The following is a 54,580-nucleotide window of genomic DNA, read 5'->3' as shown; positions in this document are numbered from 1 at the left end:
TCGCGCTTCTGCGCGGCGCCCCGCACCGCTTCGTGCTCTACTGCGACGACCTGAGCTTCAGCCACGACGATGCGGCCTACAAGTCGCTCAAGGCGGTGCTGGACGGCGGCGCGACGGGGCGCCCTGCGAACGTGGTCTTCTACGCCACCTCGAACCGGCGCCACCTGATGCCGCGCGACATGATCGAGAACGAGCGCGGCTCGGCGATCAACCCGGCCGAGGCGGTCGAGGAGAAGGTCTCGCTGTCGGACCGCTTCGGCCTCTGGCTGGGCTTCCACGCCTGCGACCAGGACGGCTACCTCGCCATGATCCGCGGCTACTGCGCGGCCCACGGGCTGGACGTCGACGACGCCGCCCTGCGCGCCGAGGCGATCGAGTGGCAGGCCACGCGCGGCGCCCGGTCGGGCCGCGTGGCCTGGCAATTCTTCACCGACCTCGCGGGCCGGCACGGGGTGCGGATCTGAGCCCGCACCCCGCCGGGGTCACATCGGCTGGTTGTTGAGCACCGCGCAGGCCACGCGGTCGCCCGACTCGCCGCCGGGCTGCGACTCGTAGTCGTCGGCGCCAGCGTGGATGATGAGCGCCGCGCCGTCGGCGTCCTCGAGGTGCTCCTCCACGGAGATGCGGCTGTTGAAGGCCTCCATCTGCAGGACGCCCTCCTCGGTCACGAAGGCGTTGGGCAGGTCGCCCGGGTGGGGGCCGCCCTCGACCAGGCCGTGGTTGGCGTCGCCGGCGATGTGGCCGCCCGCGGAGCTGAAGTCGCCGGTGCACTCGCCGACCTCGTGCAGGTGCACGCCGTGGGCGCCGGGCTCGACCTCGGTGGCCTGCACGTTCACGCGCACGATGCCCGAGGCGGTCTCGAACACCGAGACCGAGCCGATGATCTCGCCGGCGGCGTTCTGGATGTCGCCCGTGACGCGCGGGCCGACATGGGCGTCCGCGAAGGCGGGCGAGGCGAGAACGAGGAGGGCGAGGGTGGTACGGATCATGGGGGTCACTCCGGAAGCTGTTTGCTCGCCGTAACTTAGCGCGCGCCGTCGGAGGAAAAGGGCAGGGGAGGAACGGCGCCGGACCTCGGCGCGACCTCTACTCCTCACTTTGCCGAAAATACCTTGGGGGGTCCGCAGGCGGATCGGTCCAGTGGACCGATCCGCCTGCGGACGGGCAAAGCCCCCGGTCCTATCGCCTCACCCCTGCGCCGCCATCCGGTTGTGCTTGCGCGCCATCCACTCCTTGGCGGTCTCCACCGCCACGGCGGCGTCCCGGCAGTAGGCGTCGGCGCCGATCGCCTTGCCGAACTCCTCGTTCAGCGGCGCGCCGCCCACGAGCACGATGTAGTCGTCGCGGATGCCCCGCTCGACCAGCGTGTCGATCACGACCTTCATGTAGGGCATGGTCGTCGTCAGCAGCGCCGACATGCCCAGGATGTCGGCCCCCTCGCTCTCCAGCGCATCGAGGTACTTCTCGACCGCGTTGTTGATGCCGAGGTCCACCACCTCGAAGCCGGCGCCCTCCATCATCATGCCCACGAGGTTCTTGCCGATGTCGTGGATGTCGCCCTTCACGGTGCCGATCACCATCTTGCCCATGCGCGGCGCGCCGGTCTCGGCGAGCAGGGGCTTCAGGATCGCCATGCCGCCCTTCATGGCGTTGGCCGCCAGCAGCACCTCGGGCACGAACAGGATCCCGTCGCGGAAGTCGTCGCCCACGATCTTCATGCCGCCCACCAGCGCCTCGGTCAGCACGCGGTAAGGCTCCCAACCGCGGCCGAGGAGGATGTTGGTGCCCTCCTCGATCTCCTCTTTCAGGCCGTCGTAGAGGTCGTCGAACATCTGCGCGACGAGCTCCTCGTCGTCGAGTTCGCTCAGGACGATGTCCTCGTCGTCGGCCATGGGAGTCCCTCCGTCGTTTCCGCGCTTGTGACGTGCCCTCCGGGGAACGTCAGGACGGAAAACGACTCCGGCCCCCTTTCGCGCGACGAATTGCCGGGGCGCTTGCGCACGAATCGCTAATGTTCTATTTATGTTCTCCACGGGGCGAGACCCGCAAGGGGAGCAGATCATGGGACAGGCCGTCCGCAGCTTCGAGACGTCGGCGCCGGTGCAGGCGCGCGGCGCGGCGTCGAATCGCGCCGGCCGCTTCGAGCCCTACGAGATCGAGTCCGACGCGCCCCCGCCCGCCCGCGTGCCCACCGAGGTGCGCGACGAGGCGGTGCGCCGGATCGTCAGCACGAACCGCTCGCCCGACCTCGGCTTCGAGCAGTCGATCAACCCCTACCGGGGCTGCGAGCACGGCTGCGTCTACTGCTACGCCCGGCCCTCCCACGCCTTCCTCGGCCTCTCGCCGGGCCTCGACTTCGAGACCCGCATCACCGCCAAGCCGAACGCCGCCGCGGCCCTGCGCGCCGAGCTGTCGCGCAAGGGCTACGTGCCGAAGCTGATCGCCCTGGGCGCCAACACCGACCCCTACCAGCCGGTGGAGCGGGACCGCCGCATCACCCGCGGGCTGCTCGAGGTGCTGCGCGACTTCCGCCACCCCGTCGCCATCACCACAAAGGGCGTGATGGTCGAGCGCGACGCCGACGTGCTGGGCGAGATGGGCCCCGAGCTGGCGCGCGTCGGGCTATCGGTCACCACGCTCGACGACGCGCTCGCCCGCCGGCTGGAGCCGCGCGTGCCCGCGCCGTCCCGCCGCCTCGCCGCGATCGAACGGCTGGCCGAGCGGGGCGTCGACGTGCGCGTGATGATCTCGCCCGTCATCCCCGGCCTCACCGACCACGAGGTCGAGCGCATCGTGCGCGCGGCCTCGGACGCGGGTGCCAAGGCGGCCAGCATGATCCCGCTGCGCCTGCCGCGCGAGGTGGCGCCGCTGTTCGAGGAGTGGCTGCGCGCCCACGTGCCGGGCGAGGCGCGCAAGGTGCTGAACCGCATCCGCCAGTTCCACGACGGCAAGCTCTACGACGCGGGCTTCGGGCGGCGCATGCGCGGGACGGGGGCCCACGCCGACCTCCTCCAGCAGCGCTTCCGCCGCGCCTGCGAGGCCGAGGGCCTGGCCCAGCGCCTGCCTTCCTTGCGCTGCGACCTCTTCGAGGTGCCGCCCGCCCCGGGCGCGCAGCTCGCCCTGTTCTAGGAACACCCGCCGCGCGACGCGCGGAGGGTGCGGAGGGCCGCCCCGTGTCCTGCCCGGCACGGGGCGGCCGGACGGGGAGGCGCCGACCCGCCCCGGACCTGCTCCGGGGCCTCTGATTGCGATTTGCGCTACCATTGCGGAGCGAAGCGCTGACGGAGCGCGGAGCCCCCGGCGCAAGGCCGGCGCGCGCAGCCCCCTACGCCCCGCGCCGCCGTCCCCGCCGCACCCGCTCCGGCCCGGGCGCGCCCGTCCCGTCGCTCTCCGACGAGAACCCGCCCAGCGTTTCCTTCACCGTCTCCAGCGTCGGCGCCGCGCCGCGGGGCCGCGTCTCCAGCGCCTCGCGCATGGCGGCGAGGTGCGGCGGCGTGGTGCCGCAGCAGCCGCCGATGATCGTGGCGCCCGCGTCGCGCGCGAGCACCGCGTACTCGGCCATCAGCGCGGGCGTCCCGTCGTAGCGAATGTGCCCCTCGTGGTACTTCGGGATGCCCGCGTTGCCCTTCGCGATCAGCGGTCGGGTACCTTGCGGCATCGCCAGCACCGTGCGCACGAGGTCCGACGCCCCCACGCCGCAGTTCGCCCCGAACGCCACCGGCGCGTGCGCGAGCTTGCCCACGATCCGCGCCATCTCCGGCGCCGTGGTCCCCATCATGGTCCGCCCCGCGGTGTCGAAGCTCATGGTCACGCACCAGGGCATGTCCGCCAGTGCGGCCGCCTCGGCCGCGGCCCGCAGCTCCTCGGGCGCGGAGATGGTCTCGACCCACAGCACGTCGGCGCCGCCCGCCTTCAGCCCCTCGGCCTGCTCGTGGAAGATCTCCACGGCGGTCTCGTGGGTGAGGGGGCCCATGGGCGCCATGATCTCGCCCGTCGGCCCCATCGATCCGGCCACCACGACGGTGCGCCCGGCCGCATCGGCCACCTCGCGTCCGATCTCCGCGCCCAGCCGCGCCAGCTCGCCCGCGCGGTGGCCCGCGTCGTGCAGCTTCAGCCGCGCGCGGTTGGCGCCGAAGGTGTTGGTGAGGAAGATGTCCGAGCCGGCCTCGACGGGGCCGCGGTAGAGCGTGCGGATCGCCGCGACGTTGGTCTCGTTCCACAGCTCGGGCGCGTCGCCCGATTCGAGGCCGGCGTTGAACAGGTTGGTGCCCGTGGCACCGTCCGCGAGCAGCCAGTCGCGGGCCTCGAGGAGGCGGGAAAGGGCGTCGGTCATGGGCACTCCGGGGGGCGGGGGTAGGGCGCCGTCCCTACACCCGCCGGCCGCGGGGGCCAATCGCGCCGCGCGCATCATCGTCATGAGGCGCGCTCATGGCCGGCACGCCCCCGCGCAGATCAGAACTCGTTCTGGATCTGCTCCTTGGCGACCTCGCGCAGGCTCGCCATCTTGTCGCGCAGCTCGCGCTCCGAGACCCGGTCGCCCAGGTCGTCCTTGACCTTGCGGTACACGTCCTCGTCGCCGGCCTCGGCGAAGTCGGCCTTCACCACGTCGCGCGCGTAGGCGGCGCGCTCGTCGCCCGACTTGCCCATCAGGTCGGCGGCCCACTCGCCCAGCATGCGGTTGCGCCGCGCCTCGACCTTGAACTGCAGCTCGGCGTCGTGGGCGTACTTGTTCTCGAAGCCCCGTTCGCGGTCCTTCATGTCGGTCATCTCGCCCTCCTGTTGGCTGTCGCACCTTACGTATGGGACCGGCTCGCTTGCGGGCAAGGCCCCTCCCGCATATGTGGGCCCGATTGGACCCCACCGGGATAGGCATCATGGCACGTCGCAAGAAGATCTACGAAGGCAAGGCCAAGATCCTCTACGACGGCCCCGAGCCGGGGACGCTGGTGCAGTACTTCAAGGACGACGCCACCGCCAACAACGCCGAGAAGCGCGACGTGATCGAGGGCAAGGGCGTTCTGAACAACCGCCTGAGCGAGTTCTTCATGGCCGGGCTGAACGCCGTTGGCGTGCCCACGCACTTCATGAAGCGCCTCAACATGCGCGAGCAGCTCATTCGCTCCGCCGAGATGATCCCGCTCGAGGTGGTGGTGCGCAACGTCGCCGCCGGCTCCCTGTCGAAGCGCCTCGGTATCAAGGAGGGCGAGCCCCTCCCGCGCCCGATCATCGAGTTCTACTTCAAGGACGACAAGCTGGGCGACCCGCTGGTGGGCGAGGAGCACATCATCGCCTTCGGCTGGGCCTCGCAGCAGGACCTCGACGACATGGTCGCGCTTGCCCTGCGCGTGAATGACTTCGTGTCGGGCTGCATGCTCGCCGTCGGCATCAAGCTCGTGGACTTCAAGATCGAGATCGGCCGCGTCTGGGAGGGCGACTTCCAGCGCCTGATCGTGGCCGACGAGATCTCCCCCGACTCGTGCCGCCTGTGGGACATCGAGACCGGCAAGAAGCTCGACAAGGACGTGTTCCGCCAGGACCTCGGCTCGCTGTCCGACGCCTACACCGAGGTGGCCCGCCGCCTCGGCGTGATCCCCCACAACTCCGGGCCGGTGACGCGGCCCACGCTGATCAACTGAAGGCCCGCACCATGAAGGCGCATGTGACGGTGATGCTGAAGAACGGCGTGCTCGACCCCCAGGGCGAGGCCGTGCGCCACGCGCTGGGCGCGCTCGGCTTCGAGGGCGTGCGCGGCGTGCGCCAGGGCAAGGTGATCGAGCTCGACCTCGCCGACGGCGCCACCGAGGCGGACGTGAAGGCCATGTGCGAGCGCCTGCTCGCCAACACCGTGATCGAGAGCTACCGGATCGAGATGTGAGGGCAGGGGCTGCGCTGCGTCCCTTCGGGCCGGGCCTCTGGTTGGGCGGGGGCGGCGCGGTCGACGTGCTCGGCTTCCGCTACCCCACCCGCATGGCCGTGATCGAGGGCGAGGACGGCGTGGCCCTCTGGTCGCCCGTCGCCGCCACGCCCGCGCTCGTGGAGGCGGTGGCGGCCCTCGGCCCCGTCCGCGCGATCGTAGCGCCCAACCATCTCCACCACCTCTTCGTCGCCGACTGGACCACGCTGGCCCCGGGCGCCCGGCTCCTCCTCGCGCCCGGCCTTGCCCGCAAGCGCCCCGACCTCGCCCCCGCCGAGGAGATCGACGACGGGACGACCATGCCCGCCGGCCTCGCCCACGCCGTCCTGCGGGGCAACGCCATCACCACGGAAGTGGTCGGCTTCCACCCGCCCTCCGGCACCGCGCTCTTCACCGACCTCCTCCAGCAGTTCCCGCGCGGCTGGCACAGCGGGTGGCGCGGCCTCGTCGCCCGCCTCGACCTCATGTGCGCGCCCGAGCCCACCGTGCCGCGCAAGTTCCGCGTCGCCACCCGCGACCGCGCCGCCATGCGCGCCGGGCTGGACACGGTGCGCGCATGGCCGGTGGAGCGGGTGGCGATGGCCCACGGCACGCCCGTGCCCATGGACGGCGCGGCGCTGATCGACCGCGCCTTCCGCTGGCTCGGCCCCTGAGCGCGCCGGCGGGCACTTCCCTTTCCCGCGCGCCCGCGCTTGTGTGCCCTCCGGGAGGATCACCATGCGCGCAGCCGTCCTGAGAGAGTTCCGCCAGCCCCTGAGCATGGAGGACGTGCCCGATCCGGCGTGTCCGCCCGACGGCGTGGTGCTGCGAACCATCGCCTGCGGCGTCTGCCGCTCCGACTGGCACGGCTGGGTGGGCGAGAACCCCCGCGTGCGGCTCGGCCAGATCGGCGGCCACGAATACTGCGGCGAGGTGGTCGAGGCCGGCCCCGACGCCCGCCACCGCGTCGGCGAGGTGCTGGTCGCCCCCTTCATCCTCGCCTGCGGCGAATGCCCGCAATGCCGGGCCGGGGCCTCGAACACCTGCCTCGATCAGCGCCTGCCGGGCTTCACCGAGCCGGGCGCCTTCGCGGACCACATCGCCGTGCCGCGTGACGCCAACCTCTCGCGGCTCCCCGAGGGCCTGTCGACCACGCTCGCCGCCGCCATGGGCTGCCGCGTCACCACCGCCTGGCATGCGCTGACGGGCCGGGCCGCGCTGGCGGGGGGCGAGTGGCTGGCCGTGCACGGCACGGGCGGCATCGGCCTCTCGGCCGCGCTCCTCGGCAAGGCGCTCGGCGCGCGCGTCGTGGTCGTGGACGTGGTGCGGGAGAAGCTCGACCACGCCCTCGCCCTGGGCATCGACGCCGCCGTGATGGCCGATGAGCGCACCGCCGAGGCGATCCGCGACCTCACGGGCGGCGGCGCCCATGTCAGCGTCGAGGCGCTGGGCATCCCCGTCACCGTGAACGCCTCGCTCCACTGCCTGCGCCCCCTCGGGCGCCACGTGCAGGTGGGCATGCCCGTAGGCCACCACGCCCGCATGGAGGTGGACATGAGCGCAGTCTACGCCGGCAACCTCGCGCTCTACGGCACCCGAGGCATGCCCGCCTGGCGCTACCCCTCCCTCTTCGCGATGGTCGAGAGCGGCGCGGTCGACCTCGCCCCGCTGGTCGCGCGCGAGGTGGCGCTCTCGGACGTCTCGGCGGAGCTGGCCGCCTTCGACGGGCCGACGCCGCCGGGCGTGGCGGTGGTGACGGACTTCGCGGGGTAGGGCGCCTCTGCGTGTGCACGGGGGGTGTACGGGGGGTGCACGGGGGGCGCCCCCCTCGATTTGCAACCTGCGGATGAGTGCGTCTCCCCGCGTTGACACCGCCCCGCGCCCCCCGTATGTGGCGCCCACCTCGGCCCGGGCTCCGCGTCCGGTCGGGGGCAGCCATAGCCTGCCGGGCACGTGCCGGGATACTGCTTCCCGCCACCTCTGCACGCACCGCACGCGCCCAGGTCGGAATCCGGGCGCATGCGGCCAAAGGCGTTTGGGTGCTCCCGATGCGTGCCGATGCAAGGACACGAAGCACGAGAGAGACAGCCATGCCGACGATCCAGCAGCTGATCCGCAAGCCGCGGCAGCCCAAGCGCAAGACCTCGAAGTCGCTGCACCTGCAGGGCTGCCCGCAGAAGCGCGGCGTCTGCACGCGCGTCTACACCACCACGCCCAAGAAGCCGAACTCGGCCATGCGGAAGGTCGCCAAGGTGCGCCTGACCAACGGCTTCGAGGTCATCAGCTACATCCCCGGCGAGTCGCACAACCTCCAGGAGCACTCCGTGGTCCTGATCCGCGGCGGCCGCGTGAAGGACCTTCCCGGCGTCCGCTACCACATCCTGCGCGGCGTGCTCGACACGCAGGGCGTCAAGGACCGCCGCCAGCGCCGCTCCAAGTACGGCGCCAAGAAGCCGAAGTGACCTGAACCGTCGGTTCAGGTCATCCCCGCGAAGGCGGGGATCTCCTGCCGACAGCTCCCCGGGTCGAACCCGGGGATGACGCATTGACAGAGATTTCTAAGAGGATACGCCGATGTCCCGCCGCCACGCCGCAGAGAAGCGCGAAGTGCTGCCCGACGCCAAGTATGGCGACAAGGTTCTGACGAAGTTCATGAACAACCTGATGATCGACGGCAAGAAAGCGGTCGCCGAGCGCATCGTCTACAACGCTATGGAGCGCGTCGAGACGAAGCTGAAGCGCTCGCCGATCGAGGTCTTCACCGAGGCGCTCGACAACGTGAAGCCCTCCGTCGAGGTGCGCTCGCGCCGCGTCGGCGGCGCCACCTACCAGGTGCCCGTCGAGGTCCGCCCCGAGCGCCGCGAGGCCCTCGCCATCCGCTGGCTGATCAACGCCAGCCGCGCGCGCAACGAGAACACCATGGAGGAGCGCCTCGCGGCCGAGCTGATCGACGCCGTGCAGGCCCGCGGCTCCGCGGTGAAGAAGCGCGAGGACACCCACAAGATGGCCGACGCCAACAAGGCGTTCAGCCACTACCGCTGGTAGGCCCGCGCTCCCACATCTGAGATGACGCAGGGGGCCCGTCCGGGGCCCCCGCACCCGTTTTCCCCTCCGCCCGAGGAACCTCCCATGGCACGCGACTATCCCCTCGCCCGCTACCGCAACTTCGGAATCATGGCGCACATCGACGCCGGCAAGACGACCTGCTCGGAGCGGATCCTGTTCTACACCGGCAAGTCCCACAACATCGGCGAGGTGCACGACGGCGCCGCGACCATGGACTGGATGGAGCAGGAGCAGGAGCGCGGCATCACCATCACGTCCGCCGCGACCACCACGTTCTGGCAGCGCCAGGAGGAGCCCACCAAGGAGGCGACCTCCGACACGAAGTACCGGATGAACATCATCGACACGCCGGGCCACGTTGACTTCACCATCGAGGTGGAGCGCTCCCTCGCCGTGCTCGACGGCGCCGTGGCCGTGCTGGATGCCAACGCCGGCGTGGAGCCCCAGACCGAGACCGTCTGGCGCCAGGCCGACCGCTACAAGGTCCCGCGCATCGTGTTCGTCAACAAGATGGACAAGATCGGTGCCGACTACTTCAACTGTGTGCGCATGATCGAGGACCGCACCGGCGCCCGCGCCGTGCCCGTGGCCCTGCCGATCGGCGCCGAGAACGAGCTGGAAGGCCAGATCGACCTCATCACCATGCAGGAGTGGGTCTGGAAGGGCGAGGACCTGGGCGCGTCCTGGGAGAAGGGCCCGATCCGCGACGAGCTCAAGGACCTCGCCGACGAGTGGCGCGGCAAGATGATCGAGGCCGCCGTCGAGATGGACGACGACGCCATGATGGAGTACCTCGAGGGCAACGAGCCCGACGAGGAGACGCTGCGCAAGCTGATCCGCAAGGGCACGCTCTCGCTGTCCTTCGTGCCCGTGCTCGGCGGCTCGGCGTTCAAGAACAAGGGCGTGCAGCCCCTCCTGAACGCCGTGATCGACTTCCTGCCCAGCCCGCTGGACGTGGTCGACTACATGGGCTTCCGCCCCGACGACGAGAACGAGGAGCGCAACGTCCCGCGCCGCGCGGACGACGACATGCCGTTCGCGGGGCTCGCGTTCAAGATCATGAACGACCCGTTCGTCGGCTCGCTGACCTTCACCCGGATCTACTCGGGCAAGCTCGCCAAGGGCGACAGCGTGCTCAACTCCACGAAGGGCAAGCAGGAGCGGATCGGGCGCATGATGATGATGCACTCGAACAACCGTGAGGAGATCACCGAGGCCTTCGCGGGCGACATCATCGCGCTGGCCGGCCTCAAGGACACCACCACCGGCGACACCCTGTGCGCCAAGAACGATCCGGTCGTCCTCGAGACCATGACCTTCCCCGATCCGGTCATCGAGATCGCGGTCGAGCCCAAGACCAAGGCCGACCAGGAGAAGATGAGCCAGGGCCTCCAGCGCCTCGCGGCCGAGGATCCCTCGTTCCGCGTGGAGACCGATCTCGAGTCGGGCCAGACCATCATGAAGGGGATGGGCGAGCTCCACCTCGACATCCTGGTCGATCGCCTCAAGCGCGAGTTCAAGGTCGAGGCCAACATCGGCGCGCCGCAGGTGGCCTACCGCGAGACCATCGGCCACGAGGTCGAGCACACCTACACGCACAAGAAGCAGTCGGGTGGCTCGGGCCAGTTCGCCGAGGTCAAGCTGCTGATCTCGCCGACCGAGCCGGGCGAGGGCTACTCGTTCGAGTCCAAGATCGTCGGCGGCTCGGTGCCCAAGGAGTACGTGCCCGGCGTCGAGAAGGGCATCCGCTCGGTCATGGACTCCGGTCCGCTGGCCGGCTTCCCGGTGATCGACTTCAAGGTCCAGCTGCTCGACGGCAAGTTCCACGACGTGGACTCGTCGGTGCTGGCCTTTGAGATCGCTAGCCGGATGTGCATGCGCGAAGGCATGCGCAAGGCGGGCGCCAAGCTGCTCGAGCCGATCATGAAGGTCGAGGTGGTGACCCCCGAGGACTACACGGGCGGCATCATCGGCGACCTCACCTCGCGGCGCGGGCAGGTGACCGGCCAGTCGGGCCGCGGCAACGCCATCGCCATCGACGCGATGGTGCCGCTGGCCAACATGTTCGGCTACATCAACACGCTGCGCTCGATGTCCTCGGGCCGCGCGCAGTTCACGATGCAGTTCGACCACTACGACCCGGTGCCGCAGAACATCTCCGAGGAGATCCAGGCGAAGTACGCCTGATCCCCCGGCGGCGGGGCCCTCGCGGCCCCGCCACGACCCACCCCGATTCCGGGCGCGTCCGCGCCCAAGCACACTGAAGGAGGCTTCCCATGGCGAAGGCGAAGTTCGAACGGACCAAACCGCACGTGAACATTGGCACGATCGGCCACGTGGACCACGGCAAGACGACGCTGACGGCGGCGATCACGAAGTACTTCGGCGACTTCCGGGCCTACGATCAGATCGACGGCGCGCCCGAGGAGAAGGCGCGCGGCATCACGATCTCGACCGCGCACGTGGAGTACGAGACCGACAAGCGCCACTACGCGCACGTCGACTGCCCCGGCCACGCCGACTACGTGAAGAACATGATCACGGGCGCCGCGCAGATGGACGGCGCGATCCTGGTGGTGAACGCGGCCGACGGCCCGATGCCGCAGACGCGCGAGCACATCCTGCTGGGGCGCCAGGTCGGCATCCCGACCATGGTCGTCTACATGAACAAGGTGGACCAGGTCGACGACGAGGAGCTGCTCGAGCTCGTCGAGATGGAGATCCGCGAGCTGCTGTCGTCCTACGACTACCCCGGCGACGACATTCCGATCGTGAAGGGCTCGGCCCTGGCCGCGATGGAGGGCCGCGACGAGGCGATCGGCGAGAACTCGATCCGCGCGCTGATGGAGGCCGTGGACGAGTGGATCCCGACGCCCGAGCGCGCCGTGGACCAGCCGTTCCTGATGCCGATCGAGGACGTGTTCTCGATCTCGGGCCGCGGCACGGTGGTGACGGGGCGCGTCGAGCGCGGCGTGATCAACGTGGGCGATAGCATCGAGATCGTGGGCATCCGCGACACCAAGACCACGACCTGCACGGGCGTGGAGATGTTCCGCAAGCTGCTCGACCGCGGCGAGGCGGGCGACAACATCGGGGCGCTGCTGCGCGGCATCGACCGCGAGGGCGTGGAGCGCGGGCAGGTCCTGTGCAAGCCCGGCTCGGTGAAGCCGCACACGAAGTTCGAGGCCGAGGCCTACATCCTGACGAAGGAGGAGGGCGGCCGCCACACGCCGTTCTTCGCGAACTACCGTCCGCAGTTCTACTTCCGCACCACGGACGTGACGGGCACGGTGGAGCTTCCCTCGGGCACCGAGATGGTGATGCCGGGCGACAACCTGAAGTTCAACGTCGAGCTGATCGCGCCGATCGCCATGGAGCAGGGCCTGCGCTTCGCCATCCGCGAGGGCGGCCGCACCGTCGGCGCCGGCGTGGTGTCGAAGATCGTGGAATAGGGCGACTTCGCGAAGCGAAGTCTGCCCGGGGCGGCAGGGGGGTGCGCCAGCACCCTCCCGAGAGCCACCCGGTCGCCGCTAGGCACAACGAAGGGCCGTCCCGAAAGGGGCGGCCCTTTCCCCGTTCCGCCCTAGCTCCTCCCGGACCAGCAACGGAGCGACGGGCGATGATCCACACCCTCAAGGTCTACGGCGAGCGCAACACCGGCACGAACTACCTCGCCGAGCTTCTGGTCGCGAACTTCGACCGGCTCCTGCTGCGTGGCACCCAGCCGCTTTGGCCCGCGCGGCGCGCGCTCGTCCACCGCCTCGGGCGCATGGGACTGGCGCCGCTGGGGCGGGCCGTGGACGAGGCGACGTCCGACCTCTACTTCGCGCGCGCCTTTCCCCGAACGCTTGGGTGGAAGCACGCCGAAGTGCCGGTGGAGCGGCTCGCGCGCGCAACTCCGGGCGGCGTCGGCTTCGTAGTGCTGACGAAGAACCCCTACAGCTTCCTCCTGTCGCTCCACCGACGGCCCTACCACCTCGGCGCCCCGGTGCCGGACCTCGCCACGTTCCTCGCCCGCCCCGTCCGGCCCGCTCGGCGCGAGATGTCGGGCCGCGCGCCGTGCCGCCCCGCGGAGATCTGGAACCGCAAGATGCGCAGCTACGAGCGCCTCGCCGCCTCCGGCCTGCCCGCCGTCGTGCTCCGCTACGAGGACCTGCTTGCCGACGAGGCGGGCGCGCTGGGACGCATCGCGGAGGCCTTCGGCCTTCCCATGTCCCGTCGGTGGGCGGGCGTAACCTACTCAACCAAGGACCCTGGCAAGGGCCGCGCCGACTACCGCGACCGCTACCTGCGCGAGCAGTGGCGCGAGGACCTCGATGCGGACACGGTGGCGGCGATCAACACCGACCTGGACGCCGACCTCGCCGCGCGGTTCGGCTACGACGTCATCGACCCCGCGGCCGTCGGGAGACGGAGGGCAGCCTGACGCGCTTCCGTCGCTCGCGGAAGTGGGGCAAACCGCGCCCCATGGACCCGTTCATCCGCCACGCATACGCCCTCCACGCCCGCCGGCCCCTGCGCGACGCCGAGGAGGCCGCGCGCCTCCTGCGCGACCCGGAGCCGGCCTGGGTCCACCTGCAGGCCGACGACCCCCGGTCGGGGGAGTGGATCGCCCGGCACCTCGACTACCTGCCGCCCACGGTGCGCGCGGCATTGACGGCGGCCGCCACGCGGCCCCGGCTCGCGCGGGTCGAGGGGGGCGTGCTGCTGATCCTGCGCGGGCTCAACACAAATCCCGGCGCCGAGCCCGAGGACATGGTGAGCCTGCGCATGTGGATCGAGCCCGCGCGCGTCGTCACCCTCTCGGTGCGCGAGCTAGCCACGGTGCGCGAGCTGGCCGACGAGACCGAGGCGGGGCAGGGGCCGGAGGACGCCGGCGCGCTGCTGGCCTTCGTGGCGGGGCGCCTGACCGCGAAGCTGTCGGCCTACGCCGACGGGCTCGACGAGGAGGGCGACGCGCTGGAGCGCACCGTGCTGGCCGGAGCGGACGCCGCGCTCGGGCCCCGCATCTCGGACATCCGCGGCGAGGTGGTGGACCTGCGCCAGTTCCTGGCCCCCCAGCGCGACGCGCTCTCGCGCCTCCACGCCGCGCCGCCGGCCTTCCTGCGCGAGGCCGACGCGATGGGCCTGCGCGAGGCGCTCGAGGAGGCGGAGCGGGCGCTCGAGGTGGTGGGCAGCCTCCACGACCGGCTGGTGGTGCTGAAGGACGAGCTGGCAGCCGCGCGTGACGAGCGGCTGAACCGCAACCTCTACCGCCTGTCGGTGATCTCGGCCGTCTTCCTGCCGCTGGGCGTGCTGACGGGCCTCATGGGCATCAACCTCGCGGGGATGCCCGGCGCGAACTGGGAGCCGGCGTTCTGGGTGTTCACCGCGCTCATGGTGGCGATCGCGCTGGGGCAGCTCGTGCTCTTGCGCTGGCTCCGCTGGCTCTAGGCACGAAAAAGGCCGCCCCCGGAGGAGCGGCCCTGCATCGTCCGATCCGGGGATCAGTTGTTGGCGATGATCGCCTCGATGCGGTTCTTCTGGTTCGACTCGTCCTCGGACTCGACGATCTGCTTGATCGCCGCGATCTGGCCGAGGGTCAGGTCGTCGAGGGTGTCGGTGGGAATGCCCATGCGCTCGAAGTCGGCCATGAGGGCCGTCTGCAGCATGTTGAAGCCTTCCGACATGTTCATCATGTGGGCGTCCGCGAAGGCGGCACCGGTCGACATGGCGGCGAAGGTGGTGGCGAGAAGGATGCGTTTCATGTGTCGCTCCGTAAGGTTTGTGCGATGGGCTGCGGTGCGATGTGGTCGCCGCGATTGTTGTACCCGGTGCACCCCGGAGCAGCAGCCCCAGAGCACGACTGACCAACCCCGGCAGGCATGATCGGTTCCCCGTCCGGACGCAGGAATCCGCACCGATCCGAGCGTGGCTGCACCGCGCCCTCCGCCGCGCCTCCCGAACCTCCTGTAAACGTTGATCTATGCGCGCGCGCACGTGGGGCACACGGGATTGGCATCGCCTTGAAACCTTCGTAGGCCGGGGAATGGCCCCCGCATTCCAGCCCTTCGCCGTCGAGCGGTTCCTGTCCCGTCACGAGCACGGCGTGCGCTTCAACTTCTCGGAGTCGGGTGTCCATCCCATGCGCTACGAGGCGCTGCTCCGGCTCGCGGACGCGGACGCCGGGGCGCTGCTCGCGGCGCGGGCCGATTACCCGCAGGTGAACGGCACCGATGCGCTGCGCGAACGCATCGCCGCGCTCTATCCCGGCGCGGGGCCCGCGAACGTGCTCGTGACCGTGGGCGCGACCGAGGCCAACACCCTCGCCGCGCAGGTGCTGCTGGCGGAGGGCGGCGCGACGGTCGCCTTCCGCCCGACCTACGCGCAGTTCCCGGGCAATGCCGCGAACCTCGGGCACGAGGTTCGCCACGTCGACCTGCGGCCCGAGGCGGGCTGGGCGCTCGACGGCGATGCGCTGGACCGGGCGGCGCGCGGCGCGCGGGTGATCCACGTGGTGAACCCGTCCAACCCCACGGGGCGGGCGATGGACCCGTCCGAGCGGCGGGCCGTCGTGGATGCGGCGGCGCGCGAGGGCGCGTGGATCGTGGCCGACGAGGTCTATGCGGGCACCGAGCGGGCGGGGGAGCGCGAGACGCCGAGCTTCTGGGGCGAAGGGGAGCGGGTGGTCGCGATCGGTTCGCTGTCCAAGGCCTACGGGCTGCCGGGGCTGCGCCTCGGGTGGATGGTGGCCCCGGAGGGCGTGATCGAGGCCGCGTGGCGCCGCCACGAGTATGCGGCCATCGCCGCGCCCGACCTGTCGATGCGGCTCGCGGAGCTGGCGCTGCGCGCGGACGTGCGCCCGCAGGTGATCGCGCGATCGCGGCGGCTGATCCGGCAGGGCTTCGATGCGCTGGCGGAGGCGGTGGATGCCATGGGCATGCGGGTGCGCCCGCCCGACGCCTCGGCCATGAGCTTCATCGGCTTCGACCTCCCCATCGGCTCCGAGGCGCTGGCCGCGCGGCTGCTCGAGCGGCAGGATCTCCTGATGATCCCGGGCGCGCTGTTCGGCGCCGAGGGGCATTTCCGCTTCTCCTCAGCGCTGCCCGAGGCGCACCTCGCGGAAGGGCTGCGGCGCCTCGCCTTGGAGGTGGATGCGGTGCGCGCGGAAGGCCTTGCGCGCTCCACGGCGACCGCTTAAGCGGGGCCTCGCCTGCAGGGGTATAGCTCAGTTGGTAGAGCAGCGGATTCCAAATCCGCAGGTCGCGGGTTCGAACCCTGCTGCCCCTGCCAGGCCCTCGTCCCCGCATCGCCAGCCATCGCTTGCACTCGTCGCCCGCGGCGCATAGGTCCGCTCCCGACCCAAGCCCGGCGGATAGCGCGATGACCAACCCGTTCCAGTTCCTGCAGCAGACCCGTGCCGAAGTCGCCCGGATCTCCTGGCCGGGCCGCCGCGAGGTGGCGCTGACCTCGGTGATGGTGCTGCTGCTCGCGCTCGTCACCGCGACGTTCTTCTTCCTCGTGGACCTCGTGATCCGCACCGGTCTCACGGCGCTGCTCCAGAGCTTCTGAGGCCGCCCGGCGGCGGGGTTGAAACCCCGCGCCGCGGGGCGTATGGGGGCCGCACCCTCCGGGGAAGGGCGCGCAGCCGGATAGGCCGCGCGCCTTGCCAGTTCCGGGGGGCGGGATACGGCGGCCCCGGGCGGGCCGCGAGCGAGGCCGCGGACGCGGCGGAGGATGGTCGATGGCGAAGCGGTGGTACTCGGTGAGCGTGCTGAGCAACTTCGAGAAGCGCGTGGCGGAGCAGATCCGCACCGCGATCGAGGAGCAGTCGCTCCAGGACCAAATCGAGGAGGTGCTGGTGCCCACCGAGGAGGTCCTCGAGGTGCGCCGCGGCAAGAAGGTCACCTCGGAGCGGCGCTTCATGCCGGGCTACGTGCTCGTGCGCATGGAGATGTCCGACGAGGGCTACCACCTCATCACCAACATCAACCGCGTCACCGGCTTCCTCGGGCCGCAGGGGCGCCCGATGCCCATGCGCGACGCCGAGGTGAACCAGATCCTCAACCGCGTGCAGGAAGGCGAGGACGCGCCGCGCTCGCTGATCACCTTCGACGTGGGCGAGAACGTGAACGTCGTGGACGGACCCTTCGAGGGCTTCTCGGGGCAGGTCGAGGAAGTCGACGACGAGGCGCAGTCGCTCAAGGTGAGCGTTTCCATCTTCGGCCGGGCCACCCCGGTCGAGCTGAAGTTCACGCAGGTCTCCAAGGCCTCGTGATCCTCCGGGCCGCCGCCGCGGCGGCCCCGGACCCGGACGTGGGAGGCGCGAGCCGAACCACGGCCGTCACCGTCCCCCTCGGGGGGCAGACAGGCAGGGCGGGACGATCCCGCCGCCGAGACAGGAGAGTCGCATGGCGAAGAAGCTCGTCGGCACGATGAAGCTGCAGATCCCCGCGGGCAAGGCGAACCCCTCGCCCCCCGTGGGCCCGGCGCTGGGTCAGCGCGGGATCAACATCATGGAGTTCTGCAAGGCGTTCAACGCCAAGACGCAAGAGATGGAGCAGGGCGCGCCCTGTCCCACCGTGATCTCGTACTACCAGGACAAGTCCTTCACGATGGACATCAAGACGCCGCCGGCGTCGTACTACCTGAAGAAGGCCGCCGGCCTGAAGCCCGTGGGCAAGCGCAACCGCCCCCGCGGCGCCGAGAAGCCGGGCCGCGAGACGGTGGCCTCGGTCACGGTCGCGCAGGTGCGCGAGATCGCGGAAGCGAAGATGAAGGACCTGTCGGCGAACGACGTCGACCAGGCCATGAAGATCATCCTGGGCTCGGCCCAGTCCATGGGCATCGAGGTGAAGTGATGGCGAAGCACGGAAAGCGCACCCGCGCCGCGCGCGCGGCCGTCGAGGGCAAGGAGAACCTCGGCCTGGACGAGGCGATCTCGCTGATCAAGGCGAACGCCACGGCGAAGTTCGACGAGACCGTCGAGGTCGCCATGAACCTCGGCGTCGACCCGCGCCACGCCGACCAGATGGTCCGCGGCGTGGTCAGCCTGCCCAACGGCACCGGCAAGACCGTCCGCGTGGCCGTGTTCGCGCGCGGCCCCAAGGCCGAGGAGGCCGAGGCCGCCGGCGCCGACATCGTGGGCGCCGAGGACCTGATGGAGCGGATCCAGGGCGGGCAGATCGACTTCGACCGCTGCATCGCCACGCCCGACATGATGCCGATCGTTGGCCGTCTGGGCAAGGTCTTAGGCCCGCGCAACCTGATGCCGAACCCCAAGGTCGGCACCGTCACCATGGACGTGGCGCAGGCCGTGAAGGACGCCAAGGGCGGCCAGGTCCAGTTCCGCGTCGAGAAGGCGGGCGTGATCCATGCCGGCGTGGGCAAGGCCTCGTTCGACGACGCCAAGCTCAAGGAGAACGTGCTGGCCTTCGTGGACGCCGTCTCCAAGGCCAAGCCGGCGGGGGCCAAGGGCTCCTACCTGCAGAAGGTCTCGCTCAGCTCCACCATGGGGCCGGGCGTGTCGGTCTCGATCGACTCCGCCACCGGCAACGAGGCGGCGGACGCCTGACGCGTCCCGACGGCATGAAGGCGGGGGCGGTGCGCATGGGCGCGCCGCCCCCGTCGCGTTCCGGGGGCCTGGCCGCGATCGCGCGCATGCCCGTCGCACGCGCCGCGCTCGCGTCCGACGGGACGCTGATCGCGCTGTCGGCCGCGCTCGGCCTCTCTGCCCTCGTCGCGGGCGGGGGCGTGCCGGACCTCTGGGACGTGGGCTCGCCGCACGCGCTGGCGAGTTGGCTCCTCCTCCTCAAGTGGGGCGGTGCAGCATGGTTCTGCGTCCGCGCCGCCGCGCGCGGCGCGGGCATCGCGGCTTGGGCCGGCGCCGGCGCTGCGCTGCTGCTCCTGCTGGGCGACGCGACGGGCCTCGCGGACACGGGGCCGGGCGTCGCCGTCATCGGCGCGGGCGCGCTCCTGCTCCTCGGCCTCGGCTTCCTCGGCCGCGTGCGCGGCATGGCGGAGTGGATGCGGGGCCTCGCGCTCCTCCTCGGCGCGCTCGCGGCGGTGGGGGTGGGGCTGGACGCGGTGGCCGCGGCCGCCCCGGGGCACGTGCTGCGCGGCGCGGCGGTGCTGATCGAGGAAGGGGGCGAGATGCTTCTCGGCAGCCTCATGCTCGGCCACGCGGAGCGGCTCGCGCGATCGTGGGGGCGTGGGCTCGCCGGGGGTCTTTCCTTTCCGCGGTCGCCGGACTAGGGAACCCCTGTCGATTCGGGCCTCTCGAGGCCGGGGTCGGCGTGCTGTCCAAGACGGTGGGGTGGGCTTCGGCCCGGAACGCCTGCCCGAGACGGGAACAGAGATCAGCCTGCGCCGCTCCGGGGGCGAGGGTTGCCGATGCCCCGTTAGGACCGATGGCCGGACACGTCCGGTCGACGAGAGCCGGAGGGGTCGTCCCTCCAAACTTGGAGTGAACCGTGGATAGAGCTCAGAAAGAGAGAGTGGTCGAGGAACTCGGCCAGATCTTCGAAGGCTCTGGCGTCGTGGTGGTGAGCCGCTACGAGGGCATGACGGTTGCCGAGATGCAGGACCTCCGCTCGCGCATGCGCGAAGCCGGGGGCTCCGTTCGCGTCGCCAAGAACAAGCTCGCCAAGATCGCCCTGGAGGGGAAGGCTGTCAGCAGCATTTCCGACTACCTCACGGGCATGACCGTGCTCGCCTACTCCGAGGACCCCGTGGCTGCGGCCAAGGTCATCGACGCGTATGCCAAGGACAACCAGAAGCTGGTGATCCTGGGCGGCGCGATGGGCGACACGGCACTGGACCCTGCCGGTGTGCAGTCGGTCGCCAAGATGCCCAGCCGCGAGGAGCTCATCGCTTCCATCGTGGGCTGCATCGGCGCCCCGGCCAGCAACATCGCGGGTGCCATTGGCGCGCCTGCTTCGAACATCGCGAGCATCCTCTCCACCATCGAGGAGCGGGCCGAGGCGGCCTGAGGCAATCCCATCCCTCGCGGCGGGTTGAATCCCCTGCGCCGGACACACAATTAACGGAACGGAAAAGACAATGGCTGATCTCAAAGCGCTCGCCGAGCAAATCGTGAACCTCACCCTGCTCGAAGCGCAGGAACTCAAGACCATCCTCAAGGACGAGTACGGCATCGAGCCCGCCGCCGGCGGCGCTGTGATGATGGCCGGCCCGGGCGGCGACGCCGGCGGCGCCGCCGAGGAGGAGCAGACCGAATTCGACGTGATCCTGAAGGGCCCCGGCCCCAACAAGATCAACGTGATCAAGGAAGTCCGTGCCATCACCGGCCTCGGGCTGAAGGAAGCCAAGGACCTGGTCGAGGCCGGCGGCAAGCCCGTCAAGGAAGGCGTCGACAAGGCGGAAGCCGAAGAGCTCAAGTCGAAGCTCGAGGCGGCCGGCGCCGAGGTCGAGCTCAAGTGATCGCGGCCCCGGGCGTGCCCCGGGGATCGTGAACGACGCAGGGTGGTCCCGGGTCTCCGGGGCCACCCGCTCCTGTCTCGGAAGGCTGCGCGGACGCGCTGCCTTCCCGGTCAGGGGCGGGGACGGGTGGCGCGCCCGTGGGACGGCGCGCCGGGATAGTCCCCCCCGGACCCATCACGCGCGAGCGGCCCCGGTGCCCGACGGGGCGCTCCGCGCGGGAACTGAAAGGCACGACCGCACATGGCTCAGACGCAAGCGTCCTCGAAGCGCATCCGCCGCTATTTCGGCAAGATCCGCGAAGTCCTCGACATGCCGAACCTCATCGAGGTTCAGAAGTCCTCCTACGACCTGTTCCTGCGCTCCGGCGAGGGTGCCGAGCCCGCCGAGGGCGAAGGCCTCATGGGCACCTTCCAGTCGGTGTTCCCGATCAAGGACTTCAACGAGACCGCCGTGCTGGAGTTCGTGCGCTACGAGCTCGAGCGCCCGAAGTACGACGTCGAGGAGTGCCAGACCCGCGACATGACCTACAGCGCGCCGCTGAAGGTCACGCTGCGCCTGATCGTGTTCGACGTGGACGAGGACACCGGCCAGAAGTCCGTGAAGGACATCAAGGAGCAGGACGTGTTCATGGGCGACATGCCTCTGATGACGCCCAACGGCACCTTCATCGTGAACGGCACCGAGCGGGTCATCGTCTCCCAGATGCACCGCTCCCCGGGCGTGTTCTTCGACCACGACAAGGGCAAGACGCACAGCTCGGGCAAGCTGCTCTACGCCTGCCGCATCATCCCCTACCGCGGCTCTTGGCTCGACTTCGAGTTCGACGCCAAGGACCTGGTGTTCTGCCGCATCGACCGCCGCCGCAAGCTGCCCGTGACGACGCTGCTCTACGCGCTCGGCATGGACCAGGAGGCGATCGTCAACACCTACTACGACACCGTGACCTACGCCCACCGCCGCGGCGAGGGCTGGGCCACGAAGTTCTTCCCCGAGCGCCTGTCGGGCACGCGCCCGGCCATGGACGTCGTGGACGCCGCCACCGGCGAGGTCGTGATCGAGGCCGGCAAGAAGGTCACCCCCCGCCAGGTCAAGAAGCTGCGCGAGGAGGGCAACGTCTCCGAGATCCTCGTGCCGTTCGACGCCATCGTCGGCAAGTTCGCCGCGCGCGACATCATCGACGAGGAGACCGGCGCCATCTTCGTGGAGGCCGGCGACGAGCTGACCTGGGAGGTTGACAAGACCGGCGAGGTGTCGGGCGGCACCCTCAAGGCGCTGGTGGACGCGGGCATCGACGACATCCCCGTGCTCGACATCGACAACGTCACCGTGGGCCCGTACATCCGCAACACGCTGGCCGCGGACAAGAACCTGAACCGCGAGACGGCGCTCATGGACATCTACCGGGTCATGCGCCCGGGCGAGCCGCCCACCGTGGAGGCCGCGCAGACCCTGTTCGACCAGCTGTTCCGCGACTCCGAGCGCTACGACCTCTCGGCCGTGGGCCGGGTGAAGATGAACATGCGCCTCGACCTCGACGCGCCCGACACCATGCGCACCTTGCGCGACGAGGACATCCTCGCCTGCATCAAGGGCATCGTGGAGCTGCGCGACGGCCGCGGCGAGATCGACGACATCGACCACCTCGGCAACCGCCGGGTGCGCTCGGTCGGCGAGCTGATGGAGAACCAGTACCGCGTGGGCCTCCTGCGCATGGAGCGCGCCATCAAGGAGCGCATGTCCAGCGTCGAGATCGACACGGTCATGCCCCAGGACCTGATCAACGCGAAGCCGGCCGCCGCCGCCGTGCGAGAGTTCTTCGGCTCCTCCCAGCTCTCGCAGTTCATGGACCAGACCAACCCGCTGTCCGAGGTGACGCACAAGCGCCGCCTGTCGGCCCTCGGGCCGGGCGGCCTGACGCGCGAGCGCGCCGGCTTCGAGGTGCGCGACGTGCACCCGACGCACTACGGCCGCATGTGCCCGATCGAGACGCCGGAAGGCCCGAACATCGGCCTGATCAACTCGCTCGCCACCTTCGCGCGGGTGAACAAGTACGGCTTCATCGAGACGCCCTACCGGCGCGTCGAGGACGGCAAGGTCTCGGACGACGTGGTCTACATGTCGGCCACCGAGGAGATGCGCCACACGGTCGCCCAGGCGAACGCGCATCTCGACGAAGAGAACCGCTTCGTGAACGAGCTGGTCTCGACCCGCCAGTCGGGCGACTACACGCTCGGGCCGCGCGAGAGCGTGGACCTGATCGACGTGTCGCCCAAGCAGCTGGTCTCGGTCGCCGCCGCGCTCATCCCATTCCTCGAGAACGACGACGCCAACCGCGCGCTGATGGGCTCGAACATGCAGCGTCAGGCGGTGCCCCTCCTGCAGGCCGACGCCCCCTTCGTGGGCACCGGCATGGAGGCCGTGGTGGCCCGCGATAGCGGCGCCTCGATCATGGCGCGGCGCGGCGGGATCATCGACCAGGTCGACGCCCAGCGCGTCGTGGTGCGCGCCACCGAGGACCTGGAGCTTGGGGATGCGGGCGTGGACATCTACCGCCTGCGCAAGTTCCAGCGCTCGAACCAGAACACCTGCATCAACCAGCGTCCGCTGGTGAAGGTGGGCGACCGCGTGGGCAAGGGTCAGGTGCTGGCCGACGGCCCCTCGACCGACATGGGCGAACTGGCCCTGGGCAAGAACGTGGTCGTCGCGTTCATGCCGTGGAACGGCTACAACTACGAGGACTCCATCCTCATCTCCGAGCGCGTCGCCCGCGACGATGTGTTCACCTCGATCCACATCGAGGAGTTCGAGGTCGCCGCGCGCGACACCAAGCTCGGGCCCGAGGAGATCACCCGCGACATCCCGAACGTGGGCGAGGAGGCGCTGCGCAACCTCGACGAGGCGGGCATCGTCTACATCGGCGCCGACGTGGAGCCGGGCGACATCCTGGTGGGCAAGATCACCCCCAAGGGCGAGTCCCCGATGACGCCCGAGGAGAAGCTGCTTCGCGCCATCTTCGGCGAGAAGGCTTCGGACGTGCGCGACACGTCGCTCCGCGTGAAGCCGGGCGACTACGGCACCGTGGTCGAGGTGCGCGTCTTCAACCGCCACGGCGTGGAGAAGGACGAGCGCGCGCTGCAGATCGAGCGCGAGGAGATCGAGCGCCTGAGCCGCGACCGCGACGACGAGCGCGAGATCCTCGACCGCAACATCTACGCGCGCCTGCGCGGCATGATCGAGGGCCGCAAGGCGGTGAAGGGGCCGAAGGGCGTCAAGGCGGGCACCGCCATCGACGAGGCCCTGCTCGACGGCCAGCTCTCCCGCGGCCAGTGGTGGCAGCTCGCCCTCGAGGACGAGCAGGAGGCCCGCGAGGTCGAGGCGCTCAACGAGCAGTACGAGGTGCAGAAGCGCGCCATCGAGGCCCGCTTCGAGGACAAGGTCGAGAAGGTCCGCCGCGGCGACGACCTGCCGCCGGGCGTGATGAAGATGGTCAAGGTCTTCATCGCCGTGAAGCGCAAGCTGCAGCCGGGCGACAAGATGGCCGGCCGCCACGGCAACAAGGGCGTCATCTCCAAGGTCGTGCCGATCGAGGACATGCCGTTCCTGGGCGACGGCACCCCGGTGGACTTCGTGCTCAACCCGCTCGGCGTGCCGAGCCGGATGAACGTCGGCCAGATCCTCGAGACCCACATGGGCTGGGCCGCGCGCGGCCTGGGCATCAAGGTGGACGACGCGCTCGACGAGTACCGGCGGAAGGGCGACCTCGCCCCGGTGCGTGACGCCATGCGCATCGCCTACGGCGAGGAGGCCTACGAGGAGGCGATCGCGGGCCTGGAGGACCAGGACCTGATCGACTCCGCGGAGACCATCACCCGCGGCGTGCCGATCGCGACCCCGGTCTTCGACGGCGCCAAGGAGGCGGACGTGAACGACGCGCTCACGCGCGCCGGCTTCGACACCTCGGGCCAGTCCGACCTGTTCGACGGCCGCTCGGGCGAGAAGTTCTCGCGCCAGGTGACCGTGGGCGTGAAGTACCTGCTCAAGCTGCACCACCTCGTGGACGACAAGATCCACGCGCGCTCCACGGGGCCGTACAGCCTCGTCACGCAGCAGCCCCTGGGCGGCAAGGCGCAGTTCGGCGGCCAGCGCTTCGGCGAGATGGAGGTCTGGGCGCTGGAGGCCTACGGCGCGGCCTACACCCTGCAGGAGATGCTGACGGTGAAGTCCGACGACGTGGCCGGCCGGACCAAGGTCTACGAGTCGATCGTCAAGGGCGAGGACAACTTCGAGGCGGGCGTGCCCGAGAGCTTCAACGTGCTCGTGAAGGAAGTCCGCGGCCTCGGCCTGAACATGGAACTCCTGGATTCGGAGGGCGGCGAGGAGTGAGCCCAGCTCCGGGGCGGACACCGGTCCGCCCCACGCCGACCACCCGGACGTACTCTTTTTCGAGGACCTGACATGAACCAGGAACTGACGAACAACCCGTTCAACCCCGTCGCGCCCCAGAAGGTGTTCGACGAGATCAAGGTCTCGCTGGCCTCGCCCGAGCGGATCCTCTCGTGGTCCTACGGCGAGATCAAGAAGCCCGAGACCATCAACTACCGCACGTTCAAGCCCGAGCGCGACGGCCTGTTCTGCGCGCGCATCTTCGGTCCGATCAAGGACTACGAGTGCCTGTGCGGCAAGTACAAGCGCATGAAGTACCGCGGTGTCGTCTGCGAGAAGTGCGGCGTGGAGGTCACCCTCCAGAAGGTCCGCCGCGAGCGCATGGGCCACATCGAGCTGGCCTCGCCCGTCGCCCACATCTGGTTCCTCAAGTCGCTGCCCTCGCGCATCGGCCTCATGCTCGACATGACGCTGCGCGACCTCGAGCGGATCCTCTACTTCGAGAACTACGTCGTCATCGAGCCGGGCCTCACCGACCTCGCCTACGGACAGCTGATGTCCGAGGAGGAGTTCATGGACGCCCAGGACGCCTTCGGCGCCGACGCGTTCTCGGCCAACATCGGCGCGGAGGCGATCCGCGAGATGCTGGCCAACATCGACCTCGAGGCCGAGGCCGCCCAGCTGCGCGAGGACCTCAAGGAGGCCACCGGCGAGCTGAAGCCCAAGAAGATCATCAAGCGCCTCAAGATCGTCGAGAACTTCCTCGAGTCGGGCAACCGCCCCGAGTGGATGATCCTGACCGTGATCCCGGTGATCCCGCCCGAGCTGCGCCCGCTGGTGCCGCTCGACGGCGGCCGCTTCGCGACCTCGGACCTCAACGACCTTTACCGCCGGGTCATCAACCGCAACAACCGCCTCAAGCGGCTGATCGAGCTGCGCGCGCCCGACATCATCGTGCGCAACGAGAAGCGGATGCTGCAGGAGTCCGTGGACGCCCTGTTCGACAACGGCCGCCGCGGCCGCGTCATCACCGGCGCCAACAAGCGGCCCCTGAAGTCGCTCTCGGACATGCTCAAGGGCAAGCAGGGCCGGTTCCGCCAGAACCTGCTCGGCAAGCGCGTGGACTTCTCGGGCCGCTCGGTCATCGTGACCGGCCCCGAGCTGAAGCTGCACCAGTGCGGCCTGCCGAAGAAGATGGCGCTCGAGCTGTTCAAGCCGTTCATCTACTCGCGGCTGGAGGCCAAGGGCCTGTCGTCGACCGTGAAGCAGGCCAAGAAGCTGGTCGAGAAGGAGCGTCCCGAGGTCTGGGACATCCTCGACGAGGTGATCCGCGAGCACCCCGTGCTCCTGAACCGCGCGCCCACGCTGCACCGCCTCGGCATCCAGGCCTTCGAGCCGGTGCTGATCGAGGGCAAGGCGATCCAGCTCCACCCGCTGGTCTGCTCGGCGTTCAACGCCGACTTCGACGGCGACCAGATGGCCGTGCACGTGCCCCTGTCGCTGGAGGCGCAGCTCGAGGCGCGCGTCCTGATGATGTCGACCAACAACGTGCTGTCGCCCGCCAACGGCGCGCCGATCATCGTGCCGTCGCAGGACATGGTGCTGGGCCTCTACTACGTCACCATGGCCCGCGAGGGCATGCAGGGCGAGGGCGCCGTGTTCTCGTCCGTGGACGAGGTCGAGCATGCGCTCACGGCCGGGCAGGTGCACATGCACGCCAAGGTCAAGGTCCGCATGGCGCAGATCGATGACGAGGGGCAGGAGGTGCAGCGCACCTTCGAGACCACGCCGGGCCGCGCGCGCCTCGGCGCGCTGCTGCCCCTGAACGCCAAGGCTCCCTTCGAGCTGGTGAACCGCCTGCTGCGCAAGAAGGAGGTGCAGCAGGTCATCGACACCGTCTACCGCTACTGCGGCCAGAAGGAGTCGGTCATCTTCTGCGACCACATCATGACCATGGGCTTCCGCGAGGCGTTCAAGGCCGGCATCTCGTTCGGCAAGGACGACATGGTGATCCCCGAATCCAAGTGGCCGATCGTCGACGAGACGCGGGCGCAGGTGAAGGAGTTCGAGCGGCAGTACATGGACGGCCTGATCACCCAGGGCGAGAAGTACAACAAGGTCGTGGACGCCTGGTCGAAGTGCAACGACAAGGTCACCGACGCCATGATGCTGACCATCTCGACCTCGGGCCGCGACGAGAACGGCGCCGAGAACGAGCCGAACTCGGTCTACATGATGGCCCACTCTGGTGCCCGGGGCTCGGTCACGCAGATGAAGCAGCTCGGCGGCATGCGCGGCCTGATGGCCAAGCCGAACGGCGACATCATCGAGACGCCGATCATCTCGAACTTCAAGGAAGGCCTGACCGTGCTGGAGTACTTCAACTCCACCCACGGCGCGCGGAAGGGCCTGTCGGACACCGCGCTCAAGACGGCGAACTCGGGCTACCTGACCCGCCGCCTGGTGGACGTGGCGCAGGACTGCATCGTCCGCGAGGAGGAGTGCGGCACCGACAACGCCATCACCGCCACCGCCGCGGTGAACGACGGCGAGGTGGTCGCCACCCTGGGCGAGCGCGTGCTCGGCCGGGTCGCCGCCGAGGACGTGCTGGTGCCGGGCACCGAGGACGTACTGGTGGCCGCGGGCGAGCTGATCGACGAGCGCCGCGCCGACGCCATCGAGCAGGCCGGCGTGCAGACCATGCGCATCCGCTCGCCGCTGACATGCGAGAGCGAGGAGGGCGTGTGCGCCAACTGCTACGGGCGCGACCTCGCCCGCGGCACCCGCGTGAACATCGGCGAAGCGGTGGGCATCATCGCCGCCCAGTCGATCGGCGAGCCGGGCACCCAGCTGACGATGCGGACCTTCCACATCGGCGGCGTGGCGCAGGGCGGCCAGCAGTCCTTCATGGAGGCCAGCGCGGCCGGCAAGGTGAGCTTCACCAACGCCAACACGCTGATCGACTCGGCGGGCGACGTGCTGGTCATGGGTCGCAACATGACGCTGGTGATCTCCGATCCCGACACCGGCGAGGAGCGGGCCTCCCACAAGCTGGGCTACGGCACGCGCCTGTTCATGAAGGAGGGCGCCACCGTCGCGCGCGGCGACAAGCTGTTCGAGTGGGACCCCTTCACCCTGCCGATCATCGCCGAGGCGGACGGCAAGGCGAAGTTCGTCGACCTCTTCGACGGCATCTCCGTGCGCCAGGAAACCGACGACGCCACCGGCATGACCCAGAAGATCGTGTCCGACTGGCGCTCCTCGGCCAAGGGCAACACCCTCAAGCCCGAGATCCTGATCCTGGGCGAGGACGGCGAGCCCGTGCGCAACGAGGCGGGCAACCCGGTCACCTACACCATGTCGGTGGACGCGATCCTGTCGATCGAGGACCAGCAGGACGTGCGGGCGGGCGACGTGGTCGCGCGCATCCCGCGCGAGGGCGCCAAGACCAAGGACATCACCGGCGGCCTGCCGCGGGTGGCGGAGCTGTTCGAGGCGCGGCGTCCCAAGGACCACGCCATCATCGCCGAGCGCGACGGCACGGTGCGCTTCCAGAAGGACTACAAGAACAAGCGTCGCATCCAGGTCGACCCCGGCGACGGGTCCGATCCGATCGACTACATGGTCCCCAAGGGCAAGCACATCCCCGTGCAGGAAGGCGACTTCGTCCAGCGCGGCGACTACATCATGGACGGCAACCCCGCGCCGCACGACATCCTGCGCATCCTCGGGATCGAGGCGCTCGCCGAGTACCTGATCGACGAGGTGCAGGACGTCTATCGACTGCAGGGCGTGAAGATCAACGACAAGCACATCGAGGTGATCGTCCGGCAGATGCTGCAGAAGTTCGAGGTGCTCGACTCGGGTGACACCACGCTGCTGAAGGGCGAGCACATCGACAAGGCGGAGCTCGACGAGGCCAACGCCAAGGCCGAGAAGCGGGGCGACCGCATCGCGCGGGCCGAGCCGATCCTGCTCGGTATCACCAAGGCGTCGCTGCAGACCCGCAGCTTCATCTCGGCGGCCTCGTTCCAGGAGACGACGCGGGTGCTCACCGAGGCGAGCGTCCAGGGCAAGCGCGACAAGCTCGTCGGTCTCAAGGAGAACGTCATCGTGGGCCGCCTGATCCCGGCGGGCACCGGCGGCGCGACCCAGGAGATGCGCGCCATCGCCACGGAGCGCGACACCAAGGTCATCGAGGCGGCACGTGCGGAGGCCGAGAAGGCCGCCGCCCTGGCCGCGCCCGAGGCGCCCTCGGCGGACGACGTGTTCGGCGAGGACCAGTCGGTCGAGACCGCCGACCAGGACTGAGCTAGGGGCGCGAGCCGCCCGCACAGGGGGCCCCGCCGGAGCGATCCGGCGGGGCCCCTTCGCGTTTCGCCGACGGTCCACCGGCGCGCGGCGAGAGCTCAAGCGCTCGACCCCGGCAGCCGGCGCCGCGCGCGCTTGCCGCCCCCCGGGGGCCGTGCGACCACTGCGCCATGCCCGGAAACGAGATCATCGGCGTCCTGCGCTTCTCCTATCCCGCCAAGGAGGGCTTTGCCGTCAGCGGCATGGAGGAGGCCGCGCTTGAGGCCCATCTCTACGACGACGCCCGTCTCAAGGCCCGCTTCCGGCTGCTCGAGACGGTCGCGCTGCCCTCGCTCGCCGCGCAGACCGATCCCGACTTCGCGCTGGTGATCCTCGCCGGCACCACGCTGCCGATCCGCCACCGTCAGCGCCTGCGCTCGCTGGAATCGGCCTATCCGTTCCTGCAGGTCTGCTTCATGGAGCGGACAGGCGCGCTGGCCGCCGCCAAGCGCAGCTTCCGGCGCGGCATCCGCGGCGCACCGAGCCACGTCACCGGCTTCCGCATCGACGACGACGACGCGGTCGCCACCGACTACGTGGCCCGCACCCGCGACATGGCCGACCGCCTGCTGGGTGCGGACCTCGCGAACCGTCCCACCGTCGTGGCCTTCGCACGTGGCGTCTACTGGGACATGCACGCTCCCGCGCAGCCCTTCTGGGACTTCCGCGAGGCGCAGCCCCTCGGCCTCGCCTGTGCCATGATCACCGACGCCGACCTGCCGACCTGCGTCTACCGCTACAATCACCGCCGCCTGCCGTGCCACGTGCCCACGCTGATGGAGCCCGACGGCCACGCCTTCCTGCGCACGCTGCACGGCCACAACGATTCGGGCCGCTCGATCCCGCCCCACGCCACGCGCCTGCCCACGCGCCGCGCCCGCCGCATGCTCGCCGAGCGGTTCGGCCTCGACGCGGACCGCGCCATCGCCCTCATGCCCGAGCCGCCCGCGGCGGACTGAACGCCCCCCATGACCGACAACCTCCGCGGCGCACTCTTCATGATGGCCTCCATGGCCACGTTCACGCTGAACGACGCCTGTCTGAAGTGGCTGGCGGGCGCGCTGCCGACGTTCCAGGTGGTGCTGCTCCGCGGCCTCCTCGTCTGCGCCCTGATCGCCGCGCTGGCCCACGCCACGGGGGCGCTGCGCATGCCGATCCCGCCCGCCGATCGCCGGCCCGTGGCGTTGCGCTCCGCGCTGGAGGTCGCCGCGTTCCTGCCCTTCGTCGTGGCGCTGACGCGCGTGCCGCTCTCGACCATCACCGCGATCCTCCAGGCCGCCCCCCTGTTCATCACCGCCGCGGGCGCGCTGTTCCTCGGCGAGCAAGTGGGTTGGCGACGCTGGACCGCGATCGCGGTGGGCCTCGCGGGGGTGCTCCTGATCGTGCGCCCCGGGGTCGAGGGCTTCGACGCCTGGGCGCTCCTGCCGCTCCTGACGGTGGCCCTGATCACCGCCCGCGACCTCGTGACCCGCCGCATCACGCGGGGCACGCCGAGCCTCAAGGTCGCGATCTTCACCGCCGCCGGCGTCACCGCGCTCGGCGCCGCGCTGTCGGCGCGCGAGACGTGGGCCCCGCTGGATGCGGGGCAGGGGGCCGTGTTGGCGCTGGCGGCCGTGTTCATCCTCGGCGGCTACCTGTTCTCGATCCTCGCCATGCGCGTGGGCGAGATCGCGGCCGTGACCCCGTTCCGCTACACCGCGATGGTGTGGGGGCTGCTGCTGGGCGTGGTCCTGTTCGCGGAGCGCCCCGACCCGGTGATGCTGCTGGGGGCCGCGATGGTGGTGGGCACGGGCCTCTACACGCTCTGGCGCGAGGGTAGGGCGGTGCCGGTGCCGCGCCCGGTGGCGCCGCGCTAGAAGCTCGCCTCGATCGCCGCGAGGTCCAGCCCGAACCGTGTGTCCAGCTCCGCGCGCTGCTCGGCGTCGGCGGGGCGCAGGCCGCGCGCCTCCACGGGGCTGTCGTTGGTGCCGTCCACGCCGCGCAGCCACATCGGCGCATCCGTGAGCGTCACCGAGGGCATCATGGTCGCGATCCGGTGGTGCGGGAAATGCAGCGCCGTGCGCCGGACCGAGGCCCGCAGCACCACCGCCTGCGCCACGCCGAGATGGGCGCGTACCTGCGGCTCGACCTCCACGCGCGGCCCGAGGCGCAGCGCGAAGCCGCGGTTGAAGTCGATGGCGAGGCGCCCGTGGCGGCGGAACAGCGGCGCCACGTCCTCGAAGGCCCGCCGCGCCCGCTCCACGAAGCGCAAACCCACGCCGTCGTCGTCGTCCATGCGGAACTGGAGGCTCGGCGGCCCCTCGGGGTCGAGGCGCGCGTTCACCAGCCGCTCCATCGCGTGGCGCTGGTTCTCAGGCGGATGGAACACCACCTCGGCGCCCGGCACCGTGGCGACGAGGTCGCGCAGGCGGTCCGCGTGGGCGCGGGGCAGGGCGTCTCCGGTGACGACGAGCTTGGCGAAAGCGCCATCGGTCTGCGCCGCGAGCGTGCGCAAGGTCACGTGCTCCAGCGAGCGGAAGCGCCGCTCCAGCCGCTCCGGCGCCCAGAGCGCGGCCTGCCGGGCCTCGACGCTCTCATGCTCCTGCTGGAACGCGCCGGGACCGGGATAGGCGAAGCGGGTGATCGAAAGGATCTGGAGCGGGGCGTCGGGCATGGCGCGACGCTGCGGCGCGGGGGGGGCGGCCGCAAGGATTGGCAGGACGCCGCCGGCCGGCTAGCAGGAGGCATGACCAGCGAGACACACGAGGGCGGCTGCCTCTGCGGGGCGGTGCGATACCGGGTCAGGGGACCGCTGAATCCGGTCGCGGCCTGCCACTGCCGTCAGTGCCAGCGCACGTCGGGCAACTACGTGGCAGCGACCTCCGCCCGGCGGGAAGCCGTGGGGATCGAGGGCGAGCCGCGCTGGTTCCGCTCCTCGAAGACGGCGCGACGCGGCTTCTGCGCCGCCTGCGGCTCGAATCTGTTCTGGGACGGGGGCGGCGACCGACTCTCGATCCACGCGGGCACGCTGGACGCGCCCGCCCGGGTCGCGCTCACCCGGCACATCTTCTGCGCCGACAAGGGCGACTGGTACCGGATCGCGGACGGCCTTCCGCAATTCCTCGGCCCGGACCTCTGACGAACGGGAGCCTTCCATGATCTTCACCGTCGCCATCGACGGCCCCGCCGCCGCGGGCAAGGGCACCATCGGCCGCGAGATCGCGGCGCGCTTCGGGATGCGCCACCTCGACACCGGCCTGCTCTACCGCGCCGTGGGCGCGCGCACCCTGCGCGGCGAGGAGGCGGTGGCCGCCGCCCGCGGGTTGGAGGCCGCCGACCTCGAGGGCGACCTGCGCCGGCAGGACGTGGCCGCCGCCGCCTCCCGCGTGGCCGCCGTGCCTGAGGTGCGCGCGGCCCTCGTTGACTGGCAGCGTGGCTTCGCGCGCGCCGCGGGCGGCGCGGTGCTCGACGGCCGCGACATCGGCACGGTGATCTGCCCCGAGGCGGAGGTGAAGCTCTACGTCACCGCCTCGCCGGAGGTGCGTGCCGAGCGCCGCTTCGCGGAGCTGGCCGCCTCGGACGCCACGCTGACCCGCGAGGGCGTGCTGGAGGACGTGCTGGCCCGCGACGCCCGCGACATGGGCCGCGCGGAGGCGCCGCTGGTGGCGGCCGAGGACGCCGTGGTCCTGGACACCTCCACGATGAGCGTCGAGGAGGCCGTGGGCGCAGCCGTCGCCATCGTCGCCTCGGCCCTGCCGGCGCGCTAGGGCAGCCCTCCGCGCAGGGGGCGGCGAAACGCCGCCCGGCGGCTGTCACACCCGCGCGAGGGGCGTAGTCCGGCGGGCCGCGGAGGCGTATCCTGCCGGCATCCCGTACTGCCCGAGGTCGTTGCCATGCCCCGCTCCCCAGCGCCCCGTCCCGTTCGCCGCCGCGGCAGTCGCGCGCCGTCGCTCGGCCCGCTCGGGCTCGGGGCGGCGGTGCTCGTCATGACCGTCGCCTTCGCGAACGTGACCGACTCCGCTCGTGCGCAGGGCGGGCGCATGACCGTGGACCACCTCGCCTCGCTGGTCACGCGCCTCGATCCCGGCGCGGAGCGCGTCGCCGGCACGATCCGCTTCACGGTCGAGGACGTTCCGGTCCTCCTCGTCACCGACGCGGGCGCCGACCGGATGCGGGTCATGGTGCCGATCCGCTCCGCCGAGGGCCTCTCCCCCGAGGAGATGCGTCGGATGATGCAGGCCAACTTCGACACCACGCTCGACGCCCGTTACGCCCTCGCCGAGGGGCGGGTCTGGGCCGTCTACATCCATCCGCTCGCCTCGCTGCGGGACGCGCAGCTCCTGTCCGGCATCGGCCAGACGGTGAACGCGGCGCTGTCCTACGGCACGCTCTACTCCTCGGGCGCGCTCACGTTCGGTCGCGGCGACAGCGCCCGCGAGCAGCGCGAGCGGCTGGACCGCCTCGTGCGCCGCGGCCTCGAGCTGTAGCCCCCCCCGGCCCGCACGCGCCCCGCCCTTGCAAATCGGGGGCACGTCGCGTATGTTCCCGCGCGTCACCCGACAGGTCGAACCCTTCGGCGCCCCGGCGCCCTTCGACCCGTTTTCGACCAACGCAAGACCGGCGGAGACAACCGCACGGCCAGCAACCGATCTGAATAGGATATCATCAGCCACATGGCTCAAAACGCATCCATGGAAGAATTCGAAGCCCTCCTGAACGAGAGCCTCGAGATCGACACGCCGACCGAGGGGTCGGTGGTCAAGGGCAAGGTCATCGCCGTCGAGGCGGGCCAGGCCATCATCGACGTCGGCTACAAGATGGAAGGCCGCGTCGACCTCAAGGAATTCGCGAACCCCGGCGAGCAGCCCGAGGTCGAGGTCGGCGACGAGGTGGAGGTGTTCCTCCGCTCCGTCGAGAACGCCCGCGGCGAGGCCGTCATCTCCCGCGATCTCGCCCGCCGCGAGGCTGCCTGGGACCGCCTGGAGGAAGCCTACGGCAAGGAGGAGCGCGTCGAGGGCGCGATCTTCGGCCGCGTGAAGGGCGGCTTCACCGTCGACCTCGGCGGCGCCGTGGCGTTCCTGCCCGGCTCCCAGGTCGACGTGCGCCCCGTGCGCGACGCGGGCCCGCTCATGGGCCTTAAGCAGCCGTTCCAGATCCTCAAGATGGATCGCCGCCGCGGCAACATCGTGGTCTCGCGCCGCGCCATCCTGGAAGAGAGCCGCGCCGAGCAGCGCGCCGAGGTCATCTCGAACCTCCAAGAAGGCCAGAACGTCGACGGCGTGGTCAAGAACATCACCGAGTACGGCGCCTTCGTCGATCTCGGCGGCGTGGACGGCCTGCTGCACGTGACCGACATGGCCTGGCGCCGCGTCAACGACCCGCGCGAGATCCTCTCGATCGGCGAGACGGTCAAGGTGCAGGTCATCAAGATCAACAAGGAGACCCACCGCATCTCCCTGGGCATGAAGCAGCTCCAGGAAGACCCGTGGGACACCGTGATCGCCAAGTACCCGCTGGGCTCCGTGCACCAGGGCCGCGTGACCAACATCACCGACTACGGCGCCTTCGTGGAGCTGGAAGCCGGCGTCGAGGGTCTCGTGCACGTCTCGGAGATGAGCTGGACCAAGAAGAACGTCCACCCGGGCAAGATCGTGTCGACCTCGCAGGAAGTTGACGTGATGGTGCTGGAGATCGACACCGCCAAGCGCCGCGTGTCGCTCGGGCTCAAGCAGACCCAGCGCAACCCCTGGGAGGTGTTCGCCGAGACCCATCCGCCAGGCACCGAGGTCGAGGGCGAGGTCAAGAACATCACCGAGTTCGGTCTGTTCATCGGCCTGCCGGGCGACATCGACGGCATGGTGCACCTCTCGGACCTGACCTGGGAAGGCCGGGGCGAGGACGCCATCGGCGACTACCGCAAGGGCGACATCGTCCGCGCGCAGGTCACCGAGGTGGACACCGACAAGGAGCGCATCTCGCTGTCGATCAAGGCGGTGGGCGGCGATCCCTACGCGGAGACCCTGGGCGGCGTGAAGCGCGGCTCGGTCATCACCGTCCAGATCACCAAGATCGAGGACGGCGGCGTCGAGGTGGACTACGAGGGCATGAAGTCCTTCATCCGCCGCTCGGACCTGGCGCGCGACCGTCAGGACCAGCGACCCGAGCGCTTCGGCGTGGGCGACAAGGTGGACGTGCGCGTGACCAACGTGGACACCAAGAACCACCGCATCGGCCTGTCGATCAAGGCGCGCGAGATCGCCGAGGAGCGCGAAGCCGTGGAGCAGTTCGGCTCCTCCGACTCGGGCGCCTCGCTGGGCGACATCCTCGGAGCCGCCCTGAAGGGCGACGAGTGATCTTCACGGGACCGCGTCAGCGGTCCCGTCCGGTCCGCCCGGTGCGATTCGCACCGGGCGGGACTGCCGGTTCCCGACACGTTTTGTTCCCGCAGGCGTATGTCGGATGACACTTCCCCTGCTGCGCCGTTGCGTCAGATGTTGCCGACACGCGCAGTTTCTCGGGAATTCGGAGTGAAATCAGGGGGTCCGGGGTTCCAAGGGGTGCCTCCGGTCCGATATGCACACGTGATCCTTGCAAACGCGAGATTCAGCAAACCTCAGGGGTGCATCGATGATCCGATCGGAACTTATCCAGAAGCTCGCCGACGAGAACCCGCACCTCTACCACCGGGATGTCGAACGCATCGTCAACACGATCTTCGAGGAGATCACCGACGCGCTCAGTGCCGGCGACCGCGTCGAACTCCGGGGCTTCGGCGCCTTCTCCGTGAAGCAGCGCGACGCCCGCGTGGGCCGCAACCCCCGCACCGGCGAGACCGTCCAGGTCGCCGAGAAGCACGTGCCCTTCTTCAAGGCCGGCAAACTGCTTCGGGACCGGCTGAACGGCAAGTGACGGGCCGCCTTCCACGGGCTGCCTGCGCGCTGGACACCGCCCGGTGCCGGAGCTAGGTCCGACTCCATGAGCTTCCTGCGCGTCCTCTTCCTCGGCCTCCTCGCCTTCGTGCTGCTGGTCCTCGCTCTCGCGAACCGGCAGGTGGTGAGCCTACGCCTCCTCCCCGAGACCTTCGGCGACTACGTCGGGCTGGGCGCGCTGTCGCTGCCCCTCTTCGCCGTGATCTTCCTGTCCATCGGCATCGGCCTCCTGATCGGCTTCACCTGGGAGTGGCTGCGCGAGCACAAGCACCGCGCCGAGGCGTCGCGCCAGCGCGCCGAGCGCGAGCGCCTCGAGCGCCGCCTCGAGAAGGCCCGCGGCGGCTCCGAGGAGGACGAGGTCCTCGCGCTGGTGGAGACGCGCGCCTGATCCGCGTCGAACGGCCCGGGCGGGGCGCGGTGCGCGCCAAGATCTGCGGCCTGCGAAACCCCGACGACGTCGATGCCGCCGCCTGTGCCGGGGCGGCCTACGCCGGTTTCGTGTTCTTTTCCCGCTCGCCCCGCGCCGTGGACGCCGCCACGGCCCGCGACCTCGCGCTCCGCGCGCCCGTGGGCCTCGCCAAGGTGGCGCTGGTGGTGGACATGGACGACGACGCGCTCGACGCCGTCACCGCCGCCGTCCCCCTCGACATGATCCAGCTCCACGGCCGCGAGACGCCGGAGCGCGTGGCGGAGGTGCGGGCTCGCACGGGCCTGCCGGTGATGAAGGCGGTGGGGGTGCGGGACGCCGGCGACCTCGCCGCGCTGCACGCCTACGAGGCGGTGGCCGACCAACTGCTGGTGGATGCCAAGCCTCCGCAGGGCGCCGCGCTGCCCGGCGGCAACGGCGTGGGCTTCGACCACCGCCTGATCGCCAGTCGGACCTGGGCGCGGCCCTGGATGCTGGCGGGCGGCCTCGATGCCGCGAACGTGGCCGAGGCGGTGCGCCTGACGGGCGCGCGGCAGGTCGACGTCTCGTCCGGCGTCGAGAGCGCGCCGGGCCACAAGGACGCGGCCCGCATCCGGGCGTTCTGCGAGGCGGTCGCGGCGCTCTGACGCGGGGCCGTTGCCCCCCCGGGCGGCTGGGCCTAGACACCGCGCAACAGGGAGGCCCCGCTCATGCCCGACGATCTTCTGAACAGCTTCACCTCCGGTCCCGACGAGAAGGGCCGCTTCGGCCAGTTCGGCGGACGCTTCGTGTCCGAGACGCTGATGCCGCTGATCCTGGAGCTGGAGCGTCAGTACGAGCACGCCAAGACCGACGATAGCTTCTGGGCTGAGATGCACGACCTGTGGACCCACTACGTGGGCCGCCCGTCGCCGCTCTACTTCGCCGAGCGCCTGACCGAGCGGCTGGGCGGCGCGAAGATCTATCTCAAGCGCGACGAGTTGAACCACACCGGCGCACACAAGATCAACAACGTGCTCGGCCAGATCATCCTCGCCCGCCGGATGGGCAAGACCCGCATCATCGCCGAGACCGGCGCCGGCCAGCATGGAGTCGCCACCGCCACCGTCTGCGCGAAGTTCGGCCTGAAGTGCGTGGTCTACATGGGCGCCCACGACGTGGAGCGGCAGAAGCCCAACGTGTTCCGCATGAAGCTGCTGGGCGCCGAGGTGATCCCCGTGACCTCCGGGCGCGGCACGCTGAAGGACGCCATGAACGACGCCCTGCGCGACTGGGTGACCAACGTGGCCGACACCTTCTACTGCATCGGCACCGTGGCCGGTCCGCACCCCTATCCGGCCATGGTCCGCGACTTCCAAGCGATCATCGGCCAGGAGGCGAAGCGCCAGATGATGGAGGCCGAGGGACGGCTGCCCGACACCATCATCGCCGCGATCGGCGGCGGCTCGAACGCCATGGGCCTGTTCTACCCGTTCCTCGACGACAAGGAGGTGGCGATCATCGGCGTCGAGGCGGGCGGCAAGGGCGTGGACCTCAAGATGCAGCACTGCGCCTCGCTCACCGGTGGGCGCCCCGGCGTGCTGCACGGCAACCGCACCTACCTGCTGCAGGACGACGACGGCCAAATCCTCGAGGGCTTCTCGATCTCCGCGGGCCTCGACTACCCCGGCATCGGCCCCGAGCACGCCTGGCTCCACGACATCGGCCGCGCGCAGTACGTGTCGATCACGGACGTGGAGGCGCTGGAGGCGTTCCAGCTCTGCTGCGAGCTGGAGGGCATCATTCCCGCGCTGGAGCCGAGCCACGCGCTGGCCCACGTCGCCAAGATCGCGGGCGGGCTGCCCGAGGACCACCTCATCTGCATGAACATGTGCGGGCGGGGCGACAAGGACATCTTCACCGTCGCCAAGGCACTGGGCTGGGAGATGACCGAGGCCTGAGGCCCGTAAACCTCGGTTTACGGGCCGCATCGGGACGGCGGGATCTGGCGGTAAACTCCCGTGCGATGGTGTCGTCGGGCGGGAGATGCAGGGTCGCGGCACCGGTGCGGCGTCGCACCACCCCCCCCGATGAGAGGACCAGTCCCATGCGAATCACGTCCCTGATGCCCACCATCCTTGCCGCCGCGCTCGGCGCGGGCGCCGCATCGGCGCAGGACATTACGAGCCAGATTGTCTCCGATCTCCAGAGCAAGGGCTTCCGGAACATCGAGGTGCAGGTCGGACCATCCCGCACCGAGGTCGAGGCCGTACGCGGCGACCGGGTGCTGGAGGTGACCTACGACAACGCCACCGGCCGCATCGTCGAGCAGGAGTTCGAGCGGCGGAGCTCGGGCGACCTCGCCGACCGGCGCGAGCGCTTCGAGGCGCTGCGCGAGGCTGCGCGGGAACGCGGAGACAACGGCCGCCGTGTCGGCCCGCGCGACCTCGACGAGATCGAGGATGACGACGACGATCGCCGCGACCGCGGGCGCCGTGTCGGGCCGCGCGACGAGGACGACCGAGGGCGCGGCCGGGGCCGGGGGCGCGGCGGCGACGACGATCGTGACCGCGACGACGACGACCAGGGCGAGGATCGCGATGACGACGACCGGGGCCGCGACCGCGACCGGGGAGCCGACCGCGACCGCGACAGGGACGACGACCGGGGCCGCGGTCGGGATCGCGACGACGATGACGACGACGATGATGACGACGACGACTGAGGCCGTCTGCTACGCTGCGGGGCGCCCGTCCGAGGCGCCCCGGACCCGGAGGAAGATTCCGTGAGGCCCGTCCACATCGCGCTGACGACCCTGGCGCTCGCCCTCGCGGCACCGACCGCGTCCGCCGATCCCGTCCGCGACGTCGTCGCGCAGCTGCAGGCGCAGGGCTACCAGACCATCCGGGTCGAACGGACGTTCCTCGGGCGGGCCCGCATCCGGGCCGAGGCCCCGGGCGGGCACCGCCGCGAGATCATCCTGAACCCCCGCACCGGCGAGCTCCTGCGCGACTACCGCGAGCAGGGGCGGGGCGCGGGCGGCGCGGCTCCCATGATCCGCGAAGGTCCCAGCGCGGACGGCCGCGACCGCGCGGCGCGCGACCGGGCGCGGGAGCGCGAGGACCGCGAGGAGGACCGGCGCGACCGCGAGGCCGACCGCCGCGAGGATGCGCGCGAGCTTGAGGAGGACCGGCGCCAGGACGCCCGCGAACGGGCCGAGGAGAACCGCGAGAGGCGCGAGGACCGCGAAGAGGACCGGCGCGATGACGACTGATCCGGCGGCCCCGTGAACCGGCGTCTCGCGATCGCTGCGCTTCTGGTGCTGCAGGCCCTGTGCGCCGCCTTCTTCTTGTTCGACGTCGTCACGTCGATCTTCGGACTGCTCGACCGCCCGCTCGACTGGCAGCTGCGCGAGCTGATCGAGATCGGCGCCGCCGTCGGGCTGGTGCTGGGCACCGCGCTGGGGGCGCTGGCGCTGCGCCGCTCCGAGGAGCGGCGCCGGCATGTCGAGGACCGGCTGCGCGTCGCCTCCGGCGCCTTCGCCGAGCTACTCGAGGCGCGCTTCGCCGAATGGGGCCTGACGCCCGCCGAGCGCGACGTGGCGCTGTTCTCGATCAAGGGGCTCGGCCCGGCCGAGATCGCGGCGATCCGCGGCACCTCGGGCGGCACCGTGAAGGCGCAGTCGGCGGCCGTGTACCGCAAGGCGGGCGTCTCGGGGCGCGGCCAGCTCTTGAGCCACTTCGTCGAGGAGCTGATGGAGGGCCCGCTTGTGCCGACTGCGGCGGGGGCGAAGCCGCCCGCCGCGGCTCAGTCCTCGGTGGATGCGTAGGCTTCCAGCACCGCCAGCGGCACCACGTCCAGCGCCCGCTCGTGGGTCGCCTCCAGCACCACGCGGGGGGCGACGCCCTCGTCGTGGGCCTGCACGAAGCGCGCGGCGCACAGGCACCAGCGGTCGCCGGGCTTGAGCCCCGGAAACCCGAACTTCGGGCGGGGCGTGCTCAGGTCGTTGCCGAGGTACTTCGAGTTCGCCAGGAACTCCGCCGTCATCACCGCGCAGACCGTGTGCGAGCCCCGATCCGCGGGGCCGGTGTTGCAGCACCCGTCGCGGAAGAACCCCGTCATCGGCGCGGTCGAGCAGGTGGCGAGCGGGCCGCCCGAGACGTTGCGGGCGGGGGCGGTGCGGGGCGGCTGGGTCATGCGGCGTCTCCTTCGGAGCGGGACGTAGCGCGGGCGGACCGGGGCGCTAGCGGAAGCGGTCCGCAAGCTTCTGGAGCGGGTTCCGTGTGTCGGGTGCGGCTTCGCCCTCGGGGGCGAGCTTCGGCGCCGGCGTCGGGTTCGTATCCTGTGCCGTTTTGGCGGGCACCACGCGCAGCGCCACCGCGTTCAGGAAGCCCGGGCCGTCGCCCGCCGCCAGCTTCGGCGCCCCATCCGAGATGCCCCGCAGCATGTCGTCGAGCGCGTCCCCTTCAGACTTGGCGAAGTCCGACAGCACGTAGCCCGAGACCCGGTCCTTGTGACCGGGGTGGCCGATGCCGATGCGCACCCGGTCGTAGTGGGGGCCGAGGTGCTGGTGGATTGAGCGCAGGCCGTTGTGCCCCGCATGCCCGCCGCCCGCCTTGAGGCGCAGCTTGAAGGGCGCGAGGTCCAGCTCGTCGTGGAACACGGTGACCGCGGTGCTCTCGATTTTGAGGAAGCGCATGGCCTCGCCCACGGACTGGCCCGAGAGGTTCATGAAGGTGGCGGGCTTCAGCAGCGCCACGCGCTCCGATCCGAAGCGCCCCTCGGACAGCTCCGCCTGGAACTTCGACCGCCACGCCGGAAAGCCGTGGTCCGCGGCGATCCGGTCCAGAGCCATGAATCCGACGTTGTGCCGGTTGCCCGCGTACTTCGCGCCCGGATTGCCTAGGCCGACCCAGAGTTGCACGCCCATGACGATCCTCCCACCTTCCGCCGTGTCTTCGTTTCCCGGATACCTCGGGGGGTTCGCGAGATACCAGCGATCGATCCGGGGGATCGATCGTCTCGCGAACGGGCGGAGCCCCGGACAGGGTGCGGCGAGCGGGGGCAGAGCCCCCACCAACAGAAAAGGGGCACCCGCAGGCGCCCCCCAATCCGCAGCTCGCGCCGGGGCTCAGTTGCCCTCGGCCGGCTCCTCGCCCACGGTCGCGTCGGTCTGGTTGATGACCTCGGTCTCGGTGGTCTCGTCGTCCTCGTCCTTCTGCGAGGCCAGCCCGGAGGGCGCCTGCATGTTGGCGATCACGAAGTCGCGGTCGATGGTCGGGCGCGTGCCCTCGGGCAGGGCGATGTCGGAGATGTGCAGCGTGTCGCCGATCTCCATCTCGGACACGTCGGCCACGATCTTCTCGGGGATGTCGCCGGCGGTCACGCGCAGCTCCACCTCGGGGCGCACGGCCGTCAGCACGCCGCCCGCGCGGGCGGCCTTCGAGCCCTCGAAGCCCACGAACTCCACGGGGATGTAGAGGCTCACGCGGCTCGTGCGGCGCAGGCGCATCAGGTCGAGATGCGTGGGCAGGTCCTTGACCACGTCGCGCTGCACGTCGCGCGCGATCACGCGCACGTCGTCCTGGCCCTCGACCTTGAGGTTCCAGAGCTGGGCCATGAAACGGCCCGCGCGCAGCTTCTTCAGCAGCTCGTTGAACGGCACTTCGATCGCAACGGGATCGGCGCCGCCGCCATAGACCACGCCCGGGACCATGCCCCGACGACGCGATGCACGAGCGGCCCCCTTGCCCGTCCCCGTGCGAGCATGAGCGACGAGATCCGGAATCTCACCAGCCATGTTGTTTCCTTTCGGTCTCTGGGCCGCCTCCAAGGGTGCGGCCCGCCTCGTTCGAAGCCCGCCCTCTATGGGCCGGGCCGGGGGTTGGCAAGCGGGTTTCTCCCTTGCGGGGCGGGCGCGCGGGCCCCGGGGGCTTGCGCTCGGGTGCCGGCGCGCGCAGGCCCGCGCCATGACCATCCGATCCGCCCTCGCGCTCAGCCGCGCACCCGTGTTCGCCTTCGTCGCCGTGGGGCTGACCTGGGGCTGCGTCGCCGCCATGGCGCCCGTCCTGAAGGCGCGGATCGGGGTCGACGACGCGACCTTCGGGTTGCTCCTGCTGGGGACGGCCGTCGGCCTGTCGACCACGATGGTGCTAGCGCCGCGCTGGGACCGGACCCTCGGGCGCTGGGCGATGCCGGCGGGCACGGTGCTGCTGGCGCTCGCGGTCCTCGGGCCGGGGCTGGCGACCACGGTGCCCCTGTTCTTCGTGGCTCTCGCGCTCGCGGGCGCCACGAGCGGGCTGACGGACGTGGTGATGAACGCCCGCGTGAGCGCCATCGAGACGCGCGCGAGCCGCTCGCTGATGAACGTGAACCACGCCATGTTCTCCGTCGCCTACGCCTGCTCGGCGCTGCTGACGGGCGCCATGCGCGAGGCGGGGTGGGCGCCGCTGGCGATCTTCGGCGTCACGGCGGCGCTGATCCTCCTGACCGCCCCGCTCCAGTTCATGGAGGTGGACGCGCCCGAGGAGACGGGCGGCCCGCCGCCGCGCTTGCCGCTCGGGATCGTGGCGCTGTGCGGGGCGATCGTTCTGATCGCCTTCATGGCCGAGAGCACCGTGGAGAGCTGGTCGGCGCTGCACATCGAGCGGACGCTGGGCGGGGGCGCGGCCGAGGGGGCGTTCGGGCCGGCGATGCTGGGGCTGACCATGGCGGTGGGGCGCTTCTCGGGGCAAGCGGTGTCGGCGCGGTTGTCGGAGGCGGGGGTGATCCGCTGGGCCACGGGGCTGGCGGTGGCGGGGGTTCTGGTCGCCGCGGCGGCCCCGGTGCCGTGGGTCGCCTACGGGGGCTTCGGCTTGATGGGACTGGGAATTTCCGTGATCGGACCGATGGGGCTGGCGCTCGCGGGACGCCTGAGCGCGGGGTCGCAGCGCACGGCCGTGATCGCACGCGTTGCGGTGATCGGGTTCCTCGGGTTCTTCCTCGCGCCCGCCCTCATGGGGCTGGGATCGGAGGCGTTCGGGCTTCGCTGGGCCTTCGCCGCGGTGGCGGTGCTGCTGACGCTGGAATGGCCGTTGGAGCGGTTGGCGGCGCGGAAGTAGGGGGGGCGCCTTCCGTACACCCCCCGTGCACCCCCCGTGCATACGGGAGGACGCCGGGGTGGGGGCTCCGCCCCCGTCGTCTTCGGCGCCGTCCGGGGCTTCGCCCGTCCGCGGGCGGATCGGTCCACTGGACCGATCCCGGGTAGCCCGCGGACCCCCTCGGTATTTTCGGCAAGATGAGGGAGCCGTCAGCCGTCCAGTTGCTCCGCGCCGCGGGCGTTGCGGGCCGGCTCCCACTCTCCGCGGAAGCCGCGGGGCACGAGGAGGTTGTGGGGGCCGAGGGCGTGGACGTCCTTCTCGCCGCACAGGGCCATGGTGACGTCGAGCTCGCGGTGGATCACCTCGAGCGCGCGGGTGACGCCCTCGCGGCCCATGGCGCCGAGGCCGTAGATGAAGGCGCGGCCGATGTAGGTGCCGCGCGCGCCCAAGGCGAGAGCCTTGAGCACGTCTTGGCCGGAGCGGATGCCGCCGTCCATGTGGACCTCCGTCCGGCTGCCCACCGCGTCCACGATCTCGGGCAGCATGCGGATCGAGGAGAGCGCGCCGTCGAGCTGGCGGCCGCCGTGGTTCGAAACGACGATGGCGTTGGCCCCCACCTCCAGCGCCATCTCAGCGTCCTCGGCATCCAGGATGCCCTTGAGGATCAGCTTGCCGCCCCACTTGTCGGCGATGCGCTTGACCTTGCCCCAGTCGAGGCGGGGGTCGAACTGCTCGGCCGTCCAGGAGGAGAGCGACGAGGCGTCGCCCACGCCCTCGGCGTGGCCCACGATGTTGCCGAAGAAGCGGCGCTTGGTGCGCAGCATCTCCAGCCCCCACGGAACCTTGGTGGCGAGGTTGGCCACGGAGGCGGGGGTCAGCTTGGGCGGGGCCGAGAGGCCGTTCTTTAGGTCCTTGTGGCGCTGGCCGAGGATCTGGAGGTCGAGCGTCAGCACCAGCGCGTCGCAGCCGGCGGCCCTGGCGCGGGCGAGGGTGGCGTCCACGAACTTCTCGTCGCGCATCACGTAGAGCTGGAACCAGAACGGCTTGGACGTGTGCTCGGCCACGTCCTCGATCGAGCAGATCGACATGGTGGAGAGCGTGAAGGGCACGCCGAAGGCCTCGGCCGCCTGGGCGGCGAGGATCTCGCCGTCGGCGTGCTGCATCCCCGTGAGGCCCACGGGCGCGAGGGCGACCGGCATCGCCACGTCGCGGCCGATCATGGTGGAGCGCGTGGAGCGCCCCTCCATGTCCACGGCGACGCGCTGGCGCAGGCGCACGAGATCGAAGTCGGTCTCGTTCTCGCGGTAGGTCTGCTCGGTCCAGGAACCCGACTGGCAGTAGTCGTAGAACATGCGCGGCACCCGCCGGCGATAGATGCGGTGGAGGTCCTCGATCTCGGTGATGACGGGGGGCATGGCGCGGCTCCGCGATTGGTAAGATCGGCTTACCAATCGGGCGCGGCGGGGGGAAGAGGGCGGCGCTTCCCCGCCGCTCTCGAAGCTCGCGCGGACTTTGCTTGCGTTTCCAAGCGATTCGGCAGAAAGGGGGCTGGCGACGTTATCACTATCGACCACTGCTCCTTCGCGGCTCAGTCCTATCGATTCTGCACTGACGAGCCAGGCTGCCGCACTCCGCGGGCAGCGACGATCAAGGAGTAGCGACGATGGCCAAGGGCACCGTCAAGTGGTTCAACAGCACCAAGGGTTTCGGCTTCATCGCCCCCGAAGAGGGTGGCAAGGACGTGTTCGTGCACATCTCGGCCGTCGAGCGTGCCGGTCTGCGTGACCTCGCCGACGACCAGAAGGTCACCTACGACGTCGAGGCGGGCCGCGACGGCCGCCAGAGCGCGGTGAACCTGCAGCTGGCCTGATCGGCCATGCACCGGCCCCCGCGGGGGCCACGGAATAGGAGAGGGGCGCGCCGGGAGACCGGCGCGCCCCTCTTCCGTTCGGCGCTCGTGTCAGCGCGGCAGCACGAAGGTGAACTCGGTGCCGCCGGGATCGGAGCGGACCGACAGTGTGCCGCCGTGCGCCACGGCGATCTCGTGGGCGATGTAGAGGCCGAGCCCCAGGCTGCGCTGGTCGCCGCCGGCGCCGGAGCGCACGAAGGGCTTGAACAGGAGGCCCACCCGGTCCTCGGGGATGGGCGCGCCGTCGTTCCAGACGGTGATGCCCAGCGTGCCGTCGCGGTCCCAGCCCCGGACCCGGACCGGGGTGCCGGGCTGGCCGTGGTCGATGGCGTTGCCGACGAGGTTGGAGACGAGCTGGCCCATGCGCTTGGGGTCGCAGTCGACGGGTTCGGGGAAGTCGTAGTGCTCGTCGATGGTCCAGTCGGGGCGCGACAGGCGCACCTCGTCCACGGCCTGGCGGATCACCGGCTCCAGCATCTCGTGGCGCCGCGACAGGCGCAGGCCCGAGCCGAGCCGCGCCTGCGCGAAGTCCGAGACGTCGTCGATCAGCCCGTCCATGCGCCCCACGGCCTTCTCGGCCAGCTCCAGCACCGTGCGGCTACGGTCGCTCTGGGGCTCGCGCCCGAGGATGCGGACGGCGGCGGCGAGGGCGGCGACGGGGTTGCGCAGGTCGTGGAACAGGATGGCGATGGACTGCTCGCGCTCCTCGGTCTCGGCCTCGTGGGCGGCGAGGCGCTCGCGCTGGGTCATCTCGATTTCGATGTCGCGCGCGGAGGCGATCGCGGCCCCGTCGAGCAGCATCCCGGTCCAGGACAGCCACCGGTGCGAGCCGTCGTGGCACCGGTAGCGGTTCTCGAAGCGCAAGACGGTGTCGCCTTCGTCCAGCTCCTGCCAGGCGGCGACGGTGCGCTCGACGTCGTCGGGATGCACGAACTCCACGAAGGCCCGGCCGATCATGGCATCCAACTTGTGGCCGAGCAGGAACGCGAGACCGGGCGAGACATCGGTGAGCGTGCCGCCGGCGGAGATCGCGAGGCTCAGCTCGGACATAGCGGGCACGGACTTGCTTTCGTGGTCGAACGACACGGGCGCCCTCCCGCGCTGGGCCCATGCAAATCGCAAAAGGCTGATTTGCAGACCGTATTTCACCGGAACTGCGAAATGCAACCGCAGCATCGCGGGGTACGGCGGGAAAGCGGAGCGCCGCCGGGCGCTCCGCCCCGGGGGCTACTCCGCCGCGACGCGGCCGCCGCCGGCCGCCGCCAGCGCCTGGTCGAGGTCGGCGATCAGGTCGTCGGCGTCCTCGATGCCGATCGACACGCGCACCACGTCCGGCCCGGCGCCCGCCGCCTCCTGCTGGGCGGGCGAGAGCTGGCGGTGGGTGGTGGAGGCGGAGTGGATGCACAAGGACCGCGTGTCGCCGAGGTTGGCGACGTGGGAGAAGATCTCCACCGCGTCGATGAAGCGCACGCAGGCGTCGTAGCCGCCCTTGAGGCGGAACGTGAACAGGGCGCCGGCGCCGCGGGGGCAGACGGTCTTGGCGCGCTCGGCATACGGGGACGAGGGCAGACCCGCGTAGGTGACCTGGGCCACGGCGGGGTGCGTCTCGAGCCAGGCGGCGATCTTCTCGGCGTTGCTGACGTGGCGGTCCATGCGCAAGCTCAGGGTCTCGATGCCGAGCAGCGTGTAGTGGGCGGCCTGGGGGTTCATGGTCATGCCCAGATCGCGCAGGCCGATGGCGATCGAGTGGAAGGTGAAGGCGAGGTTGCCGAAGGTCTCGTGGAACTTGAGGCCGTGGTAGGCGGGCTCGGCCTCGGAGAGCGACGGGAACTTGCCCGAGGCGGACCAGTCGAAGCGGCCCGAGTCGACCACGCAGCCGCCCGTCACGGTGCCGTTGCCGGTCAGGTACTTGGTGGTGGAGTGGACCACGAGCGTGGCGCCGTGCTCGATGGGGCGGTGGAGGTAGGGGGTGGCCGAGGTGTTGTCGATGATGAGGGGCACGCCGGCGGCATCGGCCACGTCGGCCACGGCGCGCACGTCCATGATGTAGCCGCCCGGGTTGGCGATGGCCTCGCCGAACACGGCGCGGGTGTCGTCGTCGATGGCGTCGCGGACCGCATCGAGGTCGTCGAAGTCGACGAACTTGGCGGACCAGCCGAAGCGCTTGATGGTCTGCGAGAACTGCGTGACCGTGCCGCCGTAGAGGCGCGTCGAGGCCACCACGTTGCAGCCGGGCTGCATCAGCGGGAACAGCGCCATGATCTGCGCCGCGTGACCCGACGAGCAGCAGACCGCGCCGACGCCGCCCTCGAGCGTGGCGATGCGTTCCTGCAGCACGGCCACGGTGGGGTTGGTGAGGCGCGAGTAGATGAAGCCCACTTCCTGCAAGTTGAACAGGGCGGCGGCGTGCTCGGCGTCGCGGAACACGTAGCCGGTGGTCTGGTAGATCGGCGTCTGGCGGGCGCCGGTGGCCGGGTCGGGCCGGCTGCCGGCGTGGACCTGCAGGGTGTCGAAGCCGTAGGGGCGGGTCTCGGTCATGGGGCTGTCCTCGGGCGGAATGGTCGCCCGAGAGTCCCGTATCGACGCGGTGCCCGCAAGGGCCGTTCGGCCCCCCTCAGCGCGAGGAGGGGACGGCGGCGCGGGCGGCGATCGAGAAGACGTGGCGCTCGCGGAACTCGGCGCGGCTGAGCACGCCGTCGCCGTCGCGGTCGGCGGCGCGGGCGGCGGCCACGGTGCCGGCAGCCTGCTCGCCCAGCGAGAGCGTGCCGTCGCCGTCGGTGTCGAACAGGTCGAACACGAAGCCCGCGGCGGCGGAGTGGGCGCTCTCGCGGCCCTGGAAGACGGCGATGTCGTGCAGGCCGCCGGTCCAGCCGGTGGCGTCCGCGCGGCTGGGCGTGCCGCTCTCGTTCATGGAGCGGAAGAGGGCCGCGCCGAACGCGCCCAGCTCGCCGGCGTCGATGGTGCCCGAGCCGTCGGCGTCGATCTGCATCGCCATCTCGGCCTCGTAGGCACGGGCGGCGTCGTGGTCGTACACGGACGCGGAAGGGGCGGGCGTCTCGAAGGCGGCGGCGGCGGCGGCGAGGCCGAGGAGGGCGGTGGCGGCGAGCGGGAGGGGGCGGATCATCGGGGGGGGAGCTTTCGGTGAGGTCTGGGTACTGAACTTAGCGGTTCAGTTGCGGTTCCGCACCGCAGCGCGATGCAGGGGGGGTCGTGCGCTGGCGCACCATCGGAGCGGGCGGCGCGGCGCCCGGCGCGGCGCGCGGCCTTGATCCTGCGCGCGGGCGCTGTATTCCCGGGACGATCTTGCGAGGAGACTCCCCCATGGCCAGCCTGTTGAAGCGCCTCGTGACCTGGTGGGACGGCCAGAGCGTGGGCACGCAGCTCTTCACGAAGCGGTTCGGCAACGAGGTCGGGCGCGACGAGGCGGGCAACATCTACTACCGCAACGCCGACGACACGCGCCGCTGGGTGATCTACGAGGGCCAGAACGACGGCACCCGGGTCGGCCCGGAGTGGTACGGCTGGCTGCACCACACCTTCCCGAAGCCCCCCACTGAGGATCCGATCGCCCGCAAGTCGTGGGAGAAGCCCCACAAGGAGAACCTGACGGGCACCGAGGCCGCGTTCTACCGCCCCGGCTCGCTGCGCCGCGCCGACGTGCGCCCGCAGGAGGACTACGAGGCCTGGACCCCGGAATGAGGGGCGCGGCGCTCCTCGGCGCGCTGGTCGCGGCGCTGGCCTGCCCCGTGCCCGCCGCCGCCCAGGAGGGCACGGCGGTGCAGACCGGGCAGGGCCGCGGCGCGGTGCTGCGCACGCTCGACCGGGTGTCGGGCGACGTGATCGACGTGGAGATGGCGCTAGGCCAGACCATGGCCTACGGCCCCCTGCAGGTGACGCTGCACGAGTGCCGGTATCCGTCCTCGAACCCCTCGGGCGACGCCTTCGCGCTCCTGCAGGTCGTGGACGCGGGCTCCGTGGAGGAGCTGTTCGCGGGCTGGATGGTGGCCTCGGCCCCGGCGCTCAGCGCGCTCGACCACCGGCGCTACGACGTGTGGGTCCTGAGCTGCCTGCAGCCCTGAGCTAGTCCGCCGCGCCGCCGCGCAGGGCGCGCACCTCGTCCGCGTGCGGCACGGGGCCGAGCCGCGCGGACGGGCCGTCGAGGGCGGCGCGCAGGCGGCGGTGATACTCGGCCCGCGCGATCTCCACGCCGCCGAGCGAGGCGAGGTGGTCGGTCAGGAACTGGGTGTCGAACAGCGCGAAGCCGTCGCGGCGCAGCATCGCCACCGCGTAGGCCAGCGCCACCTTCGAGGCGTCGCGGGCGCGGCTGAACATCGACTCGCCGAAGAAAGCCCGGCCCATCGTCACGCCGTAGACGCCGCCCACCAGGGCGCCGCCCTCGCGCACCTCGACGGAGTGGGCGAGGCCGCGGGCGTGGAGCTGCCGGTAGAGCCGGGCGATGGTGGGGTTGATCCAGGTCTCGGCGCGGTCGGCGCAGCCGTCGAGCACGGCGTCGAAGGATTCGTCGAGCGTGACGTCAAAGCGGCCCCGGCGGATCGTGCGCTCCAGGCTGCGCGACAGGCGGAAGCCGTCCAGGGGGAGCACGCCGCGGTGGCGCGGGTCGACCCAGAACACCTCCGGGTCGTCCTGGGTCTCGGCCATCGGGAAGACCCCCGAGGCGTAGGCCATCAGGAGCAGCTCGGCCGTGATCTCGGGCGTGTCGCGCGGCATGGGGCCATACCTAGGGAGCGGGGCCGGGCCGTGGAAGCCCGTCAGCAGTTCTTGGCGGCGCGGACGGCCTCGGCGGCGGCGAGCTGCACGTTGCCTTCCACGGCGGAGGCGGCGGCGAGCTCGCCCCCGAGGATGCGCGCGAGGCTGCCGCCGACGCCGGGCACGAGGGTGGCGCCGGCGGTGGCGATGCGGCCCCCCGTGGTGCGGCGCGGGGTCTGGGCCCGGATCGCCGCGACGCTGGCGGCGAGCGAGCGGCAGTCGAGGCGGGCGAAGCGGTCCACCTGCGCGTCGAAGGTCGCCGCGTCGCGCTCGTTCTCGAAGAGCACGGCGCCGCGCGGCACGCCGAGCGCCTCGCCGGCGGTGGGGCCGCTGCGCTCGGGCGGCGGCGCGGCCACGCAGGCGGCGAGCGCGAGGGGGAGAACGAGGACGCGGATCACAGGTTGGTCTCCAGCCACTTCTCGAGCCAGTGGATGGTGTAGTCGCCGCGCTGGATGTCGGGCTCCTCCATCAGGGCGCGGAACAGGGGGATCGTGGTGTCGATGCCGTCGACGATCAGTTCGCCCAGCGAGCGGCGCAGGCGGGCGAGCGCTTCGGGGCGGTCGCGGCCCTGCACGATCAGCTTGCCGATCAGCGAGTCGTAGTAGGGCGGGATGCGGTAGCCGTCGTAGAGCGCCGAATCCATCCGCACGCCGAGGCCGCCGGGGGCGTGGTACTGGGTGATGCGCCCGGGCGAGGGCGAGAAGCTGGGCAGCTTCTCGGCGTTGATGCGCACCTCGATGGCGTGGCCGAGAACCTGCAGATCCTCCTGGCGGAACGACATCTCCTCGCCGGCGGCGACGCGGATCTGCTCGCGCACGAGGTCGACGCCGAAGATCGCCTCGGTCACGGGGTGCTCGACCTGGAGGCGGGTGTTCATCTCGATGAAGTAGAACTCGCCGTCCTCCCACAAGAACTCGATGGTTCCGGCGCCGGAGTAGCCGATGCGGGCCACGGCCTCGGCGCAGGTGCGGCCGATCTCGGCGCGCATCTCGGGGGTGATGGTGGGGCCGGGTGCCTCCTCGAGCACCTTCTGGTGGCGGCGCTGGAGCGAGCAGTCGCGCTCGCCGAGGTGGACGGCGCGGCCCCGGCCGTCGCCGAAGACCTGCACCTCGATGTGGCGGGGGCGGCCGAGGTACTTCTCGATGTAGACCTCGTCGTTGCCGAAGGCGCCCTTGGCCTCGGAGCGGGCGGTGCGGAAGGCGGTCTCCAGGTCGGCCGCGGTCTTGGCGAGCTTCATGCCGCGCCCGCCGCCGCCGGCGGTGGCCTTGACGATCACCGGATAGCCCATGTCGTCGGCCACGGCGCGGGCCGCGGCCAGGTCGGGCACGCCGCCGTCGGAGCCGGGGACCACGGGCACGCCCAGCTTCTTCATCGTTTCCTTGGCGGTGATCTTGTCGCCCATGATGCGGATATGCTCCGCGGTGGGGCCGATGAAGGTGAGGCCGTGATCCTCGACAACCTGCACGAAGGCGGCGTTCTCGGAGAGGAAGCCGTAGCCGGGGTGGATCGCCTCGGCGCCCGAAATCTCGCAGGCGGAGATGATGGCGGGGAAGCTGAGGTAGCTCTGGGCCGAGGAGGGCGGGCCGATGCAGATGGACTCGTCGGCCATGCGCACGTGCATGGCGTCGGCGTCGGCGGTGGAGTGGACGGCCACGGTGGCGACGCCCATCTCGCGCGCGGCGCGCACGACCCGGAGCGCGATCTCGCCCCGGTTCGCGATCAGGATCTTGTTGAACATCGGAATGCCCCTCAGGCGAGGATGACGAGGGGGGCGCCGAACTCGACCGGCGCGCCGTCCTCGACCAGGACCCGCTTCACGGTGCCCGCGCGGGGGGCGGGGATCTGGTTCATGGTCTTCATGGCCTCGACGATCAGGATCGTCTGGCCCTCGGAGACCTTGTCACCGACCTGCACGAAGGGATCGGCGCCGGGCTCGGACGACAGGTACACGGTGCCGACCATGGGCGAGGTCACGGCGCCGGGGTCCTGGGCGGGGTCCTCGGGCGCGGCGGGGGCGGCCGCAGGGGCGGGCGCGGCGGCCTGGGGCACCGCGGGAGCGGCGGGCGGCGCGGCGGCGGGCGCGGGGGCGGCCACGGTCTGGCGCGAGACGCGGACGTTCAGGCTGTCGTCCTCGCCATACTCGCGCATGACCTCCAGCTCGGTGAGGTCGTTGTCGCGCAGGAGTTCGGCCAGGGCCTTGATGAAGGCGACGTCGGATTCGTGGCTCTGGCTCATGCGCGTCCTCGCTCGTTGGCTTTTCCGGCACCTATCGCATGGGCCGGGCCAAGTGAAGCGGGACGCGGGCGGGCGAGGGTGCCTTCAGGCGCGGCTGTCGTAGTCCGGCCGGGCCTCCGTTCCGGCGGCCCGCACGCGGGCGGCGTCGCCGGCGATCGAGGGCGCGTTCTCGGGGGCGGGCACGATGGCGGCCATGCGCGCGGCGTTGCCCTCGCGCTCCGCGGCGGTCTCCTCGGAGACGCGCTCGCGGGCCGGATCCTCGCGCGGCGCGGCGGCGGTGCCCTCCTCGCGGCGGGCCTTGGCCTCGGCCGCGGACATGGCCTCGGCCACGGTCTCGGCGTCTACGCCCGGCAGCGCGATGTAGGGGGTGGGCGGTGCGTTCTCGGGGGTGGCGGGCCGTGCGGACGCAGCGGTGCGTGCCTCGTCGCGCGGGGCGTCGCCGTCCGAGCCGCCGCCGCCCATGTCGGTGCCGTCCGCGCCGGCGCCGAAGGGCGCGGCGGCGGCGACGACGGGCGCGATGCCCGGGGCGTCGGTGGAGACTGGCGCGACGGGAGCCGGCGGGGGGGTGAGCTGCTGCTGACCGGGGAAACCGGTCACCGTGGCGACGAATGACATGGCGATGGTCCTTTTCCGCTCCGGAGCGACACCCCCGCGGCACGTCGCAGGGCCGGCTCCGTGGTCCATCCTGCCGCCGCGGGCGCCGCCGCCGCGAGATGATTCCGTGCGCCTTGGTGAACGCCCGCGCGGCACGGGGTGCCGAAACGCCAAGGGGGCCGCGCGATGCGCGGCCCCCGGACGTTAACCCCGCGGGGCGTTTCCTATCGGTTGCGGCGGTTCGCGATCAGGTCGTCCACCACCTGCGGCTCCGCGAGGGTGGAGGTGTCCCCGAGGCTCCCGTGGTCGTTCTCGGCGATCTTGCGCAGGATGCGGCGCATGATCTTGCCCGAGCGCGTCTTGGGCAGGCCCGGCGCCCACTGGATCTCGTCGGGCTTGGCGATCGGGCCGATCTCCTTGCGCACCCAGTCCGACAGTTCCTTGCGGAGCTCCTCGGACGGCTCCGCGCCGCCCATGAGGGTGACGTAGGCGTAGATGCCCTGGCCCTTGATCTGGTGGGGGTAGCCGACCACGGCGGCCTCGGCGACCTTGGGGTGGGCGACGAGGGCGGACTCGACCTCCGCGGTGCCCATGCGGTGACCCGAGACGTTGATCACGTCGTCCACGCGGCCCGTGATCCAGTAGTAGCCGTCCGCGTCCCGCCGGCAGCCGTCGCCGGTGAAGTAGTAGCCCGGGTAGTCCGAGAAGTAGGTCTTCACGAAGCGCTCGTGGTCGCCCCAGACGGTGCGCATCTGGCCGGGCCAAGAGTCCGCGATGCACAGCACGCCCTCGGCCTCGGTCGTCTCGATCGGCTCGCCGGACTGCGGCTCCAGGATCACGGGCTGGACGCCGAAGAAGGGCAGGGTGGCCGAGCCGGGCTTGGTGGGCGTGGCGCCCGGCAGGGGGGTGATGAGGTGGCCGCCGGTCTCGGTCTGCCACCAGGTGTCGACGATGGGGCAGCGCCCGCCGCCGACGACGGTGTCGTACCAGTTCCACGCCTCGGGGTTGATGGGCTCGCCCACCGTGCCGAGGATGCGCAGGGACGACAGGTCGTGACCCTTCACGAAGTCGTCGCCCTTGCCCATCAGCGCGCGGATCGCGGTGGGGGCGGTGTAGAACTGCGTCACCCTGTGCTTGGCGCAGACCTCCCAGAAGCGGCCCGCGTCGGGGTAGGTTGGCACGCCCTCGAACATCACCGTGGTCGCGCCGTTCGCGAGGGGGCCGTAGACGATGTAGCTGTGACCCGTGACCCAGCCCACGTCCGCGGTGCACCAGAACACGTCGCCGTCGTGGTAGTCGAAGGTGTACTGGTGGGTCATCGCCGCATAGGCGAGGTAGCCGCCCGTGGTGTGCACCACGCCCTTGGGCTGGCCCGTGGAGCCGGAGGTGTAGAGGATGAAGAGCGGGTCCTCGGCGCCCATCTCCTCGGGCGGGCAGTCGGCCTCGACCTCCGCTTCCAGCTCGTGGAGCCAGAAGTCGCGGCCCTCCGTCATCGGGAGCTCGCCGCCCGTCCGCTTGACGACCAGCATCTTCGGGCCGTCGCCGCACTTCTCGAACGCCTTGTCGGCGTTGGTCTTGAGGGGCGTGGCG

58 protein-coding genes and 1 tRNA gene (2 of these 59 cut by a window edge) are annotated in these 54,580 nt (G+C 70.9%); 40 read left to right on the top strand and 19 right to left on the bottom strand.

The annotated features are described in order from the left end of the window. Positions 1–464 carry the 3' portion of an ATP-binding protein gene (locus K3554_RS13190; protein WP_259940997.1) on the top strand. Its footprint begins 370 nt before the window's first position, so only the last 464 of its 834 coding nucleotides appear in the window; its start codon lies off the left edge, out of view; it ends in the stop codon at positions 462–464. Positions 465–482: 18 nt separating this feature from the next. On the opposite strand, the gene K3554_RS13185 is transcribed toward K3554_RS13190, so the two are convergent. After that, entirely contained in the window at positions 483–989 is a 507-nt protein-coding gene (locus tag K3554_RS13185; RefSeq protein ID WP_259940996.1) for a superoxide dismutase family protein, read from the bottom strand. Between the two features lie 198 nt (positions 990–1,187). Further along, positions 1,188–1,892, bottom strand: a complete 705-nt coding sequence (locus tag K3554_RS13180; RefSeq protein ID WP_259940994.1) for a B12-binding domain-containing protein — start codon at positions 1,890–1,892, stop codon at positions 1,188–1,190. Positions 1,893–2,061: 169 nt separating this feature from the next. Between K3554_RS13180 and K3554_RS13175 the strand changes: the two genes are divergently transcribed. After that, a complete protein-coding gene (locus K3554_RS13175; protein WP_259940992.1) occupies positions 2,062–3,129 on the top strand; it encodes a PA0069 family radical SAM protein in 1,068 nt (355 codons plus the stop codon). Between the two features lie 196 nt (positions 3,130–3,325). Here the strand turns inward: K3554_RS13175 and bmt are convergent, their stop codons facing one another. Together bmt and K3554_RS13165 are read right to left on the bottom strand one after the other, a co-directional pair. Continuing rightward, positions 3,326–4,333, bottom strand: a complete 1,008-nt coding sequence (gene bmt, locus K3554_RS13170) for a betaine--homocysteine S-methyltransferase (protein WP_259940989.1) — start codon at positions 4,331–4,333, stop codon at positions 3,326–3,328. Between the two features lie 119 nt (positions 4,334–4,452). Next, positions 4,453–4,767: a DUF1476 domain-containing protein gene (locus K3554_RS13165; protein WP_259940987.1), complete on the bottom strand. Its 315-nt coding sequence runs from the start codon at positions 4,765–4,767 to the stop codon at positions 4,453–4,455. Between the two features lie 107 nt (positions 4,768–4,874). On the opposite strand from K3554_RS13165, the gene purC reads away from it, so the two are divergent. From purC to K3554_RS13115, 10 genes are all read left to right on the top strand, one after another. After that, on the top strand, positions 4,875–5,636 hold the full coding sequence (gene purC, locus K3554_RS13160; protein WP_259940984.1) for a phosphoribosylaminoimidazolesuccinocarboxamide synthase: 762 nt from the start codon (positions 4,875–4,877) through the stop codon (positions 5,634–5,636). Positions 5,637–5,647: 11 nt separating this feature from the next. Continuing rightward, on the top strand, positions 5,648–5,875 hold the full coding sequence (purS, locus tag K3554_RS13155) for a phosphoribosylformylglycinamidine synthase subunit PurS (protein WP_259940982.1): 228 nt from the start codon (positions 5,648–5,650) through the stop codon (positions 5,873–5,875). Then, positions 5,872–6,567: a DUF4336 domain-containing protein gene (locus tag K3554_RS13150; RefSeq protein ID WP_259940980.1), complete on the top strand. Its 696-nt coding sequence runs from the start codon at positions 5,872–5,874 to the stop codon at positions 6,565–6,567. Before purS ends, K3554_RS13150 begins: the two co-directional genes overlap by 4 nt. Positions 6,568–6,631: 64 nt before the next feature. Continuing rightward, positions 6,632–7,666: a zinc-binding dehydrogenase gene (locus K3554_RS13145; protein ID WP_259940976.1), complete on the top strand. Its 1,035-nt coding sequence runs from the start codon at positions 6,632–6,634 to the stop codon at positions 7,664–7,666. Positions 7,667–7,983: 317 nt separating this feature from the next. Continuing rightward, positions 7,984–8,355, top strand: a complete 372-nt coding sequence (gene rpsL / locus K3554_RS13140; RefSeq protein WP_259940975.1) for a 30S ribosomal protein S12 — start codon at positions 7,984–7,986, stop codon at positions 8,353–8,355. A gap of 112 nt (positions 8,356–8,467) precedes the next feature. Next, the gene (gene rpsG / locus K3554_RS13135; protein WP_259940973.1) at positions 8,468–8,938 is read left to right on the top strand and encodes a 30S ribosomal protein S7; all 471 of its coding nucleotides are present in this window, start codon (positions 8,468–8,470) and stop codon (positions 8,936–8,938) included. Between the two features lie 84 nt (positions 8,939–9,022). Then, positions 9,023–11,146 carry an elongation factor G gene (fusA, locus tag K3554_RS13130; protein ID WP_259940971.1) on the top strand — a complete coding sequence of 708 codons (2,124 nt, stop codon included), beginning with the start codon at positions 9,023–9,025 and terminating at the stop codon, positions 11,144–11,146. A gap of 89 nt (positions 11,147–11,235) precedes the next feature. Beyond that, positions 11,236–12,411, top strand: a complete 1,176-nt coding sequence (tuf, locus tag K3554_RS13125) for an elongation factor Tu (RefSeq protein WP_259940969.1) — start codon at positions 11,236–11,238, stop codon at positions 12,409–12,411. Positions 12,412–12,578: 167 nt separating this feature from the next. Beyond that, the gene (locus tag K3554_RS13120) at positions 12,579–13,385 is read left to right on the top strand and encodes a sulfotransferase (RefSeq protein WP_259940968.1); all 807 of its coding nucleotides are present in this window, start codon (positions 12,579–12,581) and stop codon (positions 13,383–13,385) included. A 41-nt stretch (positions 13,386–13,426) separates the two neighbouring features. Further along, complete coding sequence (locus K3554_RS13115; protein ID WP_259940965.1) at positions 13,427–14,392, top strand: CorA family divalent cation transporter; 966 nt, start codon at positions 13,427–13,429, stop codon at positions 14,390–14,392. A gap of 53 nt (positions 14,393–14,445) precedes the next feature. Here the strand turns inward: K3554_RS13115 and K3554_RS13110 are convergent, their stop codons facing one another. Then, entirely contained in the window at positions 14,446–14,706 is a 261-nt protein-coding gene (locus K3554_RS13110) for a hypothetical protein (RefSeq protein ID WP_259940963.1), read from the bottom strand. A 281-nt stretch (positions 14,707–14,987) separates the two neighbouring features. Here K3554_RS13110 and K3554_RS13105 point away from each other — a divergent pair, with 281 nt between their 5' ends. The 13 genes from K3554_RS13105 to K3554_RS13045 all read left to right on the top strand — a co-directional run bounded on the left by K3554_RS13105 (position 14,988) and on the right by K3554_RS13045 (position 30,969). Continuing rightward, the gene (locus K3554_RS13105; protein ID WP_259940960.1) at positions 14,988–16,139 is read left to right on the top strand and encodes an aminotransferase class I/II-fold pyridoxal phosphate-dependent enzyme; all 1,152 of its coding nucleotides are present in this window, start codon (positions 14,988–14,990) and stop codon (positions 16,137–16,139) included. A 16-nt stretch (positions 16,140–16,155) separates the two neighbouring features. Then, positions 16,156–16,231 (top strand) — tRNA-Trp (locus K3554_RS13100). 90 nt (positions 16,232–16,321) lie between these two features. After that, positions 16,322–16,510, top strand: coding sequence for a preprotein translocase subunit SecE (secE, locus tag K3554_RS13095; RefSeq protein ID WP_259940957.1), 189 nt, complete (start codon positions 16,322–16,324; stop codon positions 16,508–16,510). A 172-nt stretch (positions 16,511–16,682) separates the two neighbouring features. Then, positions 16,683–17,216, top strand: a complete 534-nt coding sequence (gene nusG / locus K3554_RS13090) for a transcription termination/antitermination protein NusG (protein ID WP_259940955.1) — start codon at positions 16,683–16,685, stop codon at positions 17,214–17,216. A 133-nt stretch (positions 17,217–17,349) separates the two neighbouring features. Next, positions 17,350–17,799, top strand: coding sequence for a 50S ribosomal protein L11 (rplK, locus tag K3554_RS13085; protein ID WP_259940952.1), 450 nt, complete (start codon positions 17,350–17,352; stop codon positions 17,797–17,799). After that, positions 17,799–18,512: a 50S ribosomal protein L1 gene (gene rplA / locus K3554_RS13080; RefSeq protein WP_259940950.1), complete on the top strand. Its 714-nt coding sequence runs from the start codon at positions 17,799–17,801 to the stop codon at positions 18,510–18,512. The genes rplK and rplA overlap by 1 nt, the downstream gene beginning before the upstream one ends. An 86-nt stretch (positions 18,513–18,598) precedes the next feature. Next, positions 18,599–19,192 (top strand): hypothetical protein, encoded by a 594-nt coding sequence (locus K3554_RS13075; protein WP_259940948.1) that lies wholly within the window; start codon positions 18,599–18,601, stop codon positions 19,190–19,192. A gap of 218 nt (positions 19,193–19,410) precedes the next feature. Then, entirely contained in the window at positions 19,411–19,929 is a 519-nt protein-coding gene (rplJ, locus tag K3554_RS13070; RefSeq protein ID WP_259940946.1) for a 50S ribosomal protein L10, read from the top strand. Positions 19,930–19,999: 70 nt separating this feature from the next. After that, positions 20,000–20,380: a 50S ribosomal protein L7/L12 gene (rplL, locus tag K3554_RS13065; protein ID WP_259940944.1), complete on the top strand. Its 381-nt coding sequence runs from the start codon at positions 20,000–20,002 to the stop codon at positions 20,378–20,380. Between the two features lie 240 nt (positions 20,381–20,620). Continuing rightward, a complete protein-coding gene (rpoB, locus tag K3554_RS13060; RefSeq protein ID WP_259940941.1) occupies positions 20,621–24,763 on the top strand; it encodes a DNA-directed RNA polymerase subunit beta in 4,143 nt (1,380 codons plus the stop codon). 72 nt (positions 24,764–24,835) lie between these two features. After that, the gene (gene rpoC / locus K3554_RS13055; protein WP_259940938.1) at positions 24,836–29,074 is read left to right on the top strand and encodes a DNA-directed RNA polymerase subunit beta'; all 4,239 of its coding nucleotides are present in this window, start codon (positions 24,836–24,838) and stop codon (positions 29,072–29,074) included. A 170-nt stretch (positions 29,075–29,244) separates the two neighbouring features. Then, complete coding sequence (locus K3554_RS13050) at positions 29,245–30,072, top strand: putative rhamnosyl transferase (protein ID WP_259940935.1); 828 nt, start codon at positions 29,245–29,247, stop codon at positions 30,070–30,072. 9 nt (positions 30,073–30,081) lie between these two features. Next, a complete protein-coding gene (locus K3554_RS13045; protein WP_259940932.1) occupies positions 30,082–30,969 on the top strand; it encodes a DMT family transporter in 888 nt (295 codons plus the stop codon). On the opposite strand, the gene K3554_RS13040 is transcribed toward K3554_RS13045, so the two are convergent. Beyond that, entirely contained in the window at positions 30,966–31,766 is an 801-nt protein-coding gene (locus K3554_RS13040) for a putative rhamnosyl transferase (RefSeq protein ID WP_259940930.1), read from the bottom strand. The two genes, K3554_RS13045 and K3554_RS13040, sit on opposite strands and share 4 nt — an antisense overlap. Positions 31,767–31,838: 72 nt before the next feature. Here K3554_RS13040 and K3554_RS13035 point away from each other — a divergent pair, with 72 nt between their 5' ends. The 11 genes from K3554_RS13035 (at position 31,839) to K3554_RS12985 (ending at position 40,235) form a co-directional block, all read left to right on the top strand. After that, a complete protein-coding gene (locus K3554_RS13035) occupies positions 31,839–32,231 on the top strand; it encodes a GFA family protein (RefSeq protein ID WP_259940925.1) in 393 nt (130 codons plus the stop codon). Positions 32,232–32,247: 16 nt separating this feature from the next. Further along, complete coding sequence (locus K3554_RS13030) at positions 32,248–32,859, top strand: d(CMP) kinase (RefSeq protein ID WP_259940923.1); 612 nt, start codon at positions 32,248–32,250, stop codon at positions 32,857–32,859. Positions 32,860–33,078: 219 nt separating this feature from the next. Beyond that, positions 33,079–33,579, top strand: coding sequence for a hypothetical protein (locus K3554_RS13025; RefSeq protein WP_259940920.1), 501 nt, complete (start codon positions 33,079–33,081; stop codon positions 33,577–33,579). Between the two features lie 204 nt (positions 33,580–33,783). Continuing rightward, positions 33,784–35,445, top strand: coding sequence for a 30S ribosomal protein S1 (rpsA, locus tag K3554_RS13020; protein ID WP_259940917.1), 1,662 nt, complete (start codon positions 33,784–33,786; stop codon positions 35,443–35,445). Positions 35,446–35,719: 274 nt separating this feature from the next. Next, on the top strand, positions 35,720–36,001 hold the full coding sequence (gene ihfB / locus K3554_RS13015) for an integration host factor subunit beta (RefSeq protein ID WP_259940915.1): 282 nt from the start codon (positions 35,720–35,722) through the stop codon (positions 35,999–36,001). A 66-nt stretch (positions 36,002–36,067) separates the two neighbouring features. Beyond that, entirely contained in the window at positions 36,068–36,409 is a 342-nt protein-coding gene (locus tag K3554_RS13010) for a LapA family protein (protein WP_259940912.1), read from the top strand. 29 nt (positions 36,410–36,438) lie between these two features. Beyond that, positions 36,439–37,074, top strand: coding sequence for a phosphoribosylanthranilate isomerase (locus K3554_RS13005; RefSeq protein WP_259940910.1), 636 nt, complete (start codon positions 36,439–36,441; stop codon positions 37,072–37,074). 63 nt (positions 37,075–37,137) lie between these two features. After that, the gene (trpB, locus tag K3554_RS13000) at positions 37,138–38,367 is read left to right on the top strand and encodes a tryptophan synthase subunit beta (RefSeq protein WP_259940908.1); all 1,230 of its coding nucleotides are present in this window, start codon (positions 37,138–37,140) and stop codon (positions 38,365–38,367) included. A gap of 164 nt (positions 38,368–38,531) precedes the next feature. Further along, positions 38,532–39,131 (top strand): hypothetical protein, encoded by a 600-nt coding sequence (locus K3554_RS12995; RefSeq protein WP_259940906.1) that lies wholly within the window; start codon positions 38,532–38,534, stop codon positions 39,129–39,131. A 60-nt stretch (positions 39,132–39,191) separates the two neighbouring features. Then, on the top strand, positions 39,192–39,680 hold the full coding sequence (locus tag K3554_RS12990; protein ID WP_259940905.1) for a hypothetical protein: 489 nt from the start codon (positions 39,192–39,194) through the stop codon (positions 39,678–39,680). 12 nt (positions 39,681–39,692) lie between these two features. Next, positions 39,693–40,235 (top strand): hypothetical protein, encoded by a 543-nt coding sequence (locus K3554_RS12985; protein WP_259940903.1) that lies wholly within the window; start codon positions 39,693–39,695, stop codon positions 40,233–40,235. Here the strand turns inward: K3554_RS12985 and K3554_RS12980 are convergent. From K3554_RS12980 to K3554_RS12970, 3 genes are all read right to left on the bottom strand, one after another. Next, positions 40,214–40,603: a DUF2237 family protein gene (locus K3554_RS12980; RefSeq protein WP_259940901.1), complete on the bottom strand. Its 390-nt coding sequence runs from the start codon at positions 40,601–40,603 to the stop codon at positions 40,214–40,216. The two genes, K3554_RS12985 and K3554_RS12980, sit on opposite strands and share 22 nt — an antisense overlap. A gap of 46 nt (positions 40,604–40,649) precedes the next feature. Then, the gene (pth, locus tag K3554_RS12975; protein ID WP_259945954.1) at positions 40,650–41,330 is read right to left on the bottom strand and encodes an aminoacyl-tRNA hydrolase; all 681 of its coding nucleotides are present in this window, start codon (positions 41,328–41,330) and stop codon (positions 40,650–40,652) included. A gap of 207 nt (positions 41,331–41,537) precedes the next feature. Beyond that, positions 41,538–42,206, bottom strand: a complete 669-nt coding sequence (locus K3554_RS12970; RefSeq protein ID WP_259940896.1) for a 50S ribosomal protein L25/general stress protein Ctc — start codon at positions 42,204–42,206, stop codon at positions 41,538–41,540. A 169-nt stretch (positions 42,207–42,375) separates the two neighbouring features. On the opposite strand from K3554_RS12970, the gene K3554_RS12965 reads away from it, so the two are divergent. Then, positions 42,376–43,506, top strand: a complete 1,131-nt coding sequence (locus K3554_RS12965; RefSeq protein ID WP_259940894.1) for an MFS transporter — start codon at positions 42,376–42,378, stop codon at positions 43,504–43,506. A 188-nt stretch (positions 43,507–43,694) separates the two neighbouring features. Here the strand turns inward: K3554_RS12965 and K3554_RS12960 are convergent, their stop codons facing one another. Further along, on the bottom strand, positions 43,695–44,900 hold the full coding sequence (locus K3554_RS12960; RefSeq protein WP_259940892.1) for an alpha-hydroxy acid oxidase: 1,206 nt from the start codon (positions 44,898–44,900) through the stop codon (positions 43,695–43,697). Between the two features lie 248 nt (positions 44,901–45,148). Between K3554_RS12960 and K3554_RS12955 the strand changes: the two genes are divergently transcribed. Then, complete coding sequence (locus K3554_RS12955) at positions 45,149–45,355, top strand: cold-shock protein (RefSeq protein ID WP_259940891.1); 207 nt, start codon at positions 45,149–45,151, stop codon at positions 45,353–45,355. Between the two features lie 90 nt (positions 45,356–45,445). Here the strand turns inward: K3554_RS12955 and K3554_RS12950 are convergent, their stop codons facing one another. The 3 genes from K3554_RS12950 to K3554_RS12940 all read right to left on the bottom strand — a co-directional run bounded on the left by K3554_RS12950 (position 45,446) and on the right by K3554_RS12940 (position 48,518). Beyond that, positions 45,446–46,480, bottom strand: a complete 1,035-nt coding sequence (locus K3554_RS12950) for a PAS domain-containing sensor histidine kinase (protein ID WP_259940890.1) — start codon at positions 46,478–46,480, stop codon at positions 45,446–45,448. A gap of 141 nt (positions 46,481–46,621) precedes the next feature. After that, positions 46,622–47,932: an O-acetylhomoserine aminocarboxypropyltransferase/cysteine synthase family protein gene (locus K3554_RS12945; protein WP_259940887.1), complete on the bottom strand. Its 1,311-nt coding sequence runs from the start codon at positions 47,930–47,932 to the stop codon at positions 46,622–46,624. 76 nt (positions 47,933–48,008) lie between these two features. Continuing rightward, positions 48,009–48,518, bottom strand: coding sequence for an EF-hand domain-containing protein (locus K3554_RS12940; RefSeq protein ID WP_259940885.1), 510 nt, complete (start codon positions 48,516–48,518; stop codon positions 48,009–48,011). A 197-nt stretch (positions 48,519–48,715) separates the two neighbouring features. On the opposite strand from K3554_RS12940, the gene K3554_RS12935 reads away from it, so the two are divergent. Then, positions 48,716–49,093, top strand: a complete 378-nt coding sequence (locus tag K3554_RS12935; RefSeq protein WP_259940883.1) for an NADH:ubiquinone oxidoreductase subunit NDUFA12 — start codon at positions 48,716–48,718, stop codon at positions 49,091–49,093. Continuing rightward, a complete protein-coding gene (locus K3554_RS12930; protein WP_259940882.1) occupies positions 49,090–49,473 on the top strand; it encodes a DUF2155 domain-containing protein in 384 nt (127 codons plus the stop codon). Before K3554_RS12935 ends, K3554_RS12930 begins: the two co-directional genes overlap by 4 nt. Position 49,474: 1 nt before the next feature. Here the strand turns inward: K3554_RS12930 and aat are convergent, their stop codons facing one another. The 6 genes from aat to acs all read right to left on the bottom strand — a co-directional run. Beyond that, positions 49,475–50,122, bottom strand: coding sequence for a leucyl/phenylalanyl-tRNA--protein transferase (gene aat / locus K3554_RS12925; protein WP_259940881.1), 648 nt, complete (start codon positions 50,120–50,122; stop codon positions 49,475–49,477). A gap of 41 nt (positions 50,123–50,163) precedes the next feature. Next, the gene (locus tag K3554_RS12920; RefSeq protein ID WP_259940880.1) at positions 50,164–50,559 is read right to left on the bottom strand and encodes a hypothetical protein; all 396 of its coding nucleotides are present in this window, start codon (positions 50,557–50,559) and stop codon (positions 50,164–50,166) included. Beyond that, the gene (accC, locus tag K3554_RS12915; protein ID WP_259940878.1) at positions 50,556–51,899 is read right to left on the bottom strand and encodes an acetyl-CoA carboxylase biotin carboxylase subunit; all 1,344 of its coding nucleotides are present in this window, start codon (positions 51,897–51,899) and stop codon (positions 50,556–50,558) included. The genes K3554_RS12920 and accC overlap by 4 nt, the downstream gene beginning before the upstream one ends. An 11-nt stretch (positions 51,900–51,910) precedes the next feature. Then, entirely contained in the window at positions 51,911–52,396 is a 486-nt protein-coding gene (gene accB, locus K3554_RS12910; RefSeq protein WP_259940876.1) for an acetyl-CoA carboxylase biotin carboxyl carrier protein, read from the bottom strand. Between the two features lie 84 nt (positions 52,397–52,480). Beyond that, positions 52,481–53,011 carry a hypothetical protein gene (locus tag K3554_RS12905; RefSeq protein ID WP_259940874.1) on the bottom strand — a complete coding sequence of 177 codons (531 nt, stop codon included), beginning with the start codon at positions 53,009–53,011 and terminating at the stop codon, positions 52,481–52,483. 203 nt (positions 53,012–53,214) lie between these two features. Further along, positions 53,215–54,580 carry the 3' portion of an acetate--CoA ligase gene (gene acs, locus K3554_RS12900; RefSeq protein ID WP_259940872.1) on the bottom strand. Its footprint extends 593 nt past the window's final position, so only the last 1,366 of its 1,959 coding nucleotides appear in the window; the start codon falls outside the window, past its right edge; its stop codon occupies positions 53,215–53,217.

The organism is Jannaschia sp. W003, assembly GCF_025144335.1.
Lineage (GTDB): Bacteria > Pseudomonadota > Alphaproteobacteria > Rhodobacterales > Rhodobacteraceae > Jannaschia.
Note: the sequence above shows the minus strand (reverse complement) of the source record. Positions and strands in the feature narration are given on the sequence as shown.

Bases quoted from the DNA above. Each gene is read 5' to 3' on its own strand.
- bmt (WP_259940989.1), bottom strand. From the start codon at position 4,333: ATGACCGACGCCCTTTCCCGCCTCCTCGAGGCCCGCGACTGGCTGCTC.
- K3554_RS12965 (WP_259940894.1), top strand. From the start codon at position 42,376: ATGACCATCCGATCCGCCCTCGCGCTCAGCCGCGCACCCGTGTTCGCC.
- K3554_RS12945 (WP_259940887.1), bottom strand. From the start codon at position 47,932: ATGACCGAGACCCGCCCCTACGGCTTCGACACCCTGCAGGTCCACGCC.
- K3554_RS13185 (WP_259940996.1), bottom strand. From the start codon at position 989: ATGATCCGTACCACCCTCGCCCTCCTCGTTCTCGCCTCGCCCGCCTTC.
- K3554_RS13030 (WP_259940923.1), top strand. From the start codon at position 32,248: ATGATCTTCACCGTCGCCATCGACGGCCCCGCCGCCGCGGGCAAGGGC.
- rplA (WP_259940950.1), top strand. From the start codon at position 17,799: ATGGCGAAGCACGGAAAGCGCACCCGCGCCGCGCGCGCGGCCGTCGAG.
- secE (WP_259940957.1), top strand. From the start codon at position 16,322: ATGACCAACCCGTTCCAGTTCCTGCAGCAGACCCGTGCCGAAGTCGCC.
- K3554_RS12930 (WP_259940882.1), top strand. From the start codon at position 49,090: ATGAGGGGCGCGGCGCTCCTCGGCGCGCTGGTCGCGGCGCTGGCCTGC.
- fusA (WP_259940971.1), top strand. From the start codon at position 9,023: ATGGCACGCGACTATCCCCTCGCCCGCTACCGCAACTTCGGAATCATG.
- K3554_RS13120 (WP_259940968.1), top strand. From the start codon at position 12,579: ATGATCCACACCCTCAAGGTCTACGGCGAGCGCAACACCGGCACGAAC.
- aat (WP_259940881.1), bottom strand. From the start codon at position 50,122: ATGCCGCGCGACACGCCCGAGATCACGGCCGAGCTGCTCCTGATGGCC.
- K3554_RS13045 (WP_259940932.1), top strand. From the start codon at position 30,082: ATGACCGACAACCTCCGCGGCGCACTCTTCATGATGGCCTCCATGGCC.
- nusG (WP_259940955.1), top strand. From the start codon at position 16,683: ATGGCGAAGCGGTGGTACTCGGTGAGCGTGCTGAGCAACTTCGAGAAG.
- K3554_RS13050 (WP_259940935.1), top strand. From the start codon at position 29,245: ATGCCCGGAAACGAGATCATCGGCGTCCTGCGCTTCTCCTATCCCGCC.
- K3554_RS12970 (WP_259940896.1), bottom strand. From the start codon at position 42,206: ATGGCTGGTGAGATTCCGGATCTCGTCGCTCATGCTCGCACGGGGACG.
- purC (WP_259940984.1), top strand. From the start codon at position 4,875: ATGGCACGTCGCAAGAAGATCTACGAAGGCAAGGCCAAGATCCTCTAC.
- K3554_RS12940 (WP_259940885.1), bottom strand. From the start codon at position 48,518: ATGATCCGCCCCCTCCCGCTCGCCGCCACCGCCCTCCTCGGCCTCGCC.
- K3554_RS13180 (WP_259940994.1), bottom strand. From the start codon at position 1,892: ATGGCCGACGACGAGGACATCGTCCTGAGCGAACTCGACGACGAGGAG.
- K3554_RS12960 (WP_259940892.1), bottom strand. From the start codon at position 44,900: ATGCCCCCCGTCATCACCGAGATCGAGGACCTCCACCGCATCTATCGC.
- K3554_RS12935 (WP_259940883.1), top strand. From the start codon at position 48,716: ATGGCCAGCCTGTTGAAGCGCCTCGTGACCTGGTGGGACGGCCAGAGC.
- accC (WP_259940878.1), bottom strand. From the start codon at position 51,899: ATGTTCAACAAGATCCTGATCGCGAACCGGGGCGAGATCGCGCTCCGG.
- K3554_RS13105 (WP_259940960.1), top strand. From the start codon at position 14,988: ATGGCCCCCGCATTCCAGCCCTTCGCCGTCGAGCGGTTCCTGTCCCGT.
- K3554_RS13175 (WP_259940992.1), top strand. From the start codon at position 2,062: ATGGGACAGGCCGTCCGCAGCTTCGAGACGTCGGCGCCGGTGCAGGCG.
- rplL (WP_259940944.1), top strand. From the start codon at position 20,000: ATGGCTGATCTCAAAGCGCTCGCCGAGCAAATCGTGAACCTCACCCTG.
- K3554_RS12980 (WP_259940901.1), bottom strand. From the start codon at position 40,603: ATGACCCAGCCGCCCCGCACCGCCCCCGCCCGCAACGTCTCGGGCGGC.
- K3554_RS13115 (WP_259940965.1), top strand. From the start codon at position 13,427: ATGGACCCGTTCATCCGCCACGCATACGCCCTCCACGCCCGCCGGCCC.
- K3554_RS13010 (WP_259940912.1), top strand. From the start codon at position 36,068: ATGAGCTTCCTGCGCGTCCTCTTCCTCGGCCTCCTCGCCTTCGTGCTG.
- K3554_RS12955 (WP_259940891.1), top strand. From the start codon at position 45,149: ATGGCCAAGGGCACCGTCAAGTGGTTCAACAGCACCAAGGGTTTCGGC.
- rpsL (WP_259940975.1), top strand. From the start codon at position 7,984: ATGCCGACGATCCAGCAGCTGATCCGCAAGCCGCGGCAGCCCAAGCGC.
- trpB (WP_259940908.1), top strand. From the start codon at position 37,138: ATGCCCGACGATCTTCTGAACAGCTTCACCTCCGGTCCCGACGAGAAG.
- rpsA (WP_259940917.1), top strand. From the start codon at position 33,784: ATGGAAGAATTCGAAGCCCTCCTGAACGAGAGCCTCGAGATCGACACG.
- rpsG (WP_259940973.1), top strand. From the start codon at position 8,468: ATGTCCCGCCGCCACGCCGCAGAGAAGCGCGAAGTGCTGCCCGACGCC.
- K3554_RS13075 (WP_259940948.1), top strand. From the start codon at position 18,599: ATGCCCGTCGCACGCGCCGCGCTCGCGTCCGACGGGACGCTGATCGCG.
- purS (WP_259940982.1), top strand. From the start codon at position 5,648: ATGAAGGCGCATGTGACGGTGATGCTGAAGAACGGCGTGCTCGACCCC.
- K3554_RS13165 (WP_259940987.1), bottom strand. From the start codon at position 4,767: ATGACCGACATGAAGGACCGCGAACGGGGCTTCGAGAACAAGTACGCC.
- rpoC (WP_259940938.1), top strand. From the start codon at position 24,836: ATGAACCAGGAACTGACGAACAACCCGTTCAACCCCGTCGCGCCCCAG.
- K3554_RS13110 (WP_259940963.1), bottom strand. From the start codon at position 14,706: ATGAAACGCATCCTTCTCGCCACCACCTTCGCCGCCATGTCGACCGGT.
- tuf (WP_259940969.1), top strand. From the start codon at position 11,236: ATGGCGAAGGCGAAGTTCGAACGGACCAAACCGCACGTGAACATTGGC.
- rplK (WP_259940952.1), top strand. From the start codon at position 17,350: ATGGCGAAGAAGCTCGTCGGCACGATGAAGCTGCAGATCCCCGCGGGC.
- ihfB (WP_259940915.1), top strand. From the start codon at position 35,720: ATGATCCGATCGGAACTTATCCAGAAGCTCGCCGACGAGAACCCGCAC.
- rpoB (WP_259940941.1), top strand. From the start codon at position 20,621: ATGGCTCAGACGCAAGCGTCCTCGAAGCGCATCCGCCGCTATTTCGGC.
- K3554_RS13035 (WP_259940925.1), top strand. From the start codon at position 31,839: ATGACCAGCGAGACACACGAGGGCGGCTGCCTCTGCGGGGCGGTGCGA.
- accB (WP_259940876.1), bottom strand. From the start codon at position 52,396: ATGAGCCAGAGCCACGAATCCGACGTCGCCTTCATCAAGGCCCTGGCC.
- K3554_RS13145 (WP_259940976.1), top strand. From the start codon at position 6,632: ATGCGCGCAGCCGTCCTGAGAGAGTTCCGCCAGCCCCTGAGCATGGAG.
- K3554_RS12995 (WP_259940906.1), top strand. From the start codon at position 38,532: ATGCCCACCATCCTTGCCGCCGCGCTCGGCGCGGGCGCCGCATCGGCG.
- K3554_RS13025 (WP_259940920.1), top strand. From the start codon at position 33,079: ATGACCGTCGCCTTCGCGAACGTGACCGACTCCGCTCGTGCGCAGGGC.
- K3554_RS13040 (WP_259940930.1), bottom strand. From the start codon at position 31,766: ATGCCCGACGCCCCGCTCCAGATCCTTTCGATCACCCGCTTCGCCTAT.
- K3554_RS12905 (WP_259940874.1), bottom strand. From the start codon at position 53,011: ATGTCATTCGTCGCCACGGTGACCGGTTTCCCCGGTCAGCAGCAGCTC.